This window comes from Stenotrophomonas maltophilia (assembly GCF_001676385.1).
Lineage (GTDB): Bacteria > Pseudomonadota > Gammaproteobacteria > Xanthomonadales > Xanthomonadaceae > Stenotrophomonas > Stenotrophomonas maltophilia_J.
Genome location: NZ_LYVJ01000010.1, coordinates 56,802 through 114,472 on the forward strand (window position 1 = coordinate 56,802; position 57,671 = coordinate 114,472).

The following is a 57,671-nucleotide window of genomic DNA, read 5'->3' on the forward strand; positions in this document are numbered from 1 at the left end:
CAGTGTGATGCTACGGGCGACGTCGATTGACTCAGAACTGCCGGAGAAGCAGCGGGTGGTCGATGAAATCCGCGCCTTGGGGGTGAATATCGTTGCTGGTGATCTGGTGACTGAATCGGTAGAGGCGTTGGCGGCTACCTTTGCGCAGTTTGACACAGTGATTGGATGCACCGGCTATGCCGCAGGCCACGATACGCCAATGAAGGTTGCGCGTGCGGCGGTGAAGTCGGGTATTCCCCGCTACTTTCCTTGGCAGTTCGGTGTCGATTTCGATGCCATTGGGCGCGGTGGTCCCCAGGACCTGTTCGATGCCCAGCTGGACGTGCGCGAGTATCTGCGTTCGCAGACTGCGATGGACTGGGTGATCATCTCTACTGGAATGTTCACCAGTTACCTCTTCGAGCCGGACTTCGGGGTGGTCGACCTGGTTGGGCATAAAGTGAACGCGTTGGGCTCGGCGAGCAATGCTGTCACCCTGACCACGCCGGATGACATCGGCGCAATGACAGCGCGCATCGTGTTCCACGCACCTGCGATCCGCAACGAGATCGTGTATCTGGCAGGCGATACCATCCGCTACGGTGACCTTCCGGATATTCTCCAGAAGGCGTTCGGGGAACCTTTCGAGCTGGTGATCTGGGGCGTACCCCAGCTCATGCAGGAACTGGCTAACGACCCGGGCAACATGATAAAGAAGTATCGCGCGGCCTTTGCCCAAGGGAGGGGCGTTGCGTGGGATGTGGAGCGAACCTTCAATGCGAAGATCGGGGCCGAGCTACAGGGCGTGCAGGCGTGGCTGGATTCCAACGTGCAGCGCTCCTGATTTGCCGCTGGATTGTGAGGAGGCGCCCGCTGGGCGCCTTTTTCATTGCCGTTCCCGCCCGCACGCTCACGATGGTCGCACGTCGCGGCACACCAGTTCACCAGTGGCTCAGTAACCGGCGTCAAACGGTGGAACCTTGGTCGTGGCCCCCGTGTATATCCCTTGAGACGGCGGAAAAATTGTCGAGTGAGCTTAGGATCGGCAATGGTTCCACGCTCGGCGGGCGGAAAAATAGAGCGGCGCACCCGGTTGTTTTCAAAGGAGTCGCAAGCCTTCTTTTAATCTTTTGGTCGAAGGTTCGAATCCTTCACGGCCCACCATATGCACCAAGGGTTCCAGCCCTTCCCCCGCGCTCCGCAAATATCGACCGCTCCGCAATTCACTTCGTCGGGCTGGTCAGCGCACTGCGGCGCTTCCGCACATAGATCTCTGTCATGGTCACCGACTGGTGGCCGAGCTGCTGCTGTGCCTTCCGAATATCGCCAGCCGAATCGGCCTTGTCGGTGCCGGCCGTTGCCCGCAGATCCCGGAACTGGAACGCTGCCTTGGGCATGTCGGCGCGCGCGCCGCGTCGAGCCGGCTCCGCAGCTGACACCATGCTCAGGGGGGGGCCATACTCATCCAGTGGCAGCGCCGCGTGCACGATCACCGCGCCCTTCTGCTTGCGGCGTCTCCGTCAGAAGTGGCGCCAACGAGAGTCAACCAAGGGAGAAGCCGGCGCGCTGGCTCGCGCCTCCCCGATCAGGCCGCCTGCGCATCGGGACCGGCCAGCACACCCGCATCGGCGTGTCGAAAGCAAAGCCGGATCGCATCGAGCAGCTCGCTCATGCTGTAGGGCTTGGGCAGGAAGTGGATGCCGTCGCGCAGCTGTGGCAGCACGCGGTGCTGGTCCAAGCCGGAGGTGACCAGGATCGGCAGCTGTGGCAGGTGCTCGCGCACGCGGTTGGCGGTTTCAATGCCGCTGATGCCGCCCAGGCACACATCGGTGAACAGCAGGTCAAACGTTTCGCCGGCATTGAGCAGGCCCAATGCGGCTTCGGCACTGCTTACGGCGGTGACCTGGCAGGCCTGGCTTTCCAGTGCGAGGCGGCTCAGTTCCTGGGTCTCCCCGGCGTCCTCGATCAGCAGGACGCGGGGTTCCAGAAAGCGCTTGGACAGCAACATGGTGCGGCAACTCCGGACAGCAGGGAGAGCAAGGGCGCGCAAGTATGCGCAAGCCACGGGTGATTCCGGCGTGCACGTCAGGCTAAGCGGGCGTTACAGCCGGTTGTGGCGCGGGCGACGTACGTGCCACGCCGATGCTGGCGGGTTGCCTGCCCATCCAGCGCCACGGTGTCATCCAGGCGGAACACCTTGCAGGCCAGGTTCAAGTAGAGTCGAAGCCAGACCGACAGGAGCAATGCCGATGCTGTGCCCCTTGTGCAAGACCCAGACCCTGCAGATGGCCGAGCGCCATGGCATCGAGATCGATTACTGCCCCGGTTGCCGTGGCGTGTGGCTGGACCGTGGCGAGCTGGACAAGATCATCGAGCGCGCCGGTGCTGCGGTGCCGCCGCCGTCCCCGGTGCAGTCGCAGCCGGCCGCCGCGCCGCCGCCGGTGATGCATCGCGATACCCGCCACCTGGGCCAGCGCTACGAGGACAACCGTGGCCAGCAGTACGGCCATGGGTACAAGAAAAAGAAGAAGGACAGCTTCCTGTCGGAGCTGTTCGACTTCTAGGCGCGTTGCTTTTGTAGAGTCGAGCCATGCTCGACTGGCTGTTGCCAAAGCAGTCGAGCATGGCTCGACTCTACACGGGGCGCATGCTCACAGCCGGCGCAGGATGAACTCACGGTCGTGGGTGTCGCCGACGATGAAGTCGTACTCGCCTACCTTGCTGCAGCCATAACGCGCATAGAAGCGCTGTGCACCGAAATTCTCTTCCCACACGCCCACCCACAGGGTGCGGCGGTGCGGCTGGTCCAGCCAGGCCATGAACGCGTCCATCAGGCGCGCGCCGTGGCCGCCGTTCTGGTAGCCGGCCAGGATGTAGAAACGCTTCAGTTCGATGTCGCCGTCGCGCGCATCCGCATGCGGCAGGGTGTTGGCACCGGCGGCCAGGTAGCCGACCACGGTGTCGCTGTCCAGCAGCAGCCAGACTGCGCTGCGCGGGTCGGACAGTTCGATGCGTTGCGGTTCGCTGCTGTAGTGCGCCTGCAGGAACTGGTGCAGGTCCTGCGGCGGATACGAGTCACCCCAGGTTTCGATGTAAGTGGCAATCGCGATGGCCGACAGGGCGTCGGCATCGGCAACGGTGGCACGGCGGATCTGCAACGGCATGGTGGGGCCTGCAATGGAGCGTGGTGCAGTGTAGCCAGCCCCGGCGGCTGCCGGGGCTGGTCTCTGCTCACGAGCCGTTGTTCAGAACCACATGCGTATGCCGGCCACCCAGCGCGTGTCGCGCGCGTGCTCACCGGCATAATCGGCGGTGTCGCCAAACATGTGTTCGTGGCTGATGCCGATGTACGGAGCGAAGCGACGGCTGAACTCATAGCGCAGGCGCAGCCCGGCTTCGACCTTGCTGAGCCCGCGGCCGATGCCGTACTCCGGCTCATCCCTGGCGGCGACGGTGGCTTCCAGCAGCGGCTGCAGGATCAAACGGTTGGTCAGCAGCACGTCGTACTCGACTTCGGCCTTGGCCAGCACCTGGCCGCCGGAGCCCATGTACAGCGTGGCCGAGCTCTCGAACTTGTACGGCGCCAGGCCCTGGATGCCGATGGCCGCCCACGTGCGCGAGTCGGTCGGCCGGAAGTCCTGGCGCACGCCGACCAGCACGTCCCACCATGGCGACACGCTGCGGCCGTACAGTGCTTCCAGTGACGACGACTCGGTGCGGCCATCGTTGCGTTCGCCATCGGTGCGCAGCCACAGGCGGTTGATGTTGCCGCCGATCCAGCCGGTAGCCTCCCAGGCCTGGCCGTTGCTGCTCTTGCCGTCCCAATGTTCGAGGCGGTCGATCAGCAGCAGGCTGTTGATCTCCGGCGCGTGTTCCATCGCGCCGTGCGCGATCGGCGGGAATGCGGCGGCGCGGTCGGCATTGGTGGGAACCGGGATCGGCTCACGCGGCTCGGTGGGCGCAGGCGTGCCGTGGCCCATCGCCGCATGATCCATCCCGGAATGGTCTATCGCAGCGTGGTCCATCGCCGCGGGTTGCATTGCCCCGTGGTCCATCTTCGAGTGGTCCATGCCGGTGTGATCCATCGCACCGGAATCCGTCTTCGAATGATCCATCTTCGAATGATCGACCGGTCCAGTCGCGGGCTTGGTCGGCGACGCCATGGTGGGCATGCCATGCCCGGCATGCGATTGCGCGAGCACGGGCAGCGTGGCGGCCAGGCCCAGGGCCAGCAGGCTGGGGGAAAGCAGTGAGCGGCTCATTCTTCGATCCTCACTTCGCGCATCATGCCCGCTTCCATGTGGTACAGCAGATGGCAGTGGTAGGCCCAGCGGCCAAGTGCATCGGCGCGCACGCGATAACTGCGGCGGGTGCCGGGCGGCATGTCGATGGTGTGCTTGCGCAGATGGAATTCGCCCTGCGCGTTTTCCAGATCACTCCACACGCCGTGCAGGTGGATCGGGTGCTGCATCATGGTGTCGTTGACCAGCACGATGCGCATGCGCTCGCCGTAGTTCAGCCGCAGCGGTTCAGCGCTGGCGAACGGGATGCCGTCGAACGACCAGGAGAATTTCTCCATGTGGCCGGTCAGGTGCAACTCGACTTCGCGGCTGGGTTCGCGACCATCCGGATCTTCGAACAGGCTGCGCATCGCGCCGTAGGTCAGCACCTGGCGACCGTTGTCGCGCAGGCCGATGCCGGGGTCGTCCAGCTTGGGTTCGGTGGCCGAACTCTGCATGTCCACCAGCGGGTTGTTGCGCTCGCTGGTCGGATGCTTTGGCGCCTTGCTGGCGGCATCACCGCCGCCGTGCGTACCGTGGCCCATGCTGGCGCCGCAGCCGCCTTCCATGCCCTTCATCGCGGCCATGTCGTGGCCGCCGTGGCCACCGCCCCCCATGTCGTGGCCCATGTCGCTCATGGTCAACAGCGGGCGCGGGTCGCGCGCGGGAATCGGGGCCTGCAGCCCGTGGCGGACCGCCAGCGTGCCCGCGGCAAATCCGGTACGGCCCATGTCCTGGCAGAAGATGGTGAACGCGTCCTGCCCGGTGGGTTCGACCAGCACATCGTAGGTTTCAGCCGGGGCGATGCGGAACTCGTCGATGCTGACGGGATGGATGTACTGGCCATCGGCGGCGACCACGGTCATCTTCAGGCCGGGGATGCGCACGTCGAAGTAGGTCATCGAGGCGCCGTTGATGAAGCGCAGCAGCACCTTCTCGCCGCTGCGGAACAGCCCGGTCCAGTTACCGGCCGGTGCGGTGCCGTTCATCAGGTAGGTGTAGGTGTGCGCGTTGATGTCGGAGATGTCGGTGGGCGTCATCCGCATCCGCCCCCACATGCCGCGGTCGGACAGCGCGGCCGACCAGCCGTCGCGCTTCACGTCACGCAGGAAGTCGGGCAGGGTGCGCTTGTAGTAGTTGTCATGCTCGGCGAGCTTCTTCATGCGCCGGAACAGCGCACCGGGATCCATGTCGGTCCAGTCCGACAGCATGATCACGTGCTCGCGGTCGTGCCGGTATGGGGCCGGTTCGGCCGGGTCGATGACCAGTGCACCGTACAGGCCGGCCTGCTCCTGGAACATCGAGTGGCTGTGATACCAGTACGTGCCCGACTGCTTGAGCTGGAAGTGGTAATGATAGGTCTCACCGGGGCCGATGCCATTGAAGCTCAGGCCAGGCACGCCGTCCATGTTGGCCGGCAGCAGGATGCCGTGCCAGTGGATCGAGGTCGGATGGCGCTGCAACGTGTTGCGCACGAACAGGTCCACGCTCTGGCCTTCGCGCCAGCGCAGGATCGGCGCCGGCAGCGAGCCGTTGACGGTGATCGCCGGGCGGGTGCGGCCGGTGAAGTTGGCCAGCGATTCGCCGATGGCCAGTTCAACGCGGGTGTCGCTGAGCACGGCGGGGGCGCCGGCCAGGCGCGGTGTGGTGGTAGCGGCGGCGAGTGCGCGCTGCGGCACGCCAACAGCGGCGATGCCGGCGACCACGCCACCAGCGGCCAGCCCTTGGACGAACAGGCGGCGCGACGGCATGGGCAGGGCGCCCGGGCCGGGGGGGATGCGGGTATTCATGAGGTGACTCCAGACACGGATAGATGCCGGCAGACGGCCGACTCTGGTGCGCAACGCGCGCAGTACGTGCGGGATCAGCCGATGGGAGGGCGTGAAATCGGCGGCAGCGGCGGCGCCGGGCGGCCATTGGCCGGCATCGGCTGTGGCGCCAGTGACAATCCGGGGCCGGCCATGAACGGCAATGGTTGCACCATCAGCAACGGCTGCTGCGCGCAGCTGCGTACGCAGTCCTTGATCTGGCAGTGGACGTCGTGGGACGGAGCCTTGGCCTGCGGGGGCGGATCGGCCTGCAGGCCGGCGTGGTGAGGGCAGTGGGCGTCACCGCCACCACCGGCGGCGGCCATGGCGTGGGCCCTGCGGCCCATTTCTTCGTGACCGCTGGCCATGGCCGCGTTCAGCCCGTTGAGCAACAGGCTGAGCATGAGCACGACACGGAGAAGGGTCGAAGCCAGGGACATGGCGGTAATCTAGCCGCAAGTGGCGCCGGATGCATCTCCCGCTGAATGGCGCGTTCAAGATCGGAGCGGGTCCCCGTAGAGCCGAGCCAACGCTCGGCTGCCTCTGCGCGACCGGCAGCCGCGCGTGGCTCTGCAAGGGCAGCCGCGCACGGTTGGCGAGGGAGCAGCGCCTCAACTGTGAAGGTCAACCTTCCTCGCGCACGATCTCCACCAGGCGCGGACCATAACGGCTCAGTTTGGTGCCGCCGATGCCACCGACCCGTGCCAGTGCATCCAGGCTGGTCGGACGCTGTTCGGCGATGTTGCGCAGGGTACTGTCGTGGAAGATCACGAAGGCCGGCACGTTCTGTTCGCGGGCCAGTTCGGCGCGCAGGCCGCGCAACGCGTTGAACAACGCCAGGTCCTGCGGCAACACCGACAAGCCGGTGCGTTGGGCGCTGCGCTCGCGGCCGCCGGTGCTGTTGGCCGGATCGCGGCGCATGCTGATCTGGCGTCGGCCGGTCAGCACGTCGCGACTGGCGTCGGTCAGGCGCAGGCCACCGTGGCCCTCGCTGTCCACTTCCAGCAGGCTGGCGGCAACCAGTTGGCGGAACACGCTGCGCCAGGTGCGCGCATCAAGATCGCGGCCGATCGCATAGGTGCTGAGCTTGTCGTGGCCCTGCTGCTTCACCTTCTCGTTCTCGCTACCACGCAGGATGTCGATCAGGTGGCCGACGCCAAAGCGCTGGCCGCTGCGGTAGACGCAGCTCAGTGCCTTCTGCGCAGGGATGGTGGCGTCCCAGGATGCCGGCGGTGCCAGGCAGTTGTCGCAGTTGCCGCAGGGCTTGGGGTAGGTCTCGCCGAAGCCCGCCAGCAGCACCTGGCGACGGCACTGCATGGACTCGCAGTAGCCCAGCAGGTGGTCGAGTTTGGCGCGCTCCAGCTGCTTGCGTTCCTCGCCGGCCTCGGACTGCTCGATCATCTGCTTGAGCAGCACCACATCGCCCAGGCCGTAGCACAGCCAGGCCTCGGCCGCCTCGCCATCACGGCCGGCGCGGCCGGTTTCCTGGTAGTAACCCTCCATCGACTTGGGCAGGTCGGTATGCGCGACGAAGCGCACATCCGGCTTGTCGATGCCCATGCCGAAGGCAATGGTGGCGCACATCACGATGCCGTCCTCGCGCAGGAAGCGGCGCTGGTTGCTGGCGCGCACGTCCGGCGGCAGGCCGGCGTGGTAGGGCAGGGCGTTGAAGCCCTGCCCGCAGAGGAAATCGGCGGTTTCCTCGACCTTGCGCCGCGACATGCAGTAGACGATGCCGGCCTCACCGCGGTGGCCGCGCAGGAAATCGGTCAGCTGCTTGCGGGCGTTGTCCTTCTGCACCACGGTGTAGCGGATGTTCGGGCGGTCGAAGGAACTGACGAAGTGGCGCGCTTCCTGCAGATCGAGGCGCTCAGCGATCTCGCGCTGGGTCGGCGGATCGGCGGTGGCGGTCAGCGCGATCCGAGGGATCTGCGGCCAACGCTCGTGCAGCACGGTGAGCTGGCGGTATTCGGGGCGGAAGTCATGGCCCCACTGCGACACGCAGTGCGCTTCATCGATGGCGAACAGGGCAATCTGGCTGCGCGACAGAAGTGACAGGAAACGACCGGTCAGCAGCCGCTCCGGGGCGACATAGAGCATGTCCAGCTCGCCGGCGAGCAGCTCGCGCTCGACGCGGCCGGCGGTCTCGGCATCCAGGGTTGAATTCAGGTATTCGGCGCGCACGCCGAGCTGGCGCAGGGCTTCGACCTGGTCCTGCATCAGCGCGATCAGTGGCGAGATGACGATGCCGCAACCGTCACGCAGCAGGGCCGGCACCTGGTAGCACAGCGATTTGCCGCCGCCGGTGGGCATCAGTACCAGGGCATCGTGACCGGCAGCGACATGCTCCACGATGTCCTGCTGCGGACCACGGAAATCGTCGTAACCAAAGACGCGTTGGAGCAGGTCGTGCGCGGGACGGGAAGCCATCCGGCTAGTTTACCTCCCGGAGGCGGCGGCAGGGCTGCGCCCTGCACCTGCTACAAGCCAGAGCAACGTCAAAGGCAACAGCCGGCTCTGGGGTGTCTTCTGGCTGGGCGGGGCGGTGTGGGCTTGCAGGACACGCCGTAAACCCGTCCTTGGGGGCTCGATGGCGCCATCCATGGCGCCAACGGTCCTGCAAGCCCACACCGCCCCGCCCCCGACAGCTTCCCGTTGACGGTGGGGCCATCCACGCCATGCGTGGATGCAATCTGTCAGATATCGACAAACAAAATGGGGTCAGATCCGGTTTTCCTGCGGAAAACGGATCTGACCCTAATGGCTTTGCTGGCAGATCGCGGAAAACTGTCGAAGGCGGGGTGGGTCCGGTTGCGGGGGCGTGAGCCGCATGGATGCGGCGACCGAGCCTACATGGACGTATTCACGGCGTCCCCCGCAACCGGACCCACCCCGCCAACCCACAGGAAACCCGCTTCTGCTCCGGCCGTTGCCGTTGCCCTGGCAGTTGCATCTGCGGGTGCAGGGCGCAGCCCTGCCGAAGCCCCTCAACCCTTACTGCAGCAGGGAACGCAGCATCCAGGCATACTTCTCGTGGGTCTGCAGGCGCTGGGTCATCAGATCCTCGGTCGGGGCGTCGTCCCCCTTGGCCGCCACCTCCAGCACTTCACGCGCCGTTCGGCAGACCGCTTCGTTGGCGACTACCAATTGGCGTACCATTTCCCGCCAGTCCGCACTGTCGGTCAGGCCCGGTTCCTCGGCGATCGAGGTCAGCGCAGCGAATTCCCGGTAGGAGCCCGGGGCATTGAAGCCCAGCGCGCGGATGCGCTCGGCCACGTCGTCCAGTGCCGCCCACTGCTCGGTGTACTGCGTTTCGAACATGGTGTGCAGCGAGTTGAACATCGACCCGGTCACGTTCCAGTGGAAGTTGTGCGTCTTCAGGTAGAGCGTGAACGCATCGGCCTGGAAGCGCGAGAGACCGTCGGCAATCTTCTTGCGGTCGCCCTGGGTGATCCCGATATCAATGTTCGGCGCCGACGGTGCTGCCGCTGCAAGCTTCTGCTTGCCGGTCTTGGCCTTGGTCGTGCTCTTGGTCTTCGCCATGGGGTTCCTCCTTGTGGAATCGTTGGCCTTCACAGTAAACCGGTCGTGATGACTGGTCGCTTTCAAAGTTTTGAACGAACCGATTGATGAACTCTATCGACAAAAATCCGCCGCCCCGCCTGCGCCAACAGCGTGCCGCCATCGACGGCGCCATGAGCCGCGACCGGGGCCGTCTGCTGGGAATGCTCTCGCGCTGCCAGGCCAAGCCGCAGGATGCGGCGCTGGCCGCCACCTTCGAGCAGGCCTTGCAGGCGTCAGTGCAGCGCCGGCAGATCCGCGCGCAACAGCAGCCGTCCATTACTCTGGACCCGCAGCTGCCGATTGCGCGTGAAGCCGACGCCATCATCGGGCTGATCCGCGACCACCAGGTCGTGGTGATCGCCGGTGAAACCGGCTCGGGCAAGACCACCCAGTTGCCCAAGTTGTGCCTGGCCGCCGGCCGTGGCCAGGCCGGCATGATCGGCTGTACCCAGCCGCGACGGATTGCCGCGCGTGCAGTGGCCAGCCGTGTCGCGCAGGAACTGCAGAGCGAACTGGGCCAGCTGGTCGGCTACCAGGTGCGTTTCAACGACAAGGTCAGTGATGACAGCCGCATCAAGTTCATGACCGACGGCATCCTGCTGGCGGAGATCGCCAGCGACCGCTGGTTGTCGAACTACGACACGATCATCGTCGACGAGGCGCACGAACGCAGCCTCAACATCGATTTCCTGCTGGGGTACCTGAAGCAGCTGCTGCGCAAGCGCCCGGACCTGAAACTGATCGTCACCTCGGCCACCATCGACACCGAGCGCTTCGCCCAGCATTTCGACAATGCGCCGGTGATCAGCGTTGAGGGCCGCACCTACCCGGTGGAGGTGCGCTACCGCGCGCTGGAAGGCGAGGGTGAAGACCAGGGCGAACGCACCGTCAACGATGCCATCGTGTCGGCTGTCGACGAGATCACCCGCCTGGATGCACGCGGTGACGTGTTGATCTTCCTGCCTGGCGAGCGCGAGATCCGCGATGCGCACCAGTCACTGGAACGGCGCAAGTACCGCAATACCGAGGTGCTGCCGCTGTATGCGCGCCTTTCCAACCAGGACCAGGACCGGGTGTTCAACCCCGGGCCGAACCGGCGCATCGTGCTGGCCACCAACGTGGCCGAAACTTCACTGACCGTGCCGCGCATCCGCTACGTGGTCGATCCGGGCTTCGCCCGCGTCAAGCGCTACAGCCCTCGCAACAAGCTGGACCGGCTGCACATCGAGCCGATCTCGCAGGCCAGTGCCAACCAGCGCAAGGGCCGCTGCGGCCGTATCGCCGAAGGCATCTGCTACCGCCTGTATGCCGAGGCCGATTTCCAGGCGCGGCCGGAATTCACCGATCCGGAAATCCGTCGTTCCAGCCTGGCCGGAGTGATCCTGCGCATGCTGCAGCTCGGCCTGGGCCGTATCGAGGACTTCCCGTTCCTGGAGGCCCCGGATGAGCGTGCGGTCGCCGACGGCTGGCAGCAGTTGACCGAGCTGGGCGCGATCGATGCCGAGCGGCGCATGACCGCGATCGGCAAGCAGATGGCGCGCCTGCCGGTAGACGTGAAGCTGGCGCGGATGCTGGTCGCCGCACAAGCCGCCGGCTGCCTGCGGCCGATGCTGGTGATCGCCTCGTTCCTGGGTATCCAGGATCCGCGCGAGCGCCCGGCCGAAGCGCGCGGCGCGGCCGACAGCGCGCATGCGCAGTTCGCCGACGGCCGTTCCGAGTTCGTGGGTGTGCTGCGCTTGTGGGATGCCTACCGTCAGGCCCATGAAGACCTGACCCAGTCCAAGCTGCGCGACTGGTGCGGCCGTCATTTCCTCGGCTTCCTGCGCATGCGCGAATGGCGCGAGCTGCATCGGCAGCTGCGCCTGCTGTGCGAGGAGCTGGGTTGGAAGGAAGAAGCCAACGAAGCCTCGATGGCGCCGTTGCTGGCCGGCAGCAGTGCGCCGGCACCGGCACGCGATGATGCTGCGGCGGCGAAGGCCACCCGCGGCCAGCTGCACCGTGCCGCGCGGCTCGCGCGTGAAGGCAAGGCTGAGGCCGCACCGGCGCCGGTGCCCGTGCGTGCACAGAAGGAGCAGGCACCAGCCGGTGGCGGTTTCAGTGAGCGTGTCCGTGCTGCTGCTTACCAGACGCTGCATCGGGCGCTGGTGGCGGGCCTGCCGACCCAGATCGGCCATCGCACCGAGAAAGGGGATTTCCAGGCGCCACGCCAGCGCCGCTTTCTGCCCTTCCCGGGCTCGGCGCTGTCCAAGCGTCCGCCGCCGTGGCTGCTGGTGGCCAATTTGCTCGATACGCAGAAGGTGTGGGGCATGACCCTGGCCGCGATCGAGCCGGACTGGGTGATCGCCGAACTACCGCACCTGCTGCTGCGCAAGCACTTCGACCCGCATTGGTCACGTGCGCAGGGGCAGGTGCTGGCGTCGGAGCAGATCAGCCTGTTCGGCCTGGTGCTGGCGCCGAAGAAACCGGTGCATTACGGCCGCATCGATCCGGGCGGGGCGCACGACATTTTCGTGCGCCAGGCGCTTGTGACCGGCGAGATCAACACCCGCGCCGGCTTCGTGGCCGACAACCAGAAGGTGCTGGAGGTTGCACGCGAGGAAGAAGCCAAGCTGCGCCGCGCGGGCATCGTCGCCGACGAGGACTGGCAGGCGCGCTGGTACCTGGACCGGGTACCGCCGCAGATCCATTCGGCGGCGGGCCTGGATACCTGGTGGAAGGCACTGGCGCCGGAACAGCGCAAGGCGCTGCACTGGAGCCTGGCCGACCTGCTGCCGGGGGAAGGCAGCGAGCAGGAGCGCTATCCGAAGTACCTGGCGCTGGGCCAGGCGCGGTTGCCGCTGCATTACCGCTTCGAGCCGGGGGCGGATGACGATGGCGTGACCCTGGACGTGCCGCTGCACCTGCTCAACGCACTGGATCCGGCGCGGTTAGGCTGGTTGGCACCGGGCTTCGTCGCCGACAAGGCCGCAGCACTGATCCGCAGCCTGCCCAAGGCCATGCGCCGCAACTACGTACCGGCTCCGGACTTTGGCCGCGCATTCTTCGAGGCGTTCGCGCAACCCAGCGCGGATGCGATCACAGGGGAGCTTGCACGTTTCCTGACGCGGGCCACCGGCGCGGCCGTGGCCGCGACCGATTTCGATCCGGGATCGATCGAACCGCACCTGCACATGAATCTGCGCCTGCGCGACGAGCACGGCAACGTGCTGGCGACCTCGCGCGACCTGGAGGCATTGCGCGCGAAGTTTGGTGCCCGTGCAGGCGATGCCTTCGCTGCACGGGCCGGGCGCGAGATGGCGGCGGAGGGGCTGCGCACCTTCCCGGCGGCGCCGGTTCCGCTGCAGGTACCCGGTGAAGCCGGTGTGCCGGCCTATCCGGCACTCCTCGACGAGGGCGACAGCGTGGCGCTGCGTATCTTCGCAGACCGCCAGCAGGCCGAGGAGGCGCACCCACTGGGTGTACGACGGTTGCTGGAGATCGCGTTGGCTGACAAGGTCAAGCAGGCACGCAAGCAGCTGCCGGTGGCCGCCAAGACCGGCCTGCTGTATGCGGCGATCGAATCGCAGGAACGCCTGCGCGGCGATCTGGTGGACGCCGCGATGAACGCGGTGCTGGCCGAAGGCCTGGGCCAGATACGCGATGCACAGGCATTCGAGCAGCGCCGCGAGGCTGCGGCCAGGGCTCTGTTCGGCGAAGCGATGCAGCGGCTGAAGCTGGCGGAGACCATCCTGGCGCTGGTGGCGGAATTGAAACCCCTGCTGGAAGCACCGCTGATGGGCTGGGCACGCGGCAACCTGGATGACATGGAGGCGCAGCTGGTGGGGTTGATCCATCCCGGCTTCCTGCGCGATACGCCGGCCGACGCGCTGGCGCAGTATCCGCGCTACCTGAAGGCGATGATCCTGCGCACCGAACGGGCCAAGCGTGATCCGACCCGCGACCAGGCACGCATGCTGGAATTGCGTCCGTTCCTGGAGGTGCTGGAGGTGGGCGAACAGCAGGGGCTGCGCGATCGTCCGCAATGGCAGGCGCTGCGTTGGGACCTGGAAGAGCTGCGGGTTTCGCTGTTCGCGCAGGAACTGGGCGCGCGCGCCGGCATTTCGGCGAAGAAGCTGGCACAGCGGGTGGCCGCCCTGCGCCAGGCGTGAATCCGACGCGGTAGAGCCGAGCCCACGCTCGGCTGCTTTTCGAAGCATCGCAATCAGCCGGGCGTGGGCTCGGCTCTACCGCAAGGTCGCGGCGTTACTTGGTGCGACGCACCTTCGGTTGGGTATTCACGCCATCCACCTTCATGTACCACACGCCGAGCAGGCCGGGCTTGATGCTGACACTGGGAGATTGCCTGCGTACGCCGGCCAGGGTGGTGGTATCGGTCTGCTCCCATTCCTGGCCATTGTCCAGCACGTAGATGCGGCCCTTGCCGAAGCCGCGGAATTCGCCCTGCAGGACACCCGTGATCGGTTCGTTGCTGCCGAAGTCGAAGAATCCGCGATTCTTCACGATCACTTCCTGCCGGCCTTCTTCACGCGCTTCTTCGCGTGCCGCCGCCACCGCCTGGGTGGTGGCGGTCTCGACCTTGCCCTGCAACCAGCGGTTCAGTGCCGCCAGTTCACCGGCATCGAGCTTGTCCAGGCCCGCCGCCTTGAACTCGGCCGGTGACATCTGTTGCTGCAGGTCGCCCTCGACGACCCGCTGCGCCAGTGCGGGTGCCGACAGGGACAGCAGCAGCGCGGCGCAGGCCAGCAGCCGTGGGCGGAAAGGCGGGGTGATCGAAGGCATGGTGGGACTCTCCTGGGTGTGCCGGCGAGTGTAGCGGCATGTGCTCATGCCGGGCGATGCAACTGCAGCGATTGTTCCTGAACGGTGCCGGCGCTAGTGTAGAGGCCTCTGCCTTGCCTGCTCGATGCTGTGAACCGCGCTTCCGTCACCGGCCTGGATGCCTTGTTGAACCGATCCTCGGCAGCGGTGCTGCCCGCTCCGCTGCGCCAGGCCCTGCGCGAGCACTGGGAAGCGCCGGACTGCGACCACCAGATGCGCGCCACCTGGTCGGTGCTGGGCGATACGCTGGATGCGTTGTCGATGCTCTCCGCCGATGAGGGCGCGGTGCTCGCCGCCCTGTTGTTCGACCTGCCCGGCCTGCGCGCCAGCCTGGACCACCTGCCGCTGGGCAACCACAGGGCGGCAGTGGTTGGCCTGCTCGATGGCCAGGACGCCGCTGATCCGGTGTGGGCGCTGCACGCCGGCCGCGAGGCGGGGCGCAACAGTGAGGGCCTGCGTCGCCTGCTGTTGGCGATCATCCGCGACCTGCGCGTGGTGCCGATCCTGCTGGCCCGGCAGCTGGCGCGGATGCGTGCGGCGGACAAGCTGGACGACGAGCAGCGTCGCGCGCTGGCCCAGTTGACCCGCGATATCCACGCACCGCTGGCCAACCGGTTGGGCATCTGGCAGCTGAAGTGGGAGCTGGAAGATCTGGCGTTCCGCCACCTGGAGCCGGAGACCTACCGTCGCATCGCCCGCGAGGTGGATGAAACCCGCATCGCCCGCGAGCGCTATGTCGAGAACGTCAAGAAGGTGCTGTCGCGCGAGCTGGCGGCGCAGGGCATCAAGGCCGAGGTCAGCGGGCGTCCGAAGCACATCTACAGCATCTGGCGGAAGATGCAGAAGAAGCGGCTGGCCTTCGACCAGCTGTACGACATCCGCGCGGTCCGGGTAATGGTGGACGACGTTGCCGCCTGCTACGCCGCCCTGGGCGTGGTGCATGCGCTGTGGGCGCCGGTACCGAGCGAGTTCGACGACTACATTGCCCGCCCCAAGGCCAATGACTATCGCTCCTTGCATACCGCCGTGGTCGGTCCGGAGGGCCGTACCATCGAAGTGCAGATCCGCACCCACGAGATGCACTCGCAGGCCGAGCTGGGCGTGGCCGCACACTGGAAGTACAAGGAAGGCGGCAAGGGCGCGGAGAAGGCCTTTGACCGCAAGATCACCTGGATGCGCCAACTGCTGGAACAGGCGCAGGACGGGCAGGGCAATGAACTCGCCGGGGCGCTCGACGCCGAGCTCACCGAGGACCGGGTCTATGCGCTGAGCCCGAAGGACGAGGTGCTGGACCTGCCGCAGGGGGCCACTCCGCTCGATTTCGCTTACCAGGTGCACACCATGGTCGGCCACCGCTGCCGCGGTGCCAAGGTCAATGGCCGCATCGTGCCGCTCACCTACCGCCTGCGCAGCGGCGACCGCGTCGAGATCCTGACCGGGAAGGAAGCCGACCCGCGGCGTGACTGGCTGATACCGGCCAACGGGTTCCTGGCCAGCAACCGTTCGCGCGAGAAGGTGCGCAGCTGGTTCCACAAGCTCGACCGCGCGCGCAACGTGCAGGCCGGTCGCGAGCTGCTGGAGCGCGAGCTGAAGCGCCTGGGCCTGCAGCACTCGGACCTGACGGTCGCCGCCAGGAAGTTCCATGCCGACAGCGTCGACGACCTGTACATCCAAGTGGCGCTGGGTGATACCGGGCCCAACCAGATCAGCCGCGCCCTGCTGGAAGCGGAGCGCGCGGCCAGCCAACCGGCACCCCCGCCGACGTTGCCGCGCCCGACCGCGCGCCGTGAAAACCTGGGCAGGTCCAAGTTCACGGTCCAGGGCGTGGGTAACCTGCTGGTGCAGCTGGCACGCTGTTGCCAGCCGGTGGCCGGTGAACCGATCGCCGGCTATCTGACCCGTAGCCGGGGAGTCACCGTGCACCGTGCCGACTGCGCGGCTCTGGCCCGGCTGGCCGCTGCCAGTCCGCAGCGCATCCTGCCGGTGGAGTGGGGCCAGGCGGGGGGCGGTTATGAAGTGGATGTCGTGGTCGATGCGGTGGACCGCCGTTGGCTGCTGAAGGACATCACCAACCTGATCGCCCAGGAAGACGCCTACGTGCTCGATATCCACAGCGACAACGTGCGCAACAGCGGACGCGCCCACCTGCGGCTGCGGCTGAAGGTCAGTGACTATGGCCAGCTCTCGACCCTGCTCGGCAAGCTCGATGCGCTGCCAGGCGTGAGCGAGGCGCGCCGCCTCGGCTGAGCTTCACGCTGCCGCGGCTACCCTGCACGCATGGAACGCGAGCCCCTGCATCGCATCAATGGCGCCGGACGCCCGGCGCTGGAGCGCGTCCGCCGCGAAGGCCGCTGGTGGTGGCTGCAGGCGCGCCATGCGCGCAGGGTCTGGCGCTGGGCGATGGTCGCCGCGTTGGCGGTATTCGTACTGCTGGTGCTGCTGCGCAAGCCATTGGCGGACTGGTTCTGGGACGAGCCGCAGATTGAACAACTGCTGGCGGAGGGGGATCGCGCACTTGCCGCCGGTCACCTGAGCGCCGACGACGGCAGTGGTGCGCGCGAACGCTACCAGGCGGTGCTGGCACTGGATGCTGATCGACTGCAGGCACGCCAGGGCCTGGCCCGTACCGGGGCGGCGGCGTTGCAGCAGGCCCGTGACCGGCTGCAGGCCGATGATCTGGATGGCGCCACGCAGGCCCTGGCACTGGCCCGCGAGCTGCAGGTGCCGCAGGGCGAGGCCGATGGCGTCGCGCGCCAGCTGCAGGCGGGTCGCAACGCAGGTGCTGGAATCGGTGCACTGCTGGCACAGGCACGCGGCGCACTTGCCGCCGGCCGCCTGGACGACGGCGACAGCAGTGCATTGCCGCTGTTCCAGCGCATCCTGGCGGTGCAGCCGGACAACCTGCCGGCCCTGGAAGGGCGCGAGGATGCACTGAGCGATCTGCTGCTGCAGGCACGAACGCTGGCCGGCCACGGGGAGTTGGCCCAGGCGGCTGCCCGGCTGCAGCGTGCCCGCCAGTTCGACGCCGGCCACGCCGATCTGCCGGCCAGCCAGGAGGCGCTGGCGCAGGCGGTCGACCAGCAGTTGCGACAGGCGCAGCGCGCGTTGCAGCGACGGCAGCTGGAAGCTGCGGCAAGGGGATTCCTGGCGGTGCTGGCAGTGGCGCCGGACGAGCCCAACGCCCAGCGGGGGCGTGAGCGGGTGCTGCAGGCTGTGCTCGCGCGGGGCCAGAAGCAGGCTGATGACTTCCAGTTCGAAGCCGCGCAACGCGATGCATTGCTGGCGGAGACGCTCGGGGCATCGCCGGCGGCGCGGCAGCAACTTGCGATGCGCCTGCAACGCGCCCGGCAGGCGCAGCAGGCCCTGAAACAACCGGCCATCAGCGCAGCACAACGTGAGCGCCAGTTGCGCGATCACCTGCGCAGGATGGAACGCGCCGAGCGCGCCGGCCAATGGATCAGTCCGCCCGGCCACAGCGCGTTCGATGCGTTGCGCGAAGCGCAGTCGCTGGCGCCCCAGGATGCGCGGGTCAAGGCGGCCGGGGAGCGCCTGCTCCCCGCCAGCCGCCGTTGTTTCGACGACAACCTGCGGCAGAACCGGGTGCAGGCCGCAGGCGCGTGCCTGCAGGCCTGGCAGACCCTGTCACCGACCGCGAGTGGCCTGCCGGCAGCGCGCCAACGGCTGGCACAGCGCTGGCTGGCAATCGGTAGCGAGCGACTGGGCAGCGGTGACGTCGATTTCGCCGTGCATGCCGCCGGCCAGGCGCGCCAGCTGCAACCCGACCTGGCCGAACTGCCATTGTTTGAACACCGCCTGCGCCGCGCCGGTGGGCGTGCCGACTAGGCGAAGAACACCCGCTGCACGGCTGCCCGGGCAGCATCCAGCGAGAAGTGCTCGGCGATGTTGGCCAGGCCTGCGTTGGACAGTCGCTGCCACAGCTCGGAATCCTGGTACAGGCGAACCACCGCATCGGCGAAACCGGCCGCGTCGTCGGCGACCAGCACGTCCTGGCCTGGGCGCAGATGCATGCCCTCGACCGCGCAGGTCGTGCCGACCACCGGTTGGCCATGGGCCATGCTCAGGTTGATCTTGCCCTTGACGCCGGCGCCGAAGCGCAGCGGGGCCACGGAAATGCGTGCGCCGTCCATGTACGGAGTGATGTCCTCGACGAAGCCATGCATCTGCACGCCGGGCTGGCGCGCGGCCAGGGCCAGCAGCGATTCCGGTGCGGCAGCGCCGATGCAGTGCAGGCGCACCTGTGGCAGGCGGGCGCGGATGCGGGCGAACACCTCGCCGATGAACCATTCCATGGCATCCAGGTTCGGCGGGTGGCGGAAGCCGCCGACGAACACCAGGTCGTGGCGCTGCGCGAACGGCTGGCCGGAACCGGCGACGTCGTGCAGGTTGGAGATCAGCTCCGCACGTACCGCCGGTGCGTCGGCCTGCAGCTGCTCGCGCTCCGCCGCGCTGACCAGCACGGTGACATCGCATTGCGCCATGATCGCCAACTCGCTGGCACGGGTGCGTTCAGCGGCACGCAGCAGGCTGGCATCCTTGGCCACTTCGGCGCCGCGGCGCTCGCGCAGGTAGTGCAGGTCCACGGTATCGAACACGGTGCGTGCCTGCGGGGCATAGCGTCCCAGCAGCGGCAGGCATTCATGGGCAACGTGGTGGCGGACCAGCATCGCAACGTCGAACCGCGAGCCGTACGTGCGCAGCCACTTCGCCAGGCCTTCCAGGAACGGTGCGTACCAGACTTCCACGCCCATCCGCTGCAAGGCTTCAGTTGCCGCGCCGGCATGCTCGCGACGGGTCGGCACGAAGACCACATGGGCACCGCCCTGCAGCAGCAGGCGGATCAGATTCACCTGACGCAACGAGCCGGAGTCGCGGTCCGGCTGCGGTACTTCCTCGTCCAGGATCAGGATCTGGCGCCGGCCGCGCAGCAGCAGCGCCGGCGACGGCACTTCACCGACCGCCGGATGGTGGGCCAGTTCGGTGCCCCAGCGCGCGGCGAAGATGGCCTGGTTGCGCACCTGGTACGCCTTCACCCCGCTGCCGGTGTCGGTGCCGTTGCTGGTGCCTTCGTCGTGGATCACCCGGCTGGCCGGCTGCACCAGCACGCGCAGGCCTTGGGCACGCACGCGGAAGGCCAGATCGGTGTCCTCGTAGTACGCTGGCCTGTAGCGGGTATCGAAGCCGCCCAGCTGCTGCCAGAGGTCGCGCGGCAGCATCAGCGCCGCACCGGAGCAGTAGTCGGCGTCGCGGAGGCTGGCGAATCGCGGGTCGTCAGCGGCCTCGAAGCGGCCGTAGCTCCAGCCACTGCCGTCGGCGAAGATCACTCCGCCCGATTCCTGCAGGCGGCCATCCGGGTACAGCAACTGGCTGCCGACCAGGCCAGCGCCGGGCACGCTGCCGAAGGTGTCCAGCAGGGCATCCAGCCAGCCTGGCTGCGGCACGGTATCGTTGTTGAGCAACACCACGTAGCGGCCGCGCGCGCGCGACACGCCATCGTTGCAGGCTTCGATGAAGCCGCCGTTGTGCTCGCGCACTTCATAACGCAGCCCCTTTACCTGCGGCATCCATTGCGTGGTTGCATCGCTGCTGCCGTCATCCACCACCAGGATTTCGCACGGCGCCGCGGGGGGGTATGCAGCCAGGGCGCGCAGGCAGGCCAGGGTGTGTTCGGCATGGTTGTAGACCGGGATGATGATGCTCACCTCCGGTGTTGCGCTGAACGGCAGCGTGAAGGGCGCGAAATCCCCTGCCGGCGGCAGATACAGGGGGCTGCGCGGTGCCGGCACGGCGCGCTGGGCATGTACCCGGATCCGCTGCCACGTGGCCCGCCAGCCGCGGGTGCGCAGGCTGGCCAGGCTGCGCCGGGCCAGGCCGGTCAGGCGGTTGATCAGGTATCGGATCTCGGCCAGGGACATCGCCATCCGGTTGCAACTCCAGCTTAAGCAGGGGAACCCGGGAGAATCCGCCAGCCGCAGTGGCTGGGGTAGACTCGCCAGACCTTACATTCTCGCATCCCCGTGCCCCGACGCTACGATTCCGACGACATCGACGATTTCGACGACGACGACCAGCAGGACGGCGGCTCGCCCTGGCGGCGCCGGCTGATCACCTGGAGCATGGCTGCGGTCGCGTTGGGATTGGGTTTCCTGATTCCCTATACGCTGTACCTGAATCAACAGGTGACCCAGCGTTTCGGCGAACTGCGCTGGCAGATCCCGACCCGGGTCTATGCGCGCCCGCTGGTGCTCGTGCCCGGCAAGGCGATGGATGCGGCGACCCTGAAGACCGAACTGGCCGCCTCCGCCTACCGCGATGATGGGCAGGGCAGGGAACCGGCCACCTATTCGGTGGATGGTGGTCGCTTCGTCATTTCCAGCCGTGGCTTCAACGACGTGGATGGCCGGGTTGCGCCGCGCCGGGTGGAGTTGTCGCTGGCCGGTGGGGCCATCGCTTCGCTGCGCGACGCTGACAGCCGCAAGGCACTGAAGGCGGCACGGCTGGATCCGGCCCGCATTGCCACCCTGTACGGCCAGAAGCAGGAGGAGCGGCGCCTGATCCGCATGAACGAGGCGCCGGACCTGCTGGTGACCGGCCTGCAGGCCGTGGAGGACAAGGATTTCAACCGGCACCACGGCATCGACCTGTCCGGCATCGCACGTGCGGTGTGGGTGACGATCCGTTCCGGCGGCCAGAGCCGCCAGGGCGCTTCCACGCTGACCCAGCAGTTGGCCCGCAGCGGCCTGCTCGGCATCGGCAAGGAACAGACGATCACGCGCAAGTTCAACGAGGTGCTGTACGCGCTGATCATGGAGGCGCGCTACGACAAGCGCACGATCTTCGAGGCCTACCTCAACCAGGTGTACCTGGGCCAGCGCGGCAGCCAGGCCATCCACGGCATGTCCTCCGGTGCCGAGTTCTGGTTCGGCCGTGACCTGTCGTCGCTGGAAACCGAGCAGATCGCGCTGCTGATCGGCCTGGTCAAAGGGCCGTCCTATTACGATCCGCGGCGCAACCCGGAACGTGCGCTGGATCGCCGCAACTTCGTGCTGGGCAAGCTGCACGAGGCATCGTTGATCGACGATGCCGAGTACCAGCGGGCATTGAAAGCCCCGCTGGGAGTGCCCAGGACCCCGGGCCTGGTCGCGGCCAACCGTTTTCCTGCCTATGTGGACCTGGTCCGCCGCCAGCTCGGTCATGACTATCCCGAATCGGCGCTGCAGGGGGCAGGCCTGAGCGTGATGACCGGCATGTCACCCTCTGCGCAGGCCTATGCCGAGGGCGCGGTGACCCGCACCATCAAGTCGCTGGAGAGCAAGCGACGCCCTGAACTGCAGGCCGGCATGGTGCTGACCGATGTGCACAACGGTGACGTGCTGGCAGTGATCGGCAGCCGCGACGTATCCGAAGTGGGCTTCAACCGCGCGGTCGAAGCACAGCGACCGGTGGGCTCGCTGCTGAAGCCGTTCGTGTACCTGCTCGCGCTGGCGCAGCCGGACCGCTACTCGCTGGCCAGCTGGGTCGACGATTCACCCGTCACCGTGCAGCTTGGCCGTGGCCGCAACTGGAACCCGGGCAATGCCGACAACCGCAGCCATGGCACGGTGCGGCTGATCGATGCGTTGGCCCATTCCTACAACCAGGCCACGGTCCGGGTGGGCATGCAGGTGGGACCGGAGCGGATCACCCAGCTCATCCATGTGCTGGCCGGTATCAAGGCGGACGCGAACCCGGCCGTGATCCTGGGTTCGACTGACCAGAGCCCATACGCCATGGCGCAGCTGTACCAGTTCCTTGCTTCTGGCGGAGAGATCCAACCGTTGCACGCGGTGCGTGGCGTGCTGGACCCGCAGGGCAAGTTGCTCAAGCGCTATGACAAGACGCCCGCGCCGGCGCAGGAAGGCGACTCGATTGCCGCCAACCTGATCAGCGTCGGGCTGCAGCAGGTCGTTTCCAGCGGTACCGCGCAGCGCCTCAACGCTGACGGCCTGGGCCGCCTGCAGCCGGCCGGCAAGACCGGCACCACCAATGACGGACGCGACAGCTGGTATGCCGGCTATACCGGCGACCACCTGGCCGTGATCTGGATCGGCAACGACCAGAACCAGCAGGCAGGCCTGTATGGCGCCACCGGCGCGATGCGGGTGTGGTCGGGCATCTTCCAGCGCCTGCCGAGTGCACCGCTGCGCGTCAGCAACAAGGGCCTGGACTGGCAGTCGGTCGCCGCCACCGGCATGAACTCGACCGATGAAGGCTGTCCGGGTGCGCGTCGCTTCCCATTCGTGGTGGGTTATGCGCCGGCCTATGCACCCTGCGCGCCCACGGTGGCGCCGGACGGCGAGACCGGCGAGGCCGAGAGCGAGGGCGGAGGCTGGCGCAGCTGGTTCGGCCTGGACCGCAAGCCGGAAGCACCCGCCGAACCCGCCGCTGCTCCTCCTCCCCCGAGCCGATGATGCCGATGAACATGCATTTCCTGTTGCGTCCCCTGGCCCTGACCGGCCTCAGTGTCGCCCTGGTCGCCTGCGTAAGCAGTGCGCCGCCGGTGGTCAAGCCGGTCGATACCACGACGCCGGCGCAACGCCTGGCGGCCGTGGACGCCGCAGCGGGCCCGGACGACAAGGAGTTGTCGGTGCAGCCTCTGCGCGATCCGCAGGTGGAAGACCTGCGGGTGGCCGCGCAGGCACAGCGCCAGGCCAACGATCTGGCCGCCGCGGCCAGCAGCCTGGACCAGGCGTTGCAGATCGTGGCCGGTGACCCGGCTGTGCTGCAGGAGCGTGCCGAAGTGGCACTGCTGCTGGGCCAGTGGGCGCAGGCGGAAACGTTCGCGCGCAAGGCGATCGACCTGGGGTCGAAGACGGGACCGCTGTGCCGTCGGCACTGGGCGACGATCGAACAGTCGCGCCTGGCGCGGGGCGAGAAGGAGAATGCGGTGTCGGCGCATGCGCAGATTGAGGGCTGCACGGTGCCGGGGATCAAGCGGTACTGAGGTATTCCGCTCCATCGGGCGCTGCCCCCTCTGCGGCGCGCGCTCGCACTGATGGATGCTGGTGATGGGCCGGGGAGGTGGGGCGTGCAGGACACGCCGTAAACCCATCCTTGGGGGCTCGATGGCGCCTTGCTCGTGTGCGCTGTCCTGCGCACGCGGCAAGACCGGGGTTGGGCGTCCTGCCCAACCCGCCCGAGGCGTGCCTCGGGCCCATGGCGCCAACGGTCCTGCACGCCCCACCCACCCGGCCCGCCATGCATCGCGCGGGCCGCAGGCAAGAACAAAATCAAAAATCAAAAGCGGGTCGCACGCTGCGCGCGCTCGCGGTCGTCCATCTTCTTTCCCCGTTCCTCCTACCGCTTTTGAGCTGCCAGTCGAGCAAGCTCGACTTTGCCAAGCGTGTCCCTCCGTCGCCGGGAAATTGTCGAAGGCAGGGAACTGTGGGTTTGCGGGGTGTCCGCGGCATGGATGCCGCGGCCAAGCCCCCAGGGACGGGTTTACGGCGTCCCTGCAAACCCACAGTCCCCTGCCAGCCCTCGGTGCAACCCAGAGCCATGACCGCTGTTGCTGTTGCTTGTGCTCCGGCTTGAAACGGGTGCCGGGCAGCGCCCGGCCGGGTATCCTTTCCCCCTGATGTCCGACCTTGTCCATGCCAGCCGCGAGGCCCTCAGCGACGGCGGCGCGCTCGCTTCGCACCTGGATGCCTTCGTCCCGCGTCCGGCCCAGCTGCGCCTGACCGAAGCCATCGCCGACGCGCTGCAGCAGCGTGACCTGCTGCTGGCCGAAGCCGGTACCGGCACTGGCAAGACCTTCGCCTATCTGGTGCCGGTGCTGCTCTCGGGGCTGCGTACCATCATCTCCACCGGCACCCGTGCGCTGCAGGACCAGCTCTACCACCGCGACCTGCCGCGCGTGCGCCAGGCACTCGGTACCGGCTTGCGTAGTGCACTGCTGAAGGGGCGCGCCAACTACCTGTGCCGTTATCGCCTGCAGCAGGCACGTGGCGAGCCGCGGTTTTCCAGCCCCGAACAGGCCGCGCAGTTCCAGCGCATCCTGGCCTGGTCAGGTCGCTCGGAATCCGGCGACATCGCTGAGCTTGACGGCCTGGCCGATGATTCGCCGTTGCTGCCGATGGTGACCTCCACCGTCGACAATTGCCTGGGTACCGATTGCCCGTTCTGGGACGACTGCTTCGTGGTGCGTGCGCGGCAACGTGCACAGGCCGCCGACGTAGTGGTGGTGAACCATCACCTGCTGCTGGCCGATCTGGCCTTGAAACAGGATGGTTTCGGCGAACTGTTGCCGGGCGCTCAGGCGTTCGTGATCGACGAGGCGCACCAGCTGCCCGAGCTGGCAGCGCAGTTTTTTGGCGAAGGTTTCGGCATGCGCCCGTGGCAGGAGCTGGGCCGCGACTGCCTGGCGGAGGCGCGGGGCGTCGGCGGCGCGCAGTCGGCCCTGCAGGAGCCGGTTGATCATCTGCAGCAGGCGCTGCTGGCGCTGCGCTCGGCCATGGAAGGGCTGCCGCCGCGCGGCACGCAGTGGCGTGCGTTGGCGATGCCACAGGTGCGCGACGGCTTCGACACGGTGATGGCCGGCCTGGTGGCGCTGGAGCAGTCGCTGCAACCGCTGCGGGAAGCTGCGATCGGCCTGGACGCCTGCCACGCACGGGCGCGCGAAGCGGTGTCACGGCTCGGCCGCTGGCTGGGCGATGAGGCGCCGGTGCTTGATTTCGATGCCGACCCCTCGGAGGCGGCGGCCGCCACCGACGTGCTCTGGTACGAGCTCACGCCGCGGGGGTTCCGCTGCCAGCGGACGCCCATGGACGTGTCCGGCCCACTGCGCGAGCATCGCGAGCGCAGCCGCGCGGCGTGGATCTTCACCTCGGCCACGCTGACCGTGGGCGGTGGCTTTGACCACATCGCTACCCGCCTGGGCCTGGATGACCCGCACACGCTTGTGCAACCGAGCCCGTTCAACTGGCCCGAGCAGGCACTGTGCTATCTGCCCGAAAGCCTGCCCGATCCAGCCGCGCGTGGCTTCGGAACCGCCCTCATCCAGGCCCTGTGGCCGGTGCTGCAGGCCTCGCAGGGCAGGGCGTTCCTGTTGTTCGCCTCGCACCGTGCATTGCGTGAGGCCGCCGAGGCACTGCGCGACGGGCCGTGGCCGTTGTTCGTGCAGGGCGAGGCACCGCGCGCGACGCTGTTGCAGCGTTTCCGCGAATCGGGCAATGGCGTGCTGCTGGGCTCGGCCAGTTTCCGAGAAGGCGTGGACGTGGTCGGCGAAGCGCTGAGCGTGGTGATGATCGACAAGCTGCCGTTCGCAGCACCGGATGACCCGGTCTACGAGGCGCGGTTGGAAGCGATCCGCGGCCAGGGCGGCAACCCGTTCCGCGACGAGCAGCTGCCGCAGGCGGTGATCGCACTGAAGCAGGGGGTCGGCCGCCTGATCCGCAGCGAAAGCGACCGTGGCGTGCTGGTGCTGTGCGACCCGCGCCTGCTCAACCGGGGCTATGGCCGGGTCTTCCTGGAGTCGCTGCCGCCGTTCCGGCGCACCCGCAGCCTGGCCGATGTGCAGGCCTTCTTTGCGCCACAATGGGCGCCCGTGGCCGATGACGCCGAGCCGACCGCCACTGCGGCGGGCCCGGCGGCAGCACCCGGCGCCACGTTCCCCCTGTTCTGACCTGATCCGATGAAACTGCTCGCCTTTGAAACCGCCACCGAAGCCTGTTCCGTTGCCCTGCATGTCGATGGGCAGGTGCTGGAGCGTTTCGAGATCGCTCCGCGCCGGCACGCCGAACTGAGCCTGCCATGGGCGGAGGCATTGCTGGACGAGGCGGGCATCAGTCGCCGCCAGCTCGACGGCATCGCGCTCAGCCGCGGCCCAGGAGCGTTCACCGGCGTGCGCCTGGCGATTGCCATTGCCCAGGGCATCGCCCTGGCGCTGGACCGTCCGCTGCTGCCGGTCTCGACGCTGCAGGTGCTGGCGCTGCGGGCACCGGCCGGGGAAACGCAGGTCCTGTCGGCGATCGATGCGCGGATGGGCGAGCTGTACGTCGCGCGCTTCGAGCGGGTGGAGGGCCTGCCGATCGCGCGTGATGCCGAGCGCGTGTGCGCGCCGGCGGCGGTGGCGCTGCCGGAAGGATTGTCGGCTTATGGTGTCGGCACCGGGTTCGGTGCAGCCGACGGCGCGCTTGTCACGCAGCTGGGCAGTGGGCTTCGCGGATTCGATGCGACAGCGCTGCCGCGTGCATCGGACGTGCTGGCATTGGCGGTGCCGGCGTTCGCACGCGGTGAGGCCATTGCACCGGAAAGGGTCGAACCGGCCTATCTGCGGGACAACGTGGCACTGACCCTGGTCGAGCAGCAGGCGGCGCGCGAGGCGAAGGCGAAGGCCAACGGCTGAGCCCCTCGTGGCGGGGGATCGGTAGAGTCGACTGTTAGTCGACTGCAACAGCCGCGCTTGGCCGGGCGGGGTCGGTTCGCGGGGGACGCCGTGAACCCGTCCATGGGGGCTTGGCCGCGGCATCCATGCCGCGGACACCCCCGCGAACCCACCCCGCCCGGCCTCTGACAGTTTCCGTGTGCGTCCGCCACGGAAAATCAAAAGAAAATCAAAGTCAAAAGCGGATCGCTTCGCTCGCATCCACGCGTAGCGTGGATGTGTGTCGACCAAGGTCGACACCTACCAACAGCAATGATGCGTCGGGATCTGTCAGAGGCGGGGCGGTATGGGCTTGCAGGACCGTTGGCGCCATGGGCCCGAGGCACGCCTCGGGCGGGTTGGGCAGGACGCCCAACCCCGGTCTTGCCGCGTGCGCAGGACAGCGCACACGAGCAAGGCGCCATCGAGCCCCCAGGGACGGGTTTACGGCGTGTCCTGCAAGCCCATACCGCCCCGCCAAACCCAATATCCCGACCGCTGCTGTTGATGTTGACTTTGACTTTGACTTTGCTTCCAGCGGGTCCCGGGCCGCAGGCCCGGGCAACAAACCCCTACCGGTCGTCGTGCAGGGTGCCACCCGGCAGGAACACCCAAGTGCGCGTGACCTGCAGGATGTCGATCTCGTCCTCGGTCTTCGGCAACGGCGGGAATGGCTGTGCCAGCCGTACCACCCGCAGCGCCGCTTCATCCAGCAAGGGCGTACCGCTGGAGCGCAGGATCCGGCTGCTCTCCACACTGCCATCGCGGCGCACGCCCACGCTGATCACTACCTGGCCGCCGAGCCGGCGCTGCCGGGCCTCATCCGGGTAGTTCAGGTTGCCGACGCGCTCGGCGCGGTCGACCCAGGCCCGCAGATAGTTGGCATACGCATATTCGCGCGTGCTGGCCGACACGAACTTGCGGTTCGGCCGCTTGGCGTACTGCGCCGAGCGCAGGTGCACTTCGGCGGCCAGCCGTGCCATCTCCACGTCGCGCTGCTCGCGCGCGCTCAGCGGTGCATCGGGTTCGGGCTGTTCCGGTGTCGGCCGGGACTGCGCCTGCGCCACCCTGTCCTGGCCGTTGCGGCTGCTGACCACCCGTGCCTGCGGCGGTGGAACCGGTGCGGCCGATTGCTGCTGCTGCGGAACCGGGCTGAGCCCGGCCTGGGCCTGCGGCACGATGCCAGCCTGGTTGTCGCGTGGTCGCTGTGCGCGGTCGTGCTCGCCACCGCCTTCCTGGTTGGCGGCGGCAAGGAAATCGGCCTGCTTGGGCGTCAGCGCGGTGCGGGTCTGGCTGAAGATTACTTCCAGGGTCGGTACCAGCGGTGCATCGCCCTTCACGGCGAAGCCCACACCCAGGATCAGCAGGGCATGGACCAGCACTGACAGCGCGATGGTCGCTCCCAGCCGCTGTGCTTCGCGCGGCGGCGGGGGCAGGACGGCAGGGGCGGGCGGCATCAGCGCAGGCCAGCCTCAAGGGCGTCGAAGAGGGTGCCGGCGATGTTCAGGCCGAACTGCGCATCCAGTTCGCGCACGCAGGTCGGGCTGGTCACGTTGACTTCGGTGAGGTAATCACCGATCACGTCGAGGCCGACGAAGCGCATGCCGCGACGCTTCATCTCCGGGCCGACCTGGGCGGCGATCCAGCGGTCCCGCTCGCTCAGCGGGCGGCCTTCGCCACGGCCGCCAGCCGCCAGGTTGCCTCGGAATTCGTCGCCCTGCGGAATGCGCGCCAGGCAGTAGTCCACCGGTTCGCCATCCACCAGGAGGATGCGCTTGTCGCCTGCGCTGATGTCGGGAATGAACTTCTGGGCCAACGCCAGCTTGCGGCCGCCTTCCGTCAGGGTTTCCAGGATCACGTTGAGGTTCGGGTCGCCCTGGCCGCTGCGGAAGATCGAGCGGCCGCCCATGCCATCCAGCGGCTTCAGCACCGCCTGGCCGTGCTCGAGCGCGAAGGCTTTCAGGGCCTTCGCGTCACGGCTGACCAGGGTGGGCGGGCAGCACTGCGGGAACAGCAGCGCTGCCAGCTTCTCGTTGTAGTCACGCAGGCCCTGCGGGTTGTTGACCACGCAGGCACCGGCGGCCGCAGCCATGTCCAGCACCTGGGTGTCATAGAGGTACTCGGCGTCGACCGGGGGGTCCTTGCGCATCAGCACGATCTGGCCGGGGCCGAATACGGTACGGCTGAATGCGCCCAGCTCGTACCAGCCGGCCGGATCGTCGCGTACCCGCAGCGGCGCGGTCTGGGCGACCGCCAGGCCGCCTTCCAGGGCCAGGCCGCCCGGGCGCACGTAGTGCAGGGCGTGGCCGCGGCGCTGGGCTTCCAGCAGCATGGCGAAGGTGGTGTCCTTGGCGATCTTGATGTGGGCGATGGGGTCCATCACCACGATGACGTTCAACGGCATGGGCGCACCTGTCAGGCAAGGCGTTGATGGTAGCGGCAACGCCGGCCGCGCGCCTCCCTGCCGTACTGCAACGCAGCGTCCGTGCGGTGGCCGCGCAGTCATTGCGAAACCCGTCACGTTCAGGCGGGCGCCGCGCCCCGCGCCGCGGACCGGCCTTGAAGCGGGCGCGGAAAGTGCGATATAGATACGCTTTCGTAGCGGCCCCGCCAGAGATCGGGCCGTGCGCTTGGGGATAGGCAATGACTGAAAACACGACTGCGGGCGGGGAGCTCGCAGGACTCCGGGTGATGGTCATCGATGACTCGAAGACCATCCGCAGGACAGCGGAGACGCTGCTCAAGCGCGAGGGGTGCGAGGTGGTGACCGCGACCGACGGGTTCGAGGCGCTCGCCAAGATCGCAGACCAGCAGCCGCAGATCATCTTCGTCGACATCATGATGCCGCGCCTGGACGGCTACCAGACCTGTGCGTTGATCAAGGGCAACCAGCTGTTCAAGGCGACTCCGGTGATCATGCTGTCGTCCAAGGACGGGTTGTTCGACAAGGCGCGGGGACGCATCGTCGGCTCGGAGCAGTACCTGACCAAGCCTTTCACGCGCGAAGAACTGCTGGGTGCCATCCGCACATACGTCAACGCCTGACCAGGGGGGAAAGGCACAATGGCTCGTATCGTCCTGATCGAGGATTCACCGACCGACCGCGCGGTGTTCACCCAGTGGCTGCGCCGTGCCGGCCACGAGGTGCTGGAAGCGGACAACGCCGAGGATGGCCTTCAACTGGTCCGCGACCAGGAGCCGCAGCTGGTACTGATGGACGTGGTCCTGCCCGGCATGAGCGGTTTCCAGGCGACCCGGGCGATGGCCCGTGACGCGGCGATCAAGCACATCCCGGTGATCATCGTCAGCACCAAGGCGATGGAAACCGACAAGGCCTGGGGCCTGCGCCAGGGCGCGGCCGATTACATCGTCAAGCCGCCGCGCGAGGATGAACTGATCGCGCGGATCAACGAACTGGTGGCCTGATGCGCTCGCCCTTCGACATCCTTGAAGCCTACGAACGGCGCAGCCTGGCCCATGCGGTGCAGTTGCCCGAACGCCAGTTCGCCCAGGACCTGTGGCGTGGCGTGGGCTACCGCGTCGGCCAGCGCCGGCTGGTGTCCGATTTCCGCGAAGTCGTGGAAATCGTGCCGATGCCGCCGGTGACTCCGGTGCCCTGCGCGCAGCCGTGGCTGCTCGGTGTGGGCAACCTGCGCGGCAACCTGTTCCCCGTGGTCGACCTGAAGTACTTCCTGGAAGGCACTCGCACCGTGCAGCAGGAAGGCCAGCGCGTGCTGATCATGCGCCAGGCTGGCGGCGACGTGGCGTTGACGATCGATGAACTGTTCGGCCAGCGCAGCTTCGAGCTGGACCAGCAGATCGAAGCCGGCACGCTGGCCGAGGGTCGTTACGGCCATTTCGTTGACCGTGCCTTCCATGCCGACGGCCATGACTGGGGCGTGTTCTCGCTCTCGCTGCTGTCGCGCACCCCTGAATTCCGGCAAGCCGCGGCCTGACGCCCGGCCTCGCCCCCTGCATTGAAGATCGAGGTTGAACGATGAGTACTGCTTCGGACGCCACCAAGAACGGCAAGCTGCGGCTGGGTGGCAGCAACCTCTGGCTGGCCCTGCTGCTGGCATCGATGATCCTGTTCGGCGTCAACACCGGCGTCGCCACCTGGCAGGGCAGCCGCCTCGCAGACGCCGGCTCCAAGGCCGCCGACCTGCAGGTGCTGTCGCAGCAGCTGGCCAACCAGGGGCGTGACGCGGTCGGCGGCAACGCGCAGGCGTTCACCGCGTTCAAGTCCACCCGCAACGCCATCGAACAGAATGTGTCGACGCTGCAGGGACGTTATGGCAAGGAGCCCGGTGTCTCCGGTGCGATCGCCACGCTGGGTGAAACCTGGGCGCCACTGGGCAAGCAGGCGGGCCAGCTGGTGGCCAGCGAGCCGGCCGTGCTGGCCCTGGCCGGCAATGCCAACAACTTCACCGGCGCGGTGCCGGGCCTGCAGGCCCAGCTGAACGAGCTGGTGCGCGCGATGTCCGCATCCGGTGCGCCGTCGTCGCAGGTATACAGCGCCCTGCAGCAGGTGGTGGTTGCCGGTTCGATGGCGCGTCGCGTGACCGAAATGCGTGCCGGTGGCAGCGCCGCGGCGACCTCCGGCGATGCGCTGGCACGCGACATCACCGTGTTCTCGCAGGTGCTCGACGGCCTGCGCAATGGCAACGAGGAACTGGGCATCACCGCCGTGCGCGGTGCCGCCGCCGTGGCCGCGCTGGAGCAGTCGCAGCAGAAGTGGGAAGCGATGAAGCAGGACGCCGACGCGATCCTGGCCAGCTCGCGCCAGCTGTTCGCGGCGCAGTCGGCCGCCACCGCGCTGGGCCAGGGCTCGGCGCACATGCTGGACGACAGCCGCAAGCTGTTTGATGCGTTCTCCTCGTTCGGCTCGGTGTCCGACACCCGCCTGTTCCCGAATTTCTGGATCGGCGTGGTGTCTGGCGCGCTGTCGCTGATCGCCATCATCGGCTTCGTCTCCACCAACGTGCGCAGCCGCTCGCGCGAGCAGGAACTGCGATACCAGACCCAGGTGGAATTCAACAGCCGCAACCAGCAGGCGATCATGCGCCTGCTGGACGAAATCTCCTCGCTCGGTGAGGGCGACCTGACGGTGAAGGCCTCGGTGACCGAGGACATGACCGGCGCGATCGCCGACGCGATCAACTACGCGGTCGACGAGCTGCGCCACCTGGTCACCACCATCAACGACACCTCGGCCAAGGTCGCGCTGTCCACCCAGGAAACCCAGGCCACCGCCATGCAGCTGGCAGAGGCAGCCGGCCACCAGGCCAACCAGATCACCTCGGCATCGGACCGCATCGGCGAAATCGCGGCGAGCATCGAGCAGGTGTCGCGCAACTCGGCAGAGTCGGCCGATGTGGCACAGCGCTCGGTGGTGATCGCCGCCGAAGGTGCCGGCGTGGTGCGCGAGACCATCCAGGGCATGGACCAGATCCGCGACCAGATCCAGGAAACGTCCAAGCGCATCAAGCGCCTGGGCGAGTCATCGCAGGAGATCGGCTCGATCGTGGAACTGATCAACGACATTTCCGAGCAGACCAACATCCTGGCGTTGAACGCCGCCGTGCAGGCGGCCTCGGCCGGTGAAGCGGGCCGCGGATTCGCGGTCGTGGCCGACGAAGTGCAGCGCCTGGCAGAACGCACCTCGGGTGCGACCCGGCGTATCGAGAACCTGGTGCAGGCGATCCAGGCCGACACCAATGAAGCGGTTACGTCGATGGAACAGACCACCGCCGAAGTGGTGTCCGGCGCACGCCTGGCCGAGGATGCCGGCACCGCGCTGACCGAGATCGAACGTGTGTCCAATGCGCTGAACACCCTCATCAAGAACATTTCCATCGCTGCCCAGCAGCAGTCGGCCGCCGCCTCGGACATCACCCGCACCATGGGCGTGATCCGGCAGATCACCGGCCAGACCTCGCAGGGCGCCGGGCAGACCGCCGAATCGATCGGGCACCTCGCGCAGCTGGCGGCCGACCTGCGTCGTTCGGTCGCCGACTTCAAGCTGCCGGCGTGACACGGGCACGGCGGCGAGCAAGGAACCAGTCGATGAAGCATTTCCATTTCCCACGCCAGAACCCGCGCAGCCACCGCGCGGCGGCGAACGGAGCGCGTCCATGAGCAGTCTGCGCGATGCGATGAGCCACGCAGCGCTGGGCTGGGTCAAGCCCGAGCTGGACGAGACCCTGCGCCAGGTGCGCAACGAGGTCGAGTACTACGCGGAAGACCCGAGCGATGCCAGCCGCATGCGCATCTGCGCCGGCTACCTGCACCAGGTGCAGGGCACCCTGCGCATGGTCGAACTGTATGCGCCGGCGATGGTGGCCGAGGAACTCGAGCAGCTGGCGAACGCCATTGGCGCCGGCCACGTGGCCGATCGTGATGAGGCCTGCGCGACCCTGATGCGCGGCAGCGTGCTGCTGCCCGATTATCTGGAGCGCCTGCAGAACGGCCATCGTGACATCCCGATCGTACTGATGCCGCTGCTCAACGAAATCCGGGGGGCACGCGGCGAAGAGGGCGTCAATGACAGCGTGCTGCTGGCCTTCGCGCCGGACAGCGTCAGTGCCACCGAGGCCGAACTGGACCATGCACGTGGCAGCCTGAGCGGGCGCAACCGTGAGCTGCTGGACACGGTCGGCAGCGCCGTGAAGGAAGAACTGCTGCGCATCAAGGACGCGTTGGACCTGCACCTGCGCACCGATGGCCCGCCGGAGCAGCTGCAGATCCAGGCCAATGAACTGGGCGCGGTGGCCGATACGCTGGGCATGATGGGCCTGGGCGTGGCGCGCAGCGTGGTCGTGCAGCAACGCGACGCGTTGCGCGGCGTGGTGGAAGGACGCCAGCAGATCGACGAGAACCTGTTGCTGGATATCGCGGGTGCCCTGCTGTACGTAGATGCATCGCTGGATGACCAGGTTGCCCATCTGGGCGCTGGCGGCAGTGGCGAGGACGACCCGAGCGCGGTGGAGAACCGGCGCACGGTAGAGGTGCTGGCGCACGAAGCGATCGCCAACTTCGCCGCCGCGCGCGAGCACTTCGTCGCCTTCATCGAAACCAGCTGGAACCATGCCGAGCTGCAGGATGTGCCGCGCCTGCTGGGCGATGTCTCCGGCGCACTGCGCATGCTCGACCTGGGCACGGCCGCCGACTACCTGCGTGGCGTCCAGCAGTACATCGAAGCCGAGCTGATCGGTCGCCAGCGCGTCCCCAGTGGCCGCCAGCTGGACACCCTTGCCGACGCCATGGCCAGCCTGGAGTACTACCTGGAGGCCCTGCGCGACCGTCGTCCGGGCCGCGAGGATATCCTCGAGATCACCCGCAGCAGCCTCGAGGCGCTGCGCTACTGGCCGTTGCCTGAGCGCAGCGCGGCCGGGCCGGCACCGTCCGCGCCGCAGCCGGTCCAGCGTGAGCCCGTGGCGCCGCAGATCGAGGCAGTGCAGCCGGACCCTATCGCGATTGCGGTGCAGCCGGCCGCACCCGCAGCGGGCAGCGTGCCCGTGCCGTTGCCGGACTTCACCTTCGACCCGCCCCCCGCGCCGGTGGTGACCGACAACGGCCTGATGTTCGGTGCGCTGGGAACACTCTCCGCCACCGGCGCGATCAGCGATGGGGACACCGGGGCGGCGCCGCCGGCTCGGTACGACGATGCGGATTCTGCGTTGGTCTTCGCCGCCTCCCGCGCCCCGGCACCGGAGGTCCCGCAGTGGGAACTGGCCCCGTTCGATCCGGCCAACGGAACGGTCGTGCCTGCCGATGACGAGCGCGCCCCGACGTTCGCCAGCTTCGATCCGGTCAGCTTCGAACAGGCCGGAACAGAGCAGGACGATGCGTCGACGTGGATGCTGTCGGCCGCCCCCCCATCGGAAAGCACGGACGCGGCGACCGTGGCCGCCGAATCTGCAGGGGACGTTGAGGCTCCGGCCGTCGCAGGTTTCGATGCCGCGCCGGTGTTCGATCCGGTGCTGGCGGAGCATGATGCTGACGCCGCCGTGGCCGATGAGGTGGTGTTCCGCTTCGACGCCGATGCGTTGGACAACGCGGACGACGTGCTGTCGCTGCATGCCATGGAAACGCTGTCGCTGGACGACGACGCCGGGCAGCGCCCGTCGCTGGAGAGGGTCGACGCCGCGCCGGCGTCGCCCTCGGCCGGCGAAAGCCCGGCAGCTGCCGATGCGACCCTGGACATGGAAGACGTGCCAGCGGTCGAAGAGCGCGTGCCTGTGGAGGACGCGCCGGTTCCGGCCGCATCGGTGATCGAGATCGACACCATCGCACCCATCGACTTCAGCGAGGCCGACGCGCAGTTCTTCGCTGAACTGAGTGCGGCGGCCGCCGACTTCAACCCGCAGGCCATGGCGGCTCCGGCTGCGGACGTCCCGGCGACGATCGTGGCCGAAACCGGGGCCAGCTTCGAGGCCGGGTTCGACGACGACGCCGAGAACATCGACGAGGATATCCGCGAGGTATTCCTGGAGGAGTTCGACGACGAGCTGGCCAATCTCGGTGGCCTGCTGCCGGCCTGGCGCATGCAGCCGGACAACATGGACCGGCTGCGGCCGATCCGCCGCATCTTCCACACCCTCAAGGGCAGTGGCCGCCTGGTTGGCGCGCGGACCCTGGGCGAATTCGCGTGGAAGATCGAGGGCATGCTCAATCGCGTGCTTGATGGCAGCCGTCCGGCTTCGCCGGCGGTACTGGCGATGGTCGACAACGCCCACGACGCGTTGCCGCAGCTGAACGCCGCGCTGCGCCACGGCCAGCGCGTCAGCGTCGACCTGCAGGCCATGCAGGCCATCGCCGACCGGGTTGGCGCCGGCGAGGAAACGTTCTACGTGCCGCTGCCGGCCCCTGCCGCACCGGCCCCGTCGCCGGCCGGGATGGAAAGCGAAGACGAGATCACCCGCCTTCTGGACGCCGAGGCCGCCGCGTTGGCACAGGCCGACGCTGGTCCGAGACCTGATCAGGTGGGTACTCCTGCCAATATCGACAGCGTGCTGCGCGAGATTCTTGAAGCCGAGGTGGAGGTCCACCTGGCGACCCTGCAGGCATGGCTGCAATCGGCACAGCAGGCGGAGCAGCCGGTCAGTGACGCACTGCTGCGCGCGGTGCACACCATGAACGGCGCCTTCGCGATGACCGAAGTGCCGGAAATCACCGCCGTCACCGGCGGTGCGGAGTCGTACATCAAGCGTGCACTTGCCGCCGGCGTGGTGCCGGGCGAGGAAGGCGTGGATGCCCTGGGCGCCGCTGCTCAGGCGATCACCACGACCATGGAATCACTGCAGGCCGAGCAGCCGCGCATCCCGCCGCAGGGGGTACTGGTGCAACGCCTGCAGGCGCTGGCCGGCGGACTGCCGGAGGCGCGCTGGCCGATGGTTGCGCTGGAAGACGACGGCGACGACGACCTGGGTGCAACGGATGACAGCGTGGCGCAGGCGTCGCTGGAGGCCGCCGCTGGCATCGAAGTAACGACGGCTTCCGAAACCGATGTGGTTGTCATGGCGCCGGCGTGGGACCAGGACGTGCTGCCGCCGGGTCCAGCGGACGGCGCGGAACATGCGGCCAGCACCATCGATGGGGGCGGCCTGGATGTCGACGAGCTGACATCCAGCGATGACCTTTCGCGCTATTTCGATGCGGGCTGGACGTCGGCGCAGGATGCGGGCGACGCCATCGGCGGCGCATCGGTCGAGCCGCTCCACGCGGGCGAGCGCGCGCCCACGGCCGCAGTCGATGATCCGGACGGCGTGTCCGTATTGCTGCCGCCGGGCGACGATGCCGGCCTGACGGTGGTCGATGACCTGTCGCCCTACCTCGATGCCAGCGCCCTGCCGGTGGACGACCGCGACGCAGACGAGATGCCTGCGACTGGGGAAATTGACGCAATCCACCTGAATGCGGTGTTGCCCGACGAGATCGACGCCGCGGGCGGCGCGCTCGTCGATGTGCCTGCTGCACTGCCACTCGACAGCGAGCTGTCGAGCCTGCAGGATGAAACGGCTGTGCCTGGGTTTGCCGAGCCGGTCACGCTGGAAGCCGCGTTCGAGGCCGGCCTGCACGTGATCGAAGAAGAGCAGCCCGCGGCCCACGCTGGGCAGTGGCCCATGCTTGGCCTGCAGGCCAGCGAACTCGCGCCGGGCGAGGCGGATGCCTTCGCCGAGGATGCGGACGTCGGCGGGGAGGCGGCGGTCGGTGAAGGAGAGAGCGCCGACCTGCCGTCCCCGGCGACGGTGGACGTGGCGGCCCCGGTGCGGTTCTTCGAAATGGAGGAGGCCCCGGGCCAACGCCTGGACGCGGCGGCGGTGGAAGCCGCGCCGATCGTGGACGAAGCAGCTGCCACTGAAGCGTGGCCGGTCGCCGCCGAAACCGAAGCTGCGGCTGAACCCGCAGGCGAGGCCGTGGCCGGGTCGGGGGCCAGCAACGAAGCCGATGCAGAAGCCGATGCCGATCGTCTCGACTTCAGCGTCTACGACCGCGAACTGGTGGACATTTTCGTCGAGGAGGGCAAGGACCTGCTCGACCATTGCGATGGCCTCATCAGCGAACTGCGCGACGCACCGCAGGATCGCGAAGTCGTGGCCGGGCTGCAGCGCGATCTGCACACGCTCAAGGGCGGTGCACGCATGGCTGGCATCAACGCCATCGGCGATCTCGGCCACAGCATCGAATCGTTGCTGGAAGCTGTCGCCGCCGGCCGCACCGAGATCGAGCGTCGCGATGTACAACTGCTGGAGCGTGGCTTCGATCGCCTGCACCAGTTGCTGACCCGCACCGGCGACCATCGCGTGGTCGATCCGGCGCAGGATCTGGTCGACGCCTTTGAGGCGCGTACCCGCCCCGACGTGGCTGCCGCTGCCGCCGCGCATGCGGCCGTGGTCGCCGAGGCACAGGAGGTGGCAGCGCCGGCCACCGTGGCCGACGTGCCGCTGTCGGCGCCGCTGCCGGTGGAAGGCTCGCCGGATGAGGATCCGTTGGCGCGTCCGCAGCAGGAACAGGTGCGCGTGCGCGCGGACCTGCTCGACCGTCTGGTCAACCACGCCGGTGAAGTGGCGATCTACCGTTCCCGGCTGGAACAGCAGCTCGGCGCGTTCCGTGGCGCCATGGGCGAACTGGAGCGCACCAATGCGCGCCTGCGCGATCAGCTGCGGCGCCTCGACCTGGAAACCGAGGCGCAGATCGTTGCCCGTTACCAGCGCGAGCAGGACCAGGCCGACCACAAGTTCGATCCGCTGGAACTGGACCGCTTCTCCACCCTGCAGCAGCTCAGCCGCGCGCTGAACGAGTCGGCGGCCGACCTTGGCGGCCTGCAGGGCGTGCTGGACGACCTGTCGCGCCAGTACGATGCGCTGCTTCAGCAGCAGTCGCGCGTCAGTTCGGAACTCCAGGATGGCCTGATGCGCGCGCGCATGGTGCCCTTCGACGGGCTGGTGCCACGCCTGCGCCGCGTCGTGCGCCAGGCCGGCCTGGACACCGGCAAGCAGGTACACCTGACCCTGGAGGGCACGCACGGCGAACTGGATCGCAACGTGCTTGACCGGATGGTTGCGCCGCTGGAGCACATGCTGCGCAATTCCGTTGCCCATGGCCTGGAATCGCCGGAACAGCGCCGCGTGGCCGGCAAGCCGGAAGAGGGCGAGATCGCCATCCGCCTGCACCGCGAAGGCTCGGAAATCGTGCTGGAAGTGGCCGATGATGGTGCCGGCCTGGACCGCGAGGCGATCCGTCGCCGCGCCATCGACCGTGGCCTGCTGGCCTCCGATGCACAACCGGGCGAGCAGGAGTTGGACAACCTGATCTTCGCCTCCGGCTTCACCACCGCCGACCAGGTGAGCCAGCTGGCAGGCCGTGGCGTGGGCATGGACGTAGTACGCAACGAAGTGCGCCAGCTTGGCGGATCGGTCGACATCCAGTCCGTGCGTGGCCAGGGCGTGCGCTTCACCCTGCGCCTGCCGCAGACGCTGGCGGTCACCCAGGCGGTATTCGTACAGATCGGCGAAACCACCTTCGCCGTGCCGGTGGCCTCGGTGAGCGGTATCGGCCGGCTGTCGCGCGAGCGTTTCGAAGCGGCCGACAGCAGCTATCGCTACAGCGGCGAGGACTATCCGCTGTATGACCTCGGAAGCCTGGTCGGGCAGGCCCCGGCGCGTGCCGATGGCCAGGCCCAGGTGCCATTGCTGCTGGTCCGTGCGGGTGACCTGCGTGCTGCCGTGGCGATCGACCAGGTGCTGGGCAACCGCGAAATCGTGGTCAAGCCGGTGGGCCTGCAGATCGCGTCGGTTCCGGGCATCTACGGTGCCACCATCACCGGCGATGGCCGCGTGGTGGTGATCCTGGACGTGGCCCCCCTGGTGCGCCGCTTCCTCGCCAATCCCACGGCACCGGTGCTGGCCAACGCGCCGCGCCAGGAACGGCAGATGCCGCTGGTGATGGTGGTGGACGACTCGCTGACCATGCGCAAGGTCACCGGCCGCATCCTCGAACGCCACAACTTCGAGGTGAGCGTGGCCCGCGACGGCGTGGAAGCCCTGGAGCAGCTGGAAGAGCGCGTGCCCGACCTGATGCTGCTGGACATCGAAATGCCGCGCATGGACGGCTATGAACTGGCGACGGCAATGCGCGCCGACCCGCGTTACAAGGATGTGCCGATCGTGATGATCACCTCGCGCAGCGGCGACAAGCACCGCCAGCGTGCCTTTGAGATCGGCGTGCAGCGGTACCTGGGCAAGCCGTACCAGGAACTGGACCTGATGCGCAACGTGTATGACCTGCTGGGGATCGCCCGTGTCCGTGAGTGAAGTCCATCCTGCTCCGGCCGTTGCTCTGCTGGCCCGGCCCGGCACGGCACGCGAGCGCCTGCGTGAAGCGCTGTCACACGCAGAGGTGCAGCTCGTGCTGGAAGACGATCCCAACGGGCTGGATCCGCAGGTTCTGCGGGACGCGCGCCCGCAGTTCGTGGTGATCGCACTGGAGGCGGCCATCGAAGATGCGCTGGAGCACCTGGAAGCGGTGCTGTCCGCGCCGGGCCTGACCCTGGTATTCGACGAGGCAGAGCTGGCCGCGCGCCGTGATGGCTGGGAAGCCCAGCGCTGGGGCCGGCATCTGGCCGCGAAGCTGCACGGCCACCAGCAGGTGTTGCCGCCGGGCGCGGAAGAAGAATCGAACCCGCAACGGGACCCCGGCCAGCCGGCACCCGTGGTGCCGGAACCGCGCGAAGAAGCACTGCAGCCTGGCCAGGCGTCCCCGATGAGCTGGGCCGGCGCGGCGCCGGTGGACAGCGCGTACTCGCCCCCCGCGCATCTGCACGAACCGATCGCGCTGGAGCAGGCGCTGGCGGCGCTGCAGCCGGTCGCACCCGAACCGCTGCCGCCACAACCTGCACCGTCTGTGCCGCCCGCGCCGGCCGCCTCCTTCGATCACACGGCCTGGTCGCTGGTCGAGGACGTATCGGCTGCAGCGGTGCCCGTCGCCCGCGCCGACAGTGCCGAAGTGCCGCTGCCTTCAATCGACACCGATCACCTGAGCCTGGTCGATCTGGATGCTGCCGCGCCGGCCGGTGCCCGCGCGGCCTCGCTGCTGGTGCTCGCCGGCATCGGCGGGCCCGATGCCCTGCGCCGCCTGCTCGGTGCGCTGCCGGCCGCGCTGGCCGTTCCGGTGCTGGTGCACATGCGTCTGGATGGTGGCCGTTACGGCAATCTGGTCAAGCAGATGGCGCGGGTCTCGCCGTTGCCGGTACAGCTGGCCGAAGCTGGACAGCGCGCGGTGGCCGGCCAGGTGCACGTGCTGGCCGACGACATCGGCGTGCGTGCGGCCAGCGATGGCCTGCATTTCCAGAGTGATGCCGGCGGCATCGTGATTGCCGGGCTGCCGGCTGAACATACGGCACTGGTGCTGCTCAGTGGCGCCGACCTGGCCCATGTGGGGCCGGCACTGGACCTGGCCGCCGCCGGTGCCTGGGTGGCCGGGCAGGTGGGTGAAGGCTGCTATGACCCGGCGGCGGCTACCGCTGTGGTCGCTGCCGGCATGGTGGCTGGCGAGCCGCAGGAACTGGCGCGGGCGATTGCCGCGCGCTGGGGCGTGGACGACGACAACGGAGAGGCACCATGAGCTACGCCAGCAATGACGAGATCCGCGGCGTTCTGATCCAGGCCGGCAGCGAGCGCGTGTTGCTGCCCAATGCCACCGTGGCTGAAATGATGTCGAGGGTACCGGTGCAGCCGGTTTCCGGGGCCCCGCGTTGGCTGGTCGGGGAGATCGGCTGGCACGGCTGGCAGGTGCCGCTGCTGTCGTTCGCGCGCCTCTCGGAACTGGGCGAGGACGTGGCGGGCAGCCACAACAAGGTCGTGGTGTTGAAGGCCCTGGGTGGCAACCCACAACGCCCCTATTACGCCTTGCTGACGCAGAATTTCCCGCAGTTGATCTCGGTGCCGCGGGATGGCCTGCTGGCGGATGCTTCCGAGGAAACCCTCCCGCCGACGGTGCACATGCGCGTGTTGCTGGGTGAGCAGAGCGCATTGCTGCCGAACCTGGACGCGCTGGAAGCCGCGCTGGATTCGCTGGAGGCCTGATCGGCAGTCTGCCGGGGCAGCGCCCGGCGCCATTTCGGGCGTTGCGGATTCCCGGTAGTGCCGGCCAGCGGCCGCCATAACCACGGATCGGCCTTACCCCAGGTCCCCCAATCGCGCCTGCAGCGCCGCGATGGCGGCCAGGCCGGCGGTTTCCGTGCGCAGGATCCGCGGTCCCAGCTGCAGTCCCTGGAAGCCCGCGGCTGCCAGTTGATCACGGTCACGCGGAGACCAGCCGCCTTCCGGGCCGATCGCGATCACGATGCCACCGGCCGGAACCCTGTCCAGTGTCGACAGCCGATGTGCGCCCTGCGGGTCCAGGGTCAGTCGCAGCGCATCGGACGGCAGCGCGGCGGTCGCCTGGGCCAGCGACAACGGCGATCCCACCCGGGGAATGCGTGCGCGTCCGGACTGGCCGCAGGCCGAGGTCACCACGTTGTTCCAGTGCGCTACGCGCTTTTCCGCACGCGCCGCATCCAGCTTGACCTCGGTGCGTTCGGCATTGACCGGAAGGATCGCGGCCACGCCCAGCTCGGTGGCCTTCTGCAGGATCAGGTCCATCTTCTCGCCGCGGGCAATGCCCTGCAGCAAGGTGACGGCCAGCGACGACTCATTGTCGACGGCCCGCACGGCGTCGATGCGGACCTGTACGTCGCGCTTGCCGGCCACGGTCAGCGTCGCGCTGTAGTCGTTGCCATCGCCATTGAACAGCACGCAGGCATCGCCTTCGCGCAGGCGCATCACGCGCACCAGATGATTGGCCGTCTCTTCCGGCAGGGTCACGATCTGGCCGCTGTGCAGCGCCAGGTCGATGGGGCAGCGGGTCACGCGCATGCAATCGCCTCGTCAATCGCCGCCAGCGTGGTGTGCGCCAGCAGCTCCAGTTGTTCGTCATCCACGCAATAGGGTGGCATCCAATAAAGCACATCGCCCAAGGGCCGCAGCACCACGCCGCGCCGGAGCGCCGCCCTGTAGGCCCGCAGGCCGAGCCGCAAAGCAGGGTTGAAGGGCGTGCGCCTGTTGCCGTCACGGGAAAGCTCGAAGGCCACCACCATGCCAGCCTGGCGCACATCGGCCACCTGCGGATGGTCAGTGAACGGTGCCGCCAGCGTACCCATCACCGAAGCAATGCCGCGGTTGCGGGCGATCACATCGTCGTCGCGGAAGATGTCCAGCGTCGCCAGTGCCGCCGCGCATGCGAGCGGATTGCCGGTATAGCTGTGCGAATGCAGGAACGCACGTTCACGGGAGTCGTCGAGGAAGGCTTCATACAACGCCTGCGTGGCCAGCACTGCAGCCAGAGGCAGGAAGCCGCCGGTCAGGCCCTTGGACAGGCACATCAGGTCCGGCATCACGCCGGCCTGCTCACAGGCGAAAAGGGTGCCGGTGCGACCGAAGCCGGTGGCGATTTCGTCAGCGATCATGAACGCGCCGTGTGCATCGCACAGTGCTCGCACGCGCTGCAGGTACACCGGATCGTGCATGCGCATGCCGCCGGCGCACTGCAGCCGTGGTTCGATGATCACCGCGCAGATTTCGCCGGGATGCCGATCGAAGAGGGAGGCCAGGCCATCGGCAGCCTGCTGCGCGCGACCCGCCGGGTCCTGGCCTGGTTCGGCCAGGTAGGCATCGGGCGAGGGCGCGAACAGGCCTTCAGCCAGCAGCGGTGCGTAGACGCGGCGGTACAGAGGAATATCGCCCATGGCCAGCGCGCCAAGGGTCTCGCCGTGATAACCGTTCTCCAGCGCGATGAATCGCGTGCGCCGCCGCTCCCCGCGGTTCTGGAAATACTGGAAGGCCATCTTCAGCGCCACTTCCACGCCAGCCGAACCGTTGTCGGCATAGAACACCTTGGCCAGGGGCGCGCGGCCGGGTTGGCGCGGTGCCAGCGCCAGCAGCCGCTCGGCCAGGGTGATCGCCGGCTCGTGCCCGAAGCCGGCCAGCATCACCTGTTCCAGTTTCCCGGCCTGGGCCGCGATCGCGCCGCCGATGCGGGGTTCGGCGTGCCCGAACAGATTGGTCCACCAGCTGCTGACTGCGTCCAGGTAGCGGTTGCCGTCGTGGTCAAACAGCCATGCGCCTTCGCCACGGGCGATCGGCACCAGCGGCAGGGTATCCGGATGCTCGCGCATCTGCGTACAGGGGTGCCACAGCACCTGCAGGTCGCGCTGCCGCCAGTGGAGGGCCAGCGGGGAGGGGGGTGGGTCTGCTAGCATTTCGGGCTCATGAACATGTTGCTGCCTGCACATTCTATCGGCCCCGGCGCGGGCGCCGGCTGTCACGGAGATTCCGCATGAACGATGCCCGTGCCGGCCGTCGCCTGCCGATCATCCATCGGATCACCGATGAGGAGAACGGCCCCTTCCAGCGCCAGCATCTGGACCTGGAGTTCTCCAACGGCGAGCGTCGCCGTTTCGAACGCCTGGTCAGCCGTGGCCATGGCGCGGTGGTGGTGGTACCGATGCTTGATGACGAGACCGTGCTGCTGGTCCGTGAATACGCCGCCGGCATGCACCGCTATGAGCTGGGCCTGGTGAAGGGGCGGATCGATGCCGGCGAGACCCCCGGGCAGGCCGCCGATCGCGAGCTGAAGGAAGAGGCCGGCTACGGTGCGCGCCGGATCGACGTGCTGCGCGCGATGACGTTGGCCCCGACCTACATGAGCCATCAGTCGTGGCTGGTGGTGGCACGCGACCTGTATCCGGAAAAGCTGGCCGGCGATGAGCCGGAAGAACTGGAAGTGGTGCCGTGGAGACTGGCCGACCTGGACCAGCTCATGCTGCGTGAGGACTTCTCCGAGGGACGTTCGCTGGCGGCGCTGTTCATCGCCCGCCAGTGGCTGCAGGGCAGGCGATGATCAAGCTGACCACGGATCTGCGCGAGACCGCCATCGCCATCGCCCAGGAAGCCGGGCGGGCGATCATGCGGGTCTACAACGACGGCTTCGACGTCACCGTGAAGGCCGACGACAGCCCGGTCACCGCTGCTGACCTGGCCGCCGACCGGATCATCCAGCAGGGCCTGCGCCAGCTGACCCCCGACCTGCCGATCCTCTCGGAGGAATCAGCGATGGTGCCGTGGGAACAGCGCCGGCATTGGGGCGCGTACTGGCTGGTCGACCCGCTCGATGGCACCCGGGACTTCGTCAAGCGCAACGGCGAGTTCAGCGTCAACATCGCGCTGATCTACCAGGGCGCGCCGGCCTTCGGCGTGGTCCAGGCGCCGGTGACCGGCATCGTCTGGCACGCGATGCGCGGCGAGCTGGCGTATCGCCGCCAGGGAGTGCACGACACCGTGCTGCGCACCCGCACACCGGCGACCGCGCCGTTGCGGGTTGCTGCCAGCCGCTCGCATCGTTCACCGGAGACCATCGCCCTGCTCGGTCGCATGGGTGACATTGAAACCGTGGTGCAGGGGTCTTCGCTGAAATTCTGCCGCATCGCCGAGGGCGGCCTGGATGTCTATCCGCGACTGGGACCCACCTCCGAATGGGATACCGCCGCCGGCCAGTGCGTGCTGCACGCCGCGGGTGGCGCGGTGCTGTCGGCGGTGACCGGCAAGCCGTTCCGCTACAACCGCCGCGAGACGCTGTTGAACGGCGACTTCATCGCACTTGGCGACACCAGCCTGCCATGGCGCGACTGGTTGTCCGACTGACCCTGGAGGCCGCATGAGCGCGCACGACACCCCCACCTCCGGCAGCGCCGCCAGCCATGAGCTGGAACGCCTGCTGGCCATCATGGCGCGCCTGCGCGATCCGCAGGGCGGCTGCCCCTGGGACCTGGAGCAGGACTTCTCGACCATCGCCCCCTACACCATCGAGGAAGCCTACGAAGTGGCCGATGCCATCGACCGGGGCGACCTTGACGATCTCTGCGATGAGCTTGGCGATCTGCTGCTGCAGGTGGTGTTCCATGCGCGCATGGCGGAGGAACAGGGGGCCTTTGCCTTCGCCGATGTCGCCCGCGCGATCAGTGACAAGATGCAGCGCCGCCACCCGCATGTGTTTGCCGATGCCAGCGTCGACGATGCGGACGGGGTGATGCGCAACTGGGAGGCGATCAAGCGCGCCGAACGCACGGCCAAGGGCGAGCAGGACCGCTCCGCGCTGGCTGGTATCTCGCGTGGCCTGCCGGAGTGGCAGCGCGCGGTGAAACTGCAGTCGCGCGCGGCCAGGGTCGGTTTCGACTGGCCGGGCCCGCTGCCGGTGCTGGACAAGGCTGCCGAGGAACTGCAGGAGCTGCGCGAAGAGTTCGAGCGCGGCGACATTGCTGGCAACCGTGCGCGGCTGCAGGAGGAACTGGGTGACCTGCTGTTTGTCTGCGCCAACCTCGCCCGCCATGCCGACCTCGACCTGGGCGCCGCACTGCGTGGGGCCAATCACAAGTTCGAGCGTCGCTTCCGGGCGATGGAAGCGCAGGCCGCAGCGCAGGGCAGTGCGTTGGCTGCGATGGACCTGGATGCGCAGGAAGCGCTCTGGCGGCACGCCAAGGCCGCAGAAAAGGCGTGAAGACGCTGGGTCTGTTCCTGCTGACCGCGCTGGCCGAGATCGTCGGTTGCTACCTGCCATGGTTGTGGCTGCGCAAGGGCGGCAGCATCTGGCTGCTGCTGCCGGCCGCCGCCAGCCTGGCCCTGTTCGCCTGGCTGCTGACCCTGCACCCCACCGCGAGCGGCCGCGTCTATGCCGCCTACGGCGGCGTCTACGTCGGCGCCGCGTTGTTCTGGCTGTGGCTGGTCGATGGCGTGCGTCCCGGCCGCTGGGACTTGCTCGGTGCCGCGCTCTGCCTGGTCGGCATGGCCGTGATCATGTTCGGGCCGCGCACGTCCTCGGCGTAGCGCCGAGCCATGCTCGGCTCCAGCGGCAGGCAAGGCCGGGTTCCCCCGCCTTGCCGGCATCTGCGGGTTCCCTCCGGCGACTTTCCGGCACCCGCTGTCCTGGTACCGGGCACTGGGTGTGCCTGCGGCTGTGCACGCCGGTTTCACGCGCTATGCTGCGGTCTGGATGCAACTGATAAGGAAAGCGCGATGTTCCCGACCATGTTCTTTACGGTGGTACTGGCCTTCGTGGCCGTGGTGATCCTGTTCAAGGCGGTTCGCATGGTGCCACAGGGGTACGAATGGACTGTCGAGCGCTTCGGGCGCTACACCCACACCATGACACCCGGCCTGCACTTCCTCATCCCGATCGTCTACGGGGTGGGGCGCAAGGTGAACATGATGGAGCAGGTGCTGGACGTGCCGAGCCAGGAAGTGATCACCAAGGACAACGCTGCCGTGCGGGTGGATGGCGTGGTGTTCTTCCAGGTCCTGGATGCAGCCAAGGCAGCCTATGAAGTGGCCAACCTGGAAGTGGCGATGATCGCGCTGGTACAGACCAACATCCGCACCGTGATCGGTTCGATGGACCTGGACGAATCATTGAGCCAGCGCGAGGTGATCAACGCGCAGCTGCTGAGCGTCGTCGACCACGCCACCAACCCGTGGGGCGTGAAGGTCAACCGCATCGAGATCCGCGACATCCAGCCGCCGCGCGACCTGCTCGATGCGATGGCGCGGCAGATGAAGGCAGAGCGTGAGAAGCGCGCGCAGATTCTCGAGGCGGAGGGTTCGCGGCAGTCGGAGATCCTGCGTGCCGATGGCGAGAAGCAGGCCACCGTGCTGGAGGCCGAAGGCCGTCGCGAAGCTGCGTTTCGCGATGCCGAGGCGCGCGAGCGCCTGGCCGAGGCCGAAGCGAAAGCGACCCAGGTGGTGTCGGCCGCGATCGCCGAAGGTGATGTGCAGGCGATCAACTACTTCGTCGCGCAGAAGTACGTGGAAGCGTTCAAGGAACTGGCCAGTTCGCCGAACCAGAAGCTGGTGCTGATGCCGATGGAAGCCAGTGGCGTGATCGGTTCGATCGCTGGCGTGGCCGAGCTGGCCAAGCAGGCGCTGGCTTCGCAGAACAAGGTGCCGGCGGGCAACCGGCCGCCGCCGATCGGAGGCTGACATGCGCTGGGACGTTGCAGGTTGGGGCATGTTGGCGCTGCTGCTGTTCGCTGCCGAGGCACTGGCGCCGGGCGCGTTCATGCTGTGGATCGGCATCGGCGCGGCAGCGGTGTTCGTGCTGGTGGCGGTCTTCAGCGACATCCCACTGCTGTGGCAGGTCGTCGCCTTCGTGCTGCTGAGCATTGTCTCGATCCAGTGCTACAGGCGCTGGGGGCGGCCGCGGGCACGGCCCAGCGATGCACCGCTGCTCAACCGCCGCGCGGAGCAGCTGATTGGCAGGGAGGTCACGCTGCAGCAGGGAATCGTGGGTGGGCAGGGACGCATCAGCATCGATGATGCATCCTGGCAGGTGAGCGGCCCCGATCTGCCAGCCGGCGCGCGGGTGAGGATATGCAGCGTGCAGGGCACCGTGCTGGTGGTCGAGTCCGCCGCCTAGCGCAGCGCCCGCGTGGCCACCGGACCCGCATGCCGCGGCCCGGTCCGCATGACGCTGCGCTGCGGCACGCCTGCGGGCGGCCGATCTGGGATAATGGGGATTCTTGTTTCCTCTGTTGCCGGACCCGGTCATGACCCAGAAGACGCTGCTCAACGATACCCACCGCGCCCTTGGCGCCAAGATGGTCGATTTCGGGGGTTGGGACATGCCCATCCACTACGGCTCGCAGCTGGACGAGCATCATCTGGTGCGCCGCGATGCCGGCGTGTTCGACGTCAGCCACATGACCGTGGTCGACCTGCGCGGCGAGCAGGTCAAGCCGTTCCTGCGCCGCCTGCTGGCCAACTCGATCGACAAGCTGAAGGTGACCGGCAAGGCGCTGTACTCGTGCATGCTGAATCCGCGCGGCGGCGTCATCGACGACCTGATCGTCTACTACCTGGGTGAGGATTTCTTCCGCATGGTGGTCAATGCATCCACCCGCGAGAAGGACCTGGCCTGGCTGCGAGAGCAGGCCGCGCCGTTCGGCGTTTCCGTCGAGCAGCGCCCGGACCTGGCCATCCTCGCCGTGCAGGGTCCGCAGGCGCGCGACATCGTCATCGGCCTGGCGCGTGAAGCCGACCGCGAAGCCCTTGCCGGACTGGGCCGCTTCGCCGCCCTGCAGGCGCAGTCCGACGACGGCGTCGAGCTGTTCGTCGCGCGCACCGGCTACACCGGTGAGGATGGGTTCGAGATCCTGCTGCCGCAGGATGCCGTGGTCGCCTTCTGGAACCGCCTGCTGGCGGCGGGCGTGAAGCCGGCCGGCCTCGGCGCGCGCGACACCCTGCGCCTGGAAGCGGGCATGAACCTGTACGGCCAGGACATGGACGAAGCGACCAGCCCGTATGAAGCGGCGCTGGCCTGGACCGTGTCGCTGGACGAAGGCCGCGACTTCATCGGCCGCGACGTGCTGGAGGCGCAGAAGGCTGCCGGCACCGCGCGCCAGATGATCGGCCTGGTGATGGACGAGAAGGGCGTGCTGCGCCATGGCCAGGCGGTGACCACCGCCAGCGGCCAGGGCGAGATCCTGTCCGGCACCTTCTCGCCGACCCTGGCCAAGGGCATCGCCTTCGCCCGCGTGCCGGCGGGTGAACTCGGCGAGGTCACCGTCGACATCCGCGGCCGGCAGGTGCCGGTGCGCGTGGTCAAGTTCCCGTTCGTGCGCGAAGGCCAGGCCCAGCCCGGCGTGCTCCCCGGCAACTGATCCGGACATGCCGGTCGCCACCGTCAGCAAGGGCGACCGGTTGGTTACACTAGCCCCGTTTTTTCCACCCCCTGCATATTTCTGGAGCAGTCCCATGAGCGAGATCCCCGGCGACCTCAAGTTCCTCAAGTCCCATGAGTGGGCCCGTGTCGAAGGCAACGGCCGCGTCACCGTCGGTATTTCCGACCACGCCCAGGGCCTGCTGGGTGACCTGGTCTACGTCGAACTGCCGGAAGTCGGCGCCGAGGCCAAGGCCGGCGAACAGATCGCCGTCGTCGAGTCGGTAAAGGCCGCCTCGGACGTCTACAGCCCGGTCAGCGGCAAGGTGGTCGAGGTCAACTCGGCCCTGTCCGACAAGCCGGAAACCATCAATGAAGATGCCTATGGCGAAGGCTGGATGTTCGTGGTCGAGCTGACCAACACCGAAGAGGTCAACGACCTGCTGGATCCGGACGCGTACGCCGAAGTCCTGGAGAACGACGACCACTGAGTCGCCGCCAGCGGTTCTGGAAACGGCCACCTTCGGGTGGCCGTTTTTGTTTTGGCGACCGCTTCGGACTCATGGCAGTGGCTTCGCAGCGCACCCGCGGCGGGGCACCAGCGGGCCGTCGAACGGCACCGATCAGCGTGCGCAGTTTTGCGCAAATCCGCGTTTCCACCCCACGCCGGCGTACCCGGATGTGAAAAAAATTCTGCCCCCGTTGCAGTGCCGTTGTGCCGGCGCTGGCGGTGACGCGGGGCATTGCCAGCGACGCGTGCCTATCGTGATGGCGAAACTGGATGCCTTTGCGCGGAGCGCTTATTTCAAGTGTTTTTTGTTCAATGCACGTGCCTGCATTGCCACGGGCGATGCGTGCGAACGGTGCCTTGTTGGTTGTCGCGGGCGCGCCGCAGCGTCGATGCCGCTGCCGCCGTGGATCGTGGCGATGTGAAAATTTTTCGCGGGGGTTGTTGACAGTAAAAAAAACCGTGATTAGGTTTCGCCTCAGCAGACCTTGCCTGCCTAACCGAGTGCGCAGAATCAATCGTCCGATGCGAAGCAGCCCCTTCAAGACCACCGCGCCCCTGATGACGGTGGACACGGCCCCGCTTCCCCCGGAGAAATGCAAGGCAGCTTCCGTTCCGATGTCCGCTCCGCCGATCGAGGTGGGCATCGCCGTATCCGTAACGGCGCGCCAGACGCGCCGGCGGTCCCCGCACGCAGCACCCGCGGGTTTGATCCACCTGGGCGTTTCAACTCCCTATCACTGACGAGGAGCCATCCCATGGCAACCAAGAAAGCTGCGAAGAAAAAGCCCGCCGCCAAGAAAGCGGTGAAGAAGGTCGCGAAGAAGGCCGCTGCCAAGAAGGCAGTGAAGAAGGTCGCGAAGAAGGCAACTGCCAAGAAGGCGGTGAAGAAGGCTGCGAAGAAGGTCGCCAAGAAGACCACTGCGAAGAAGGCGGTGAAGAAGGCGGCGAAGAAGGTAGCCCGGAAGCCGGCCAAGAAGACCGCCAAGAAGGCCGTCAAGAAGGTCGCCAAGAAGGCAGTGAAGAAGACTGCCAAGAAGGCCGCCAAGAAGACCACTGCCCGCAAGCCGGCCAAGAAGGTCGCCAAGAAGGCGGTGAAGAAGACCGCTAAGAAGGCCACCAAGAAGGCTGCCCCGAAGAAGGCTGCGAAGAAGGTCGCCAAGCGCAAGCCGGCCGCCCGCAAGAAGAAGGCTGCTCCGGTCGCTCTGCCGGCAACCCCGGCGCCGCTGATCTAAGTACTTCCCGATAGCCGCATCCTGAAACCCCCTTCCCTGTTGCCCAGCAGGGAGGGGGTTTTTTTATGCCCTGGGGCTGGTGCTGGCAGGGGGCGGAAAGCGCTCCACCAGGAAGTCGAGGAAACTGCGCAGGCGGGTCGAGCGGTAGCGAGCGTGGGCATAGACCACATGCATTGGCCGGCCGGCCCGGCCCTGCTCGGGGAACAGTTGTACCAGCCGCCCGGCGTCGACATCGGCGGCCAGCAGCAGATCTGCCTGCAGCACGATGCCCAGTCCATGCAGTGCCGCCGCACGCAGTGCTTCACCGTTGTTGATCTGCAGCCGTGCGCTGGGCGCCCCGTCGAGCCTGCCTGCATCGGCTTGAAGCCACTGCGCCAGCGCGCTGGGGTCGAACGACAGGCATTGGTGCCCGGCAAGCGCCTGCAGGTTCCGGGGTGTGCCGTGGCGGGCAAGATACCCGGGCGAGGCGCACATCATCAGCCGGTAGGGCGTGAGCGCCCGCGCCACCAGTGCCGTACTGCCGGCCAGCGTGCCGATGCGCAGGGCGGCTTCAAACCCTTCCTCGGCCAGATCGACCACGCGATCGGTCAGGGTCACCTCGACGCGGACATCCGGATAGCGCGCCAGGTAATCGGCCAATGCTGGTACCAGTGCATGGGTGCCGAAGATCACCGGTGCGCTGATGCGCAGCGTGCCGGCAGGTGCCAGCTGCTGGTGCTGGGCCTGTGCTTCGGTCTCGTGCACCAGGCGCAGGATCTCCTTGCAGCGGAGGTAGTAGTCCTCGCCGAAGGGCAGCCCACCACGGTGGACGCCACTGACGATGTCTGGGAAGAGGCGATCGCACTGAACTTCTCTGCGGCGCGACGCCTGACCCAGGCGTTGTTGCCACCGATGCGGGAACAAGGCTGGGTGCGCATCATCAACTTCGGTGGTTCGATGGAACCACGCACGGTGAACGCTGCCACGTCGGCAAAGGCGGCGCTGCATCTGTGGAGCAAGGGACTGGCCACGGAGGTGGCGGCGCAAGGCATCACGGTCAACACGATCGCGCCGGGACGGATCAACAGTGCGCAGGTCCTGGGCCGCCTCCACCCCACGGAGGAAAGCCGGCGCGGGTTCATCGCCCGCAACATCCCGGTCGGCCGGTTCGGCGAGCCGGAAGAAGTGGCGCCCCTGGTAACGTTCCTTGCCTCGCCGCTGGCCGGTTACATCACCGGCGCGGTGATTCCGGTGGACGGGGGCATGCACTACTTCGCGCACTAGCGCCCGGAACTGTAGAGCCGAGCCATGCTTGGCTGATTCAAGCAGCCGAGCCTGGGCTCGGCTCTACAACAACAAGAAGGGCGACCCGCAGGCCGCCCTTCGCACGCACGCTCGAGCCCGCCAGCTCAGCGTGGCGAGGCCACGGCACGGTTGCTCGAAGCGCCCTTGCGCTTGTCCGGCTGCGCCGGGCTCGCGCCCTCGGCCATCAGGTTGTCGCTGCCGAAGTCGGTATCCACGTCGAGCCAGCGCTGCGCAGGCAGGCCCAGGGCCGAGTCAAGCACGGTCGGCAGCAGGCCGCTGGGCAGGCTGCTTTCGCCATTCCAGAGAATGGCGATGCCGAGATCGCGCTCTGGTACCAGCGCCACCAGGCCGCGGTAGCCCTGTACGGCACCGGCATGGAACACCACGTCGTGGCCGGCGTAGTCGAAGGTGCGCCAGCCCAGTGCATAACCGGCCGAGTGCAGGCGCTCGCGTCGCCAGCCCGAACGCATCTCGCCCGGGGTGCTGATCAGGCTGGAGTGCAGGGTTGCCAGCAGTGGCGCAGGCAGCACATCGGGGCGGTGCCCGGTGTGGGCCAGCAGCCACTGCGCCATGTCGCTGGCGCTGGCATTGACGCCGGCAGCCGGGGCGACGCGGTAGTAGGTTGGCTTCGGCGTCAGCGAGACCCAGCCATTGCGGCTGCGCACGTGCGGGCGTGCCCAGCGCGAGCTTGCCTGGATGCCGGCCAGGCCGAGACTGGCATCGTTCATGCCCAATGGCTTGAAGATGCGGCGCTCGACCGACTGCTCGTAGAAGCTCCCCGAGGCGGCATAGACCACGTCGCCGATCAGGCTGAAGGCCACGTTCTGGTAGGCGTAGCAGTCGCCGGGCAGGCACTTGAGGCTGGTGTTGGCCAGCTTCTGGGTCAGTGCGTAGTACTCGGCGTTGCCTTCGATGTCGCGGTCGTAGGCGTTATACGGCAGGCCGACGCGATGGCTGAGCACGTCCGCCACGGTGAGGCGCTCGGTGGCTTCCGGTGAATTCAGGCGGAAGCCCGGTACATAGTCGGTGACCTTGCTGTCCCAGCGCAGGGTGCCGTCGTTGACCAGCAGGCCGGCCATGGTGCCGGCAAATGCCTTGGACAGCGAGGCCAGGCGGAACACGGTGTGGGCGTCGACCGGCAGCGGATTGTTGACGTCGGTGACGCCGTAGCCACGCGCACTGAGGATGCGGCCGCCCTGCACGATCGCCACTGCCATGCCCGGCACGCGCTCGCCATAGGTGAGCTGCTGCGCCATCGATTCGATGTTGGCGACGTTGAAGCCGGCGGCCGGTGGCTGCACCCTCGGTACCAGGCCGGTACGGTACGCCGCCGGCTGGGTGTGGGCGACGGCTGCGGCAGCGGAAGATTCGATGTTGGCCGGCATCGGTGGCAATGCCGGCGGGGTCTGCGCGGTGGAGGACAAGGCAACAGGCATCAACATGCCCAGCAAACCGGTGGCCGCCGAACGGATCGGACGACGCAGGCTGTTCTTTTTCATCGGTTGGACCCGTGCGCGACTGCTGATGGCGATTCTAGCGCCGCTTTTCGCCTGTGCACAAACGAAGCGAAGATGAATGCGCATCTCTTTGAAAAAGTTGGGATTTTGACGTCCCGAAAGTGTGTCCGAACGTGTCGTCCCGGGGCTGGCCTCGTGCACCGTTGCAGGCAGCAGGGCGCGTCGCGCTGGCGGTGTTGCAGTGCATTGGCTAACGTACGCGCTCCATCATCCCCGGAGCCTGCCATGCCGTTGTCCAACCGCCGTCCATGGGCGAGGGACGCCGCGTGAGTGCGGCACGGGACAGCAGGGCGCTGCGCGGCCTGGTGGAGGCCTTGCGCGAGTCGCCGGCGCTATGGTGGTCATTCCTTTATTTCTTCTGCCTGCTCAGCGGCTACTACGTGTTGCGACCGGTGCGCGAGGCGATGGCCGCCTCGGCAGATCTGGAGACCGTCTTCCCGCCGGCCATGATCGCCTGGTTCGCCAGCCACGGCATCGCGCTGAAGGACTTTGTCCTGCAGTTCCTGTTCTCCTGCGTGTTCCTGGCCATGCTGGTGCTGCAACCGGTCTACGGCTGGCTGGTCAGCCGCTTCCCGCGCCGGGTGTTCCTGCCGGCGGTGTATGGCTTCTTCATCGTCACTCTGCTCGCGTTCTACATCCTGTTCGACAGCGGCGTACCCGGTCGGGGCATGGCGTTCTTCCTCTGGGTGATGGTGTTCAACCTGTTCGCGGTGGCCGTGTTCTGGAGTTTCATGGCCGATGTGTTCTCCAACGCGCAGGCGCGCGCTTACTACGGTTACATTGGGGCGGCGGGCACCGTTGGTGCCTTCCTGGGGCCGCTGATCACCAGTGCCTTGGCGCAACGGGTTGGAATCGCCAACCTGATGCTGGTGTCGGCCGGTTTTCTGGTCATCTGCCTGTTCTGCATCTGGCGTCTGCGGCACTGGGCGGTGCTGCGCGAGCGCGAGCAGCAGCTTGTGTCGGGCGAGAAGCCGATGGGCGGTAGCGTGCTGGATGGCCTGAGGCTGATCGTGCGCGAACCACTACTGCGCTGGCTGGCGATCATGGTGGTATTCGGCGTGGGCGTCGGCACCCTGCTGTACAACCAGCAGGCCAGCATCGTGCGCGCGGCGTTCACCGACCCGGCCGCGAGCACGGCGTTCTTCTCGCGCATCGACCTCGCGGTGAACGCGCTGACGTTGCTGCTGCAGTTGAGCCTGACCCGCTGGCTCCTGTCGCGCCACGGCATCGCCCCGGCGTTGCTGATTCCCGCCTTCGCGGTCCTGGCCGGCTTCTCGGTGCTGGCCGCCTCGCCGTTGCCGATCATGGTGGCCGTGGTGCAGGTGATGACCCGGGCCAGCGAATTTTCGTTGTTCAAGCCGGCACGTGAAACCATTTACACCCGTGTCGACCGTCAATGGCGCTACAAGGCCGGTGCAGCGATCGACACGGTGGTCTACCGCGGTGCCGACCTGAGCTTCACCTGGATCCACAAGGCGCTGAGCTTGTTCGGTTCGCATGTGGTGTTCATCGGTGGCGCAGTGGTTGCCGGCTTCATGACGCTGGCCGCGTTTGGTGTGCTGCGCGAGGAAAAGAAGCTGCCGCGCGACCGCTGATTTTGCCGGGGCCGGATCCCTGTCCTGCAGGAAGAGGGGCCTGGCCCGTTCTCCATCCCCATCCAAGGAATCGCCATGTACTGGCTCGCACTCGCCCTGACCCTGCTGGTCGCACTGCTGCACGTCTATTTCCTGGTGCTGGAGATGTTCCTGTGGACCCGCCCGCTGGGATTGAAGACGTTCCGCAATACGCCGGAGAAGGCGCAGGCCACACGCGTGCTGGCGGCCAACCAGGGCGTGTACAACGGTTTCCTGGCGGCGGGCATCGTGGCAGGGCTGGTGACCGGGCAGCCGGTGCTGGTGACGTTCTCGCTGGCCTGCGTGGTGGTGGCGGGGTGCTACGGGGCGTATAGCGTGAGCCGCCGCATCTTCATGATCCAGGCGGTGCCGGCGATCCTGGCGTTGGTTCTTCGCGCGGTGGCGTGATTTCCAGCCAACGGCGCAGCCCCTCGTGGGGTGGCCGCGAAATGCTTGTCATGGGGTGGTCGGGCGGGTTGGGTTCGCGGGGGACGCCGCAAGTACGTCCGTGTAGGCTTGGCCGCGGCATCCATGCCGCGGACACCCCCGCGAACCCAACCCGCCCGGCCCCTGGCAGTTTCCGTGGGCGGCCAGCCCACGGAGAAGAAAAAGAAGATCAAGAGCAACAGCGGGTCGCTGCGCTCGTGGGTTGTGCGCGCATGAAAGAAGCGGCCGGTGGGCCGCTCTTGCTTCTGCTTCTGCTCTTCTTTTTTCTCTTGCGTGGGTAGACGCCGCAGAGATCCGTCCGAGGCTGGGGGCAGTGGGTTCGCGGGGGTGTCCGCGGCATGGATGCCGCGGCCAAGCCCCCAGGGATGGGTTCACGGCGTCCCCCGCGAACCCACCGCCCCCAGCCAAACTAGGGCTTTCCGCGATCAACCGTCCACCCACGAGGGGATACGTCGTTCGCGGCAACACTACTTCGCCGGCGACATCCACATGTCGATGACCGCGCTGAACACTTCGGTCCCCGCGCGGTCGCGCACGCTCACCGTCACCGGCAGCGCATAGCCTTCGGTTGCCACCACGATCGGCTGCGCCGGCAGTGCCACCGCGTGCAGCGTGCCACGTGCCTTGGCCAGGTACTGCACCTGCATCCCCTTGGGGATCCAGCGCATGCCCCTCGGCAGCGAGGCATCGACCATCAACCCGGCAGTCAACTCGGCCAGGTTGCACATCGCGATCGCGTGCACCGTGCCGATATGGTTGCGCACCCGGCGGCGATCGGCCAGCGTGCCCTCGCAGCGACCGTGTTCCAGGCGGGTGATGCGCGGCGCGATGCTGGCGAAATAAGGCGCCTTGAAGCAGACCGCACGCGAGAACAGCCATTTGCCGGCAGGCCAGCGCTGCAGGCGGTGGTAAAGCGAGAGCAGGGGCGTGACCATGATCGGGTTCCGTTCGGCCGATAAAGCGACGGCGGGCCAGGGCCCGCCGTCGAGAGGAAACGCGCATCGCGGTGATCAGGCCGCCTGCGAATGCGGGTCCTTGTGCTGGCGGTCGTAGTAGCTGGCCGCGCGCAGTTCGTGGGTGTCGAAGTCGTCCACGGTGATGGTGTCCAGGGTCAGCGCACGCAGCTCTTCCAGCAGGCTGCGCTCGTCCTGGGTGATCACGCCTTCGGCCACGGCTTCGTCCAGCTGGCTCTTGAAGTCCAGCGCTTCGATGCCCTTGCTCTTCAGCGCCTTCAGGAACTTGCGCTCCACCGGTTCGGCCATGATCGCCTTGCTCAGGTAGTTGTTGATGCGGCCGCCCGGGTTGTTCTCGCACGGGGTCAGGAACACGCCGTTGGCCAGCCTGTCGCGGGCTTCGTTCGGCGCCATCAGCAGGGCGGCGACGCGACGGCTCAAGCGGTCGCCCGGGGCTTCGGCACGACGGCCCAGCGGGAAGATCAGCGCCCACATCAACCAACCGATCGGGCGGATCGGGAAGTTGCGCAGCGCGGCTGACAGCGATTCCTCGATCTTGTGCACGCTGTCATGGAAGGCCCAGGCCAGCAACGGCTGGTCGGCCTGCGGCGCGCCTTCATCGTGGTAGCGCTTGAGCATGGCGCTGGTCATGTAGATGTGGCTCAGCACGTCGCCCAGGCGGCCGGACAGCGATTCCTTGAACTTCAGCTTGCCGCCGAGGGTCATCATCGAGATGTCGGCCATGAGTGCCAGATTGGCCGAATAGCGGTCCAGCTTGCGGAAGTAGCGGCGGGTATAGGCGTCGCCGGGAGCGGCGCCGAAACGCGCACCGGTCAGGCCGAACCAGAACGAACGCACAGCGTTGGAGAGGCCGAAGCGGATGTGGCCGAACAGGCTGCGGTCGAATTCCTGCAGGCCGGCACGGGTATCCGGATCCTGCGCGGCCTTCATTTCCTTCAGCACCCACGGATGGCAGAGGATCGCACCCTGGCCGAAGAT

Annotated in this window: 46 protein-coding genes (2 of these 46 cut by a window edge); 28 read left to right on the plus strand and 18 right to left on the minus strand. The window is 67.6% G+C overall.

Going from position 1 to position 57,671, the window contains the following annotated elements; genetic code table 11:
- Positions 1–823, plus strand: partial view of an aromatic alcohol reductase gene (locus A9K58_RS13755; RefSeq protein ID WP_065199868.1) — the 3' portion only. The gene continues 122 nt to the left of window position 1, outside the view; only the last 823 of its 945 coding nucleotides appear in the window; its start codon lies off the left edge, out of view; the stop codon is at positions 821–823.
- Positions 824–1,202: 379 nt separating this feature from the next.
- On the opposite strand, the gene A9K58_RS13760 is transcribed toward A9K58_RS13755, so the two are convergent.
- Together A9K58_RS13760 and A9K58_RS13765 are read right to left on the minus strand one after the other, a co-directional pair.
- Positions 1,203–1,472: a tyrosine-type recombinase/integrase gene (locus A9K58_RS13760; RefSeq protein WP_065199869.1), complete on the minus strand. Its 270-nt coding sequence runs from the start codon at positions 1,470–1,472 to the stop codon at positions 1,203–1,205.
- 92 nt (positions 1,473–1,564) lie between these two features.
- Entirely contained in the window at positions 1,565–1,987 is a 423-nt protein-coding gene (locus A9K58_RS13765; protein ID WP_065199870.1) for a response regulator, read from the minus strand.
- Positions 1,988–2,228: 241 nt separating this feature from the next.
- On the opposite strand from A9K58_RS13765, the gene A9K58_RS13770 reads away from it, so the two are divergent.
- Complete coding sequence (locus tag A9K58_RS13770) at positions 2,229–2,543, plus strand: TFIIB-type zinc ribbon-containing protein (protein ID WP_065199871.1); 315 nt, start codon at positions 2,229–2,231, stop codon at positions 2,541–2,543.
- Between the two features lie 87 nt (positions 2,544–2,630).
- On the opposite strand, the gene A9K58_RS13775 is transcribed toward A9K58_RS13770, so the two are convergent.
- From A9K58_RS13775 to A9K58_RS13800, 6 genes are all read right to left on the minus strand, one after another.
- Complete coding sequence (locus A9K58_RS13775; protein ID WP_065199872.1) at positions 2,631–3,143, minus strand: GNAT family N-acetyltransferase; 513 nt, start codon at positions 3,141–3,143, stop codon at positions 2,631–2,633.
- A gap of 81 nt (positions 3,144–3,224) precedes the next feature.
- Positions 3,225–4,241 (minus strand): copper resistance protein B, encoded by a 1,017-nt coding sequence (locus A9K58_RS13780; protein ID WP_065199873.1) that lies wholly within the window; start codon positions 4,239–4,241, stop codon positions 3,225–3,227.
- Positions 4,238–6,049 carry a copper resistance system multicopper oxidase gene (locus tag A9K58_RS13785; protein WP_065199874.1) on the minus strand — a complete coding sequence of 604 codons (1,812 nt, stop codon included), beginning with the start codon at positions 6,047–6,049 and terminating at the stop codon, positions 4,238–4,240. Before A9K58_RS13785 ends, A9K58_RS13780 begins: the two co-directional genes overlap by 4 nt.
- Positions 6,050–6,123: 74 nt before the next feature.
- A complete protein-coding gene (locus tag A9K58_RS13790; protein WP_065199875.1) occupies positions 6,124–6,507 on the minus strand; it encodes a CopL family metal-binding regulatory protein in 384 nt (127 codons plus the stop codon).
- A gap of 184 nt (positions 6,508–6,691) precedes the next feature.
- On the minus strand, positions 6,692–8,497 hold the full coding sequence (recQ, locus tag A9K58_RS13795; protein ID WP_065199876.1) for a DNA helicase RecQ: 1,806 nt from the start codon (positions 8,495–8,497) through the stop codon (positions 6,692–6,694).
- Positions 8,498–9,061: 564 nt separating this feature from the next.
- Entirely contained in the window at positions 9,062–9,610 is a 549-nt protein-coding gene (locus A9K58_RS13800; protein ID WP_005410730.1) for a Dps family protein, read from the minus strand.
- An 86-nt stretch (positions 9,611–9,696) separates the two neighbouring features.
- Here A9K58_RS13800 and hrpA point away from each other — a divergent pair, with 86 nt between their 5' ends.
- Positions 9,697–13,779 carry an ATP-dependent RNA helicase HrpA gene (gene hrpA, locus A9K58_RS13805; protein WP_065199877.1) on the plus strand — a complete coding sequence of 1,361 codons (4,083 nt, stop codon included), beginning with the start codon at positions 9,697–9,699 and terminating at the stop codon, positions 13,777–13,779.
- A gap of 94 nt (positions 13,780–13,873) precedes the next feature.
- On the opposite strand, the gene A9K58_RS13810 is transcribed toward hrpA, so the two are convergent.
- Positions 13,874–14,410 carry a hypothetical protein gene (locus A9K58_RS13810; RefSeq protein WP_065199878.1) on the minus strand — a complete coding sequence of 179 codons (537 nt, stop codon included), beginning with the start codon at positions 14,408–14,410 and terminating at the stop codon, positions 13,874–13,876.
- Between the two features lie 129 nt (positions 14,411–14,539).
- Here A9K58_RS13810 and A9K58_RS13815 point away from each other — a divergent pair, with 129 nt between their 5' ends.
- Both A9K58_RS13815 and A9K58_RS13820 read left to right on the plus strand, forming a co-directional pair.
- Positions 14,540–16,696 carry a bifunctional (p)ppGpp synthetase/guanosine-3',5'-bis(diphosphate) 3'-pyrophosphohydrolase gene (locus A9K58_RS13815; RefSeq protein WP_065199879.1) on the plus strand — a complete coding sequence of 719 codons (2,157 nt, stop codon included), beginning with the start codon at positions 14,540–14,542 and terminating at the stop codon, positions 16,694–16,696.
- A gap of 30 nt (positions 16,697–16,726) precedes the next feature.
- Positions 16,727–18,292, plus strand: a complete 1,566-nt coding sequence (locus tag A9K58_RS13820; protein WP_065199880.1) for a hypothetical protein — start codon at positions 16,727–16,729, stop codon at positions 18,290–18,292.
- Here the strand turns inward: A9K58_RS13820 and A9K58_RS13825 are convergent.
- The gene (locus tag A9K58_RS13825; RefSeq protein ID WP_065199881.1) at positions 18,289–20,388 is read right to left on the minus strand and encodes a glycosyltransferase; all 2,100 of its coding nucleotides are present in this window, start codon (positions 20,386–20,388) and stop codon (positions 18,289–18,291) included. The two genes, A9K58_RS13820 and A9K58_RS13825, sit on opposite strands and share 4 nt — an antisense overlap.
- Positions 20,389–20,484: 96 nt before the next feature.
- On the opposite strand from A9K58_RS13825, the gene mrcB reads away from it, so the two are divergent.
- The 4 genes from mrcB (at position 20,485) to tsaB (ending at position 26,852) form a co-directional block, all read left to right on the plus strand.
- Complete coding sequence (gene mrcB / locus A9K58_RS13830; protein ID WP_065199882.1) at positions 20,485–22,917, plus strand: penicillin-binding protein 1B; 2,433 nt, start codon at positions 20,485–20,487, stop codon at positions 22,915–22,917.
- 11 nt (positions 22,918–22,928) lie between these two features.
- A complete protein-coding gene (locus tag A9K58_RS13835; protein WP_065199986.1) occupies positions 22,929–23,450 on the plus strand; it encodes a tetratricopeptide repeat protein in 522 nt (173 codons plus the stop codon).
- Between the two features lie 633 nt (positions 23,451–24,083).
- Positions 24,084–26,129 carry a DNA repair helicase YoaA gene (locus A9K58_RS13840; protein WP_065199883.1) on the plus strand — a complete coding sequence of 682 codons (2,046 nt, stop codon included), beginning with the start codon at positions 24,084–24,086 and terminating at the stop codon, positions 26,127–26,129.
- Between the two features lie 9 nt (positions 26,130–26,138).
- The gene (gene tsaB / locus A9K58_RS13845; RefSeq protein ID WP_065199884.1) at positions 26,139–26,852 is read left to right on the plus strand and encodes a tRNA (adenosine(37)-N6)-threonylcarbamoyltransferase complex dimerization subunit type 1 TsaB; all 714 of its coding nucleotides are present in this window, start codon (positions 26,139–26,141) and stop codon (positions 26,850–26,852) included.
- Positions 26,853–27,442: 590 nt separating this feature from the next.
- Here tsaB and A9K58_RS13850 read toward each other — a convergent pair.
- Both A9K58_RS13850 and gshB read right to left on the minus strand, forming a co-directional pair.
- A complete protein-coding gene (locus A9K58_RS13850; protein WP_065199885.1) occupies positions 27,443–28,327 on the minus strand; it encodes an energy transducer TonB in 885 nt (294 codons plus the stop codon).
- Positions 28,327–29,274: a glutathione synthase gene (gshB, locus tag A9K58_RS13855; protein ID WP_065199886.1), complete on the minus strand. Its 948-nt coding sequence runs from the start codon at positions 29,272–29,274 to the stop codon at positions 28,327–28,329. Before gshB ends, A9K58_RS13850 begins: the two co-directional genes overlap by 1 nt.
- Before the next feature lie 239 nt (positions 29,275–29,513).
- Between gshB and pilG the strand changes: the two genes are divergently transcribed.
- The 7 genes from pilG to A9K58_RS13890 all read left to right on the plus strand — a co-directional run bounded on the left by pilG (position 29,514) and on the right by A9K58_RS13890 (position 41,455).
- A complete protein-coding gene (gene pilG, locus A9K58_RS13860) occupies positions 29,514–29,915 on the plus strand; it encodes a twitching motility response regulator PilG (protein WP_005418455.1) in 402 nt (133 codons plus the stop codon).
- An 18-nt stretch (positions 29,916–29,933) separates the two neighbouring features.
- A complete protein-coding gene (locus A9K58_RS13865; RefSeq protein ID WP_065199887.1) occupies positions 29,934–30,296 on the plus strand; it encodes a response regulator in 363 nt (120 codons plus the stop codon).
- The gene (locus A9K58_RS13870) at positions 30,296–30,826 is read left to right on the plus strand and encodes a chemotaxis protein CheW (protein WP_010482705.1); all 531 of its coding nucleotides are present in this window, start codon (positions 30,296–30,298) and stop codon (positions 30,824–30,826) included. Before A9K58_RS13865 ends, A9K58_RS13870 begins: the two co-directional genes overlap by 1 nt.
- Positions 30,827–30,867: 41 nt before the next feature.
- Positions 30,868–32,904 carry a methyl-accepting chemotaxis protein gene (locus tag A9K58_RS13875; RefSeq protein ID WP_065199888.1) on the plus strand — a complete coding sequence of 679 codons (2,037 nt, stop codon included), beginning with the start codon at positions 30,868–30,870 and terminating at the stop codon, positions 32,902–32,904.
- 100 nt (positions 32,905–33,004) lie between these two features.
- Entirely contained in the window at positions 33,005–39,685 is a 6,681-nt protein-coding gene (locus tag A9K58_RS13880; protein WP_065199889.1) for an Hpt domain-containing protein, read from the plus strand.
- The gene (locus A9K58_RS13885) at positions 39,672–40,994 is read left to right on the plus strand and encodes a chemotaxis protein CheB (protein WP_065199987.1); all 1,323 of its coding nucleotides are present in this window, start codon (positions 39,672–39,674) and stop codon (positions 40,992–40,994) included. Before A9K58_RS13880 ends, A9K58_RS13885 begins: the two co-directional genes overlap by 14 nt.
- Positions 40,991–41,455, plus strand: coding sequence for a chemotaxis protein CheW (locus A9K58_RS13890; protein WP_065199890.1), 465 nt, complete (start codon positions 40,991–40,993; stop codon positions 41,453–41,455). Before A9K58_RS13885 ends, A9K58_RS13890 begins: the two co-directional genes overlap by 4 nt.
- Before the next feature lie 93 nt (positions 41,456–41,548).
- Here the strand turns inward: A9K58_RS13890 and A9K58_RS13895 are convergent, their stop codons facing one another.
- Together A9K58_RS13895 and bioA are read right to left on the minus strand one after the other, a co-directional pair.
- Complete coding sequence (locus A9K58_RS13895; RefSeq protein WP_065199891.1) at positions 41,549–42,286, minus strand: 16S rRNA (uracil(1498)-N(3))-methyltransferase; 738 nt, start codon at positions 42,284–42,286, stop codon at positions 41,549–41,551.
- Positions 42,277–43,668 carry an adenosylmethionine--8-amino-7-oxononanoate transaminase gene (gene bioA, locus A9K58_RS13900; RefSeq protein WP_065199892.1) on the minus strand — a complete coding sequence of 464 codons (1,392 nt, stop codon included), beginning with the start codon at positions 43,666–43,668 and terminating at the stop codon, positions 42,277–42,279. Before bioA ends, A9K58_RS13895 begins: the two co-directional genes overlap by 10 nt.
- A gap of 77 nt (positions 43,669–43,745) precedes the next feature.
- Here bioA and nudE point away from each other — a divergent pair, with 77 nt between their 5' ends.
- The 9 genes from nudE (at position 43,746) to A9K58_RS13945 (ending at position 50,858) form a co-directional block, all read left to right on the plus strand.
- Entirely contained in the window at positions 43,746–44,309 is a 564-nt protein-coding gene (nudE, locus tag A9K58_RS13905) for an ADP compounds hydrolase NudE (protein WP_065199893.1), read from the plus strand.
- The gene (cysQ, locus tag A9K58_RS13910) at positions 44,306–45,109 is read left to right on the plus strand and encodes a 3'(2'),5'-bisphosphate nucleotidase CysQ (RefSeq protein WP_065199894.1); all 804 of its coding nucleotides are present in this window, start codon (positions 44,306–44,308) and stop codon (positions 45,107–45,109) included. The genes nudE and cysQ overlap by 4 nt, the downstream gene beginning before the upstream one ends.
- Positions 45,110–45,122: 13 nt before the next feature.
- Positions 45,123–45,962 carry a nucleoside triphosphate pyrophosphohydrolase gene (mazG, locus tag A9K58_RS13915; RefSeq protein ID WP_065199895.1) on the plus strand — a complete coding sequence of 280 codons (840 nt, stop codon included), beginning with the start codon at positions 45,123–45,125 and terminating at the stop codon, positions 45,960–45,962.
- Entirely contained in the window at positions 45,959–46,288 is a 330-nt protein-coding gene (locus A9K58_RS13920) for a YnfA family protein (RefSeq protein WP_065199896.1), read from the plus strand. The genes mazG and A9K58_RS13920 overlap by 4 nt, the downstream gene beginning before the upstream one ends.
- 189 nt (positions 46,289–46,477) lie before the next feature.
- Complete coding sequence (locus A9K58_RS13925; protein ID WP_065199897.1) at positions 46,478–47,437, plus strand: SPFH domain-containing protein; 960 nt, start codon at positions 46,478–46,480, stop codon at positions 47,435–47,437.
- 1 nt (position 47,438) lies between these two features.
- Complete coding sequence (locus tag A9K58_RS13930; RefSeq protein WP_065199898.1) at positions 47,439–47,873, plus strand: NfeD family protein; 435 nt, start codon at positions 47,439–47,441, stop codon at positions 47,871–47,873.
- Positions 47,874–48,003: 130 nt separating this feature from the next.
- On the plus strand, positions 48,004–49,116 hold the full coding sequence (gcvT, locus tag A9K58_RS13935; RefSeq protein ID WP_065199899.1) for a glycine cleavage system aminomethyltransferase GcvT: 1,113 nt from the start codon (positions 48,004–48,006) through the stop codon (positions 49,114–49,116).
- 94 nt (positions 49,117–49,210) lie between these two features.
- On the plus strand, positions 49,211–49,606 hold the full coding sequence (gcvH, locus tag A9K58_RS13940) for a glycine cleavage system protein GcvH (protein WP_065199900.1): 396 nt from the start codon (positions 49,211–49,213) through the stop codon (positions 49,604–49,606).
- Positions 49,607–50,381: 775 nt separating this feature from the next.
- The gene (locus A9K58_RS13945; protein WP_065199901.1) at positions 50,382–50,858 is read left to right on the plus strand and encodes a histone; all 477 of its coding nucleotides are present in this window, start codon (positions 50,382–50,384) and stop codon (positions 50,856–50,858) included.
- Between the two features lie 63 nt (positions 50,859–50,921).
- On the opposite strand, the gene A9K58_RS13950 is transcribed toward A9K58_RS13945, so the two are convergent.
- Entirely contained in the window at positions 50,922–51,530 is a 609-nt protein-coding gene (locus A9K58_RS13950; RefSeq protein ID WP_407070830.1) for a LysR substrate-binding domain-containing protein, read from the minus strand.
- Between A9K58_RS13950 and A9K58_RS13955 the strand changes: the two genes are divergently transcribed.
- Entirely contained in the window at positions 51,429–52,121 is a 693-nt protein-coding gene (locus A9K58_RS13955; protein ID WP_407070831.1) for an SDR family NAD(P)-dependent oxidoreductase, read from the plus strand. The genes A9K58_RS13950 and A9K58_RS13955 overlap by 102 nt on opposite strands.
- 125 nt (positions 52,122–52,246) lie before the next feature.
- On the opposite strand, the gene A9K58_RS13960 is transcribed toward A9K58_RS13955, so the two are convergent.
- Positions 52,247–53,641 (minus strand): serine hydrolase domain-containing protein, encoded by a 1,395-nt coding sequence (locus A9K58_RS13960; RefSeq protein WP_065199902.1) that lies wholly within the window; start codon positions 53,639–53,641, stop codon positions 52,247–52,249.
- 284 nt (positions 53,642–53,925) lie between these two features.
- Between A9K58_RS13960 and A9K58_RS13965 the strand changes: the two genes are divergently transcribed.
- Complete coding sequence (locus A9K58_RS13965; protein ID WP_065199988.1) at positions 53,926–55,254, plus strand: NTP/NDP exchange transporter; 1,329 nt, start codon at positions 53,926–53,928, stop codon at positions 55,252–55,254.
- 75 nt (positions 55,255–55,329) lie between these two features.
- Positions 55,330–55,680 (plus strand): DUF1304 domain-containing protein, encoded by a 351-nt coding sequence (locus A9K58_RS13970; protein WP_065199903.1) that lies wholly within the window; start codon positions 55,330–55,332, stop codon positions 55,678–55,680.
- A 506-nt stretch (positions 55,681–56,186) separates the two neighbouring features.
- Here A9K58_RS13970 and A9K58_RS13975 read toward each other — a convergent pair.
- Both A9K58_RS13975 and A9K58_RS13980 read right to left on the minus strand, forming a co-directional pair.
- A complete protein-coding gene (locus A9K58_RS13975) occupies positions 56,187–56,654 on the minus strand; it encodes a hotdog fold domain-containing protein (protein ID WP_065199904.1) in 468 nt (155 codons plus the stop codon).
- Positions 56,655–56,729: 75 nt separating this feature from the next.
- Positions 56,730–57,671 carry the 3' end of an acyl-CoA dehydrogenase gene (locus tag A9K58_RS13980; RefSeq protein WP_065199905.1) on the minus strand. The gene runs 1,536 nt beyond the window's last position, so the window shows 942 of its 2,478 coding nt (coding positions 1,537–2,478); its start codon lies off the right edge, out of view; the stop codon is at positions 56,730–56,732.

Bases quoted from the DNA above. Each gene is read 5' to 3' on its own strand.
- A9K58_RS13765 (WP_065199870.1), bottom strand. From the start codon at position 1,987: ATGTTGCTGTCCAAGCGCTTTCTGGAACCCCGCGTCCTGCTGATCGAG.
- A9K58_RS13770 (WP_065199871.1), top strand. From the start codon at position 2,229: ATGCTGTGCCCCTTGTGCAAGACCCAGACCCTGCAGATGGCCGAGCGC.
- A9K58_RS13775 (WP_065199872.1), bottom strand. From the start codon at position 3,143: ATGCCGTTGCAGATCCGCCGTGCCACCGTTGCCGATGCCGACGCCCTG.
- A9K58_RS13780 (WP_065199873.1), bottom strand. From the start codon at position 4,241: ATGAGCCGCTCACTGCTTTCCCCCAGCCTGCTGGCCCTGGGCCTGGCC.
- A9K58_RS13785 (WP_065199874.1), bottom strand. From the start codon at position 6,049: ATGAATACCCGCATCCCCCCCGGCCCGGGCGCCCTGCCCATGCCGTCG.
- A9K58_RS13790 (WP_065199875.1), bottom strand. From the start codon at position 6,507: ATGTCCCTGGCTTCGACCCTTCTCCGTGTCGTGCTCATGCTCAGCCTG.
- recQ (WP_065199876.1), bottom strand. From the start codon at position 8,497: ATGGCTTCCCGTCCCGCGCACGACCTGCTCCAACGCGTCTTTGGTTAC.
- A9K58_RS13800 (WP_005410730.1), bottom strand. From the start codon at position 9,610: ATGGCGAAGACCAAGAGCACGACCAAGGCCAAGACCGGCAAGCAGAAG.
- hrpA (WP_065199877.1), top strand. From the start codon at position 9,697: ATGAACTCTATCGACAAAAATCCGCCGCCCCGCCTGCGCCAACAGCGT.
- A9K58_RS13810 (WP_065199878.1), bottom strand. From the start codon at position 14,410: ATGCCTTCGATCACCCCGCCTTTCCGCCCACGGCTGCTGGCCTGCGCC.
- A9K58_RS13820 (WP_065199880.1), top strand. From the start codon at position 16,727: ATGGAACGCGAGCCCCTGCATCGCATCAATGGCGCCGGACGCCCGGCG.
- A9K58_RS13825 (WP_065199881.1), bottom strand. From the start codon at position 20,388: ATGGCGATGTCCCTGGCCGAGATCCGATACCTGATCAACCGCCTGACC.
- A9K58_RS13835 (WP_065199986.1), top strand. From the start codon at position 22,929: ATGCATTTCCTGTTGCGTCCCCTGGCCCTGACCGGCCTCAGTGTCGCC.
- A9K58_RS13840 (WP_065199883.1), top strand. From the start codon at position 24,084: ATGTCCGACCTTGTCCATGCCAGCCGCGAGGCCCTCAGCGACGGCGGC.
- tsaB (WP_065199884.1), top strand. From the start codon at position 26,139: ATGAAACTGCTCGCCTTTGAAACCGCCACCGAAGCCTGTTCCGTTGCC.
- A9K58_RS13850 (WP_065199885.1), bottom strand. From the start codon at position 28,327: ATGCCGCCCGCCCCTGCCGTCCTGCCCCCGCCGCCGCGCGAAGCACAG.
- gshB (WP_065199886.1), bottom strand. From the start codon at position 29,274: ATGCCGTTGAACGTCATCGTGGTGATGGACCCCATCGCCCACATCAAG.
- pilG (WP_005418455.1), top strand. From the start codon at position 29,514: ATGACTGAAAACACGACTGCGGGCGGGGAGCTCGCAGGACTCCGGGTG.
- A9K58_RS13865 (WP_065199887.1), top strand. From the start codon at position 29,934: ATGGCTCGTATCGTCCTGATCGAGGATTCACCGACCGACCGCGCGGTG.
- A9K58_RS13870 (WP_010482705.1), top strand. From the start codon at position 30,296: ATGCGCTCGCCCTTCGACATCCTTGAAGCCTACGAACGGCGCAGCCTG.
- A9K58_RS13875 (WP_065199888.1), top strand. From the start codon at position 30,868: ATGAGTACTGCTTCGGACGCCACCAAGAACGGCAAGCTGCGGCTGGGT.
- A9K58_RS13880 (WP_065199889.1), top strand. From the start codon at position 33,005: ATGAGCAGTCTGCGCGATGCGATGAGCCACGCAGCGCTGGGCTGGGTC.
- A9K58_RS13890 (WP_065199890.1), top strand. From the start codon at position 40,991: ATGAGCTACGCCAGCAATGACGAGATCCGCGGCGTTCTGATCCAGGCC.
- A9K58_RS13895 (WP_065199891.1), bottom strand. From the start codon at position 42,286: ATGCGCGTGACCCGCTGCCCCATCGACCTGGCGCTGCACAGCGGCCAG.
- bioA (WP_065199892.1), bottom strand. From the start codon at position 43,668: ATGCTAGCAGACCCACCCCCCTCCCCGCTGGCCCTCCACTGGCGGCAG.
- nudE (WP_065199893.1), top strand. From the start codon at position 43,746: ATGAACGATGCCCGTGCCGGCCGTCGCCTGCCGATCATCCATCGGATC.
- cysQ (WP_065199894.1), top strand. From the start codon at position 44,306: ATGATCAAGCTGACCACGGATCTGCGCGAGACCGCCATCGCCATCGCC.
- mazG (WP_065199895.1), top strand. From the start codon at position 45,123: ATGAGCGCGCACGACACCCCCACCTCCGGCAGCGCCGCCAGCCATGAG.
- A9K58_RS13925 (WP_065199897.1), top strand. From the start codon at position 46,478: ATGTTCCCGACCATGTTCTTTACGGTGGTACTGGCCTTCGTGGCCGTG.
- A9K58_RS13930 (WP_065199898.1), top strand. From the start codon at position 47,439: ATGCGCTGGGACGTTGCAGGTTGGGGCATGTTGGCGCTGCTGCTGTTC.
- gcvT (WP_065199899.1), top strand. From the start codon at position 48,004: ATGACCCAGAAGACGCTGCTCAACGATACCCACCGCGCCCTTGGCGCC.
- gcvH (WP_065199900.1), top strand. From the start codon at position 49,211: ATGAGCGAGATCCCCGGCGACCTCAAGTTCCTCAAGTCCCATGAGTGG.
- A9K58_RS13945 (WP_065199901.1), top strand. From the start codon at position 50,382: ATGGCAACCAAGAAAGCTGCGAAGAAAAAGCCCGCCGCCAAGAAAGCG.
- A9K58_RS13960 (WP_065199902.1), bottom strand. From the start codon at position 53,641: ATGAAAAAGAACAGCCTGCGTCGTCCGATCCGTTCGGCGGCCACCGGT.
- A9K58_RS13970 (WP_065199903.1), top strand. From the start codon at position 55,330: ATGTACTGGCTCGCACTCGCCCTGACCCTGCTGGTCGCACTGCTGCAC.
- A9K58_RS13975 (WP_065199904.1), bottom strand. From the start codon at position 56,654: ATGGTCACGCCCCTGCTCTCGCTTTACCACCGCCTGCAGCGCTGGCCT.